Below are 57,671 nucleotides of genomic sequence, written 5' to 3' on the forward strand. Positions count from 1 at the left end.
GGCAGCCAAATTATTGCTGTCCACATCACAAAGCGCAGTAACATCAACCAAGGAATGGGAAGAAATAGCCTTTAGATCCTCGAAACCCATATTTCCAACTCCAATATGTGCGGTACGAAGCCTTCCATCTGCTTTCATATTTGCCAGAGCAGCTGGCGATAATGCCAATCCGAATAATCCAAGTCCGGTTTTCTTAAGGAAATCCCTTCGGTCGATAAAGGTGAATTTTTTACTCATATCCAGTTATGTTATTTTTTAAAATCTATAATTCCTTGATTCTGATATTCCTGAAATGAACCACATCTCCATGTCCCAAAAATCCGATGTGTCCACTGCTTCGCTGCAAGCCAGGATGGTCTTTCTTATCCATGGTCCCATCTTTACTTGCCTCAAGGTAGTCGCCCTCCAAAATAGTCACCCCATTGAGGATTACTTTAATTTTTGGATGCTCTACGATCACTTCTTGTTGATTCCACTCGCCAAAGGGTTTCAAATATCCCCGCTTGGCGGGCATCACGCCGTACACCGAACCATGGTATTGGTATTCCTGTAGCTCTGCGTATTTCTCTGCTTCGTTGTCCAGAATTTGAAGTTCCTTTCCAACATAGGCCGCATCGCCCTCCAAAGGCGCGTGGATGCCCAAACCATTATTGGCGCCGGGGGTAAGCTGAAACTCAAATCTTAGAATGAAGTTTCCGTATTCTTTTTCTGTAAAAAGATTGCCCCCACCAGTTCCCTTAGGGTCAATTATGATCATTCCATCCTGTGCCTGATAAGAGGTTTTATTTCCTACCCACCCATCTAAATTATTACCGTTGAAAAGTGGGACAAAACCTTTCTCCCCACTTGGCTTTTGGCTACTGCATGAAATCAATAATGCAACAAGGATCAAAACCAAAATAGAAGTAATCGAATTTAATTCTCGCATCATTTTATTTTTTGGCGATTCTTAGATATCTACAAAACTAATCGACAAATCGACTTTTCAAGGAATTTTCTAAACAAATGCCTTTTTTAAAAAAATAATTACTTTAAGAGACGTTTATTCATTTTTTCGGAAAAGCTCTTTCCTACAAAAGATGAAAAAAAGGCCTTAAAATTTTTCTTCACAGGCCTTAAAATAGCAAGGATTACAAATAATTCTGGAAATTATTCATCCTTCAATACTTTTGCTGGGTTAGTCTGGGCTGCCATATAGGAATGGAGCCCCACAATTAGCAGGCACAGCAACATCACTCCCAGTCCAGATAACACATAAATAAAATAAGGCATATCCACCCGATATTGGAAACCATTGAGCCAATCCCTCAAGAAGAAATAGGCGGGAAATACTGCAAGCAAAAATGAAATTCCAACCAAAACTAGGTAATCCTTTGAAATCAGAGCCAAAATTTGAGTCATGGTGGCCCCTAAAACTTTTCGGATGCTGATTTCTTTGGTTCGTTGAGCAATGGTATAGGAAGACAACCCAAAGAGTCCCATCGCAGAGATTAAAATGGCCAGGATACATGCTGCACCTAGCACATTTCTTATCCTCAAATCTTCTTCGTAAAACTGGTTGATCTCCTCATCCAAAAACTTGAATTCCGAAGTTTCAAAAGGATAAACATTTTTGAAAATGGCTTCAAGTTCTTGTTTGGAATAAGCTAGATTTTGTCCTGGTTCAAGTTTGACTGTGATCGATTGAAAATACTTCGGATTGGTGGTCATGATCATTGGCCTTATTTCTTCTCTCAGAGTTCTGGAGTGAAAATTATCAAACACGCCTATAATCTTCTTCTGTCCACCTCCAAATCTTATTTCAAGGTTTAATGCAGCTTCAGGCTCTGAAATACCCGCTTCTTTCAGAAAGTTTCTATTGACCAAAATCTCATCAGGATTGGTCAAAAGGCTATTCCCTGCTAATAATGGAATACCATTTACACCGACGAATGCCGAATCCACATTCATCACCTGGACATATACCTGCTTCTCCGTGGTGTCTACGGGAATATAAGAATCCGATGTCCACAGGCTTGTAGAGGAAACCAAACTTCCGCTCAGACTGGATCCTTTGACTACGGCATTCTGATTGATTCTTTCCTGAAGCTGAACCATTTTTTCGGTCGGGGACATAAAAGGCAGACTTGCATACATAATTGCGCTTTTGTCAAAGCCCAATGGCTGGCTAGAGACAAAATTAATCTGATAATTGAGTACCAAAACCAAAATGATAAATGCAATGGAAGATGAAAACTGAATGACAGTCAGGTTTTTTCTGAGAAATATTCCAAGAGAAAATCGGGTATGGGCAGCCTTCTCCCCTTTCAAAGCTCGCTGAGGATCATACCCTGAAAGAATCATTGAAGGGTAAATACCGGAGACAAAGGAAAGAATTGCCGGAAACAGGAAGTAAAACATCAAATTTTGCATGGCAGAATAATCTACCAAAAAGCCATCTGGCAAGTAGGACGCAAAAACTGACCGAAGCACCTCAACCAATACCATTCCTGTTCCAGTGGCTAAAATCACCAACAAGTAAGTTTCAGTTAAAAATTGGAAAATCAATTCTCCGCGTCTTCCACCCAGTGTTTTCCTGATCCCAACTTCCTTGGCCCGACCAATAGCCTGAGCGGTTTCCAGATTGACAAAATTAAGGGTAGCCAAAGCCAAAATAATCAATCCGATATAGATCAGTCCGTTTAGAAAAACCTTTGAAACGGCCGTATCAGTATAGTTCTGCCCAAAGTGCATTTCTGACAAAGGCTCGGCGGTAAAACTGGTATTGCTGACCTCATTTTTAGAATAGTTTTTTTCAGCCAATTTATTCAAAGACTCACCTAAACCATCTTGATCCAATGGACTTATCACTTTCACAAATAGCTGCGAACTGGAATTCACATTGCCCCAGCTGTGAAGGCCATACCATTGTTTTTGTTCTTCTGTCTCAATGGTAGAATAGGATATAAAGTCTCTGAAAATGAAATCCGTATTTTCGGTGTAATCCACCACCACTCCGGTGACTTGAGTCAGGATCGTATCTTTATCAATCCACATCAATTCCTTTCCCAAGGCATCAAGGGGTTGAACTCCCGGAAAATACTTTTCCAGGTTGCTTTGTGTAATTACTACAGTATTGGGTTGGAGAAGCGCACTGAGAGGATTTCCTGCGAGCCATTTTCTGGGGAAAATCTGAAAAAAACCAGGATCAGCAAAAGTTACTTTATCGGTTCTTCCCATCACTCTATTTCCTTCCGGAACTACAACTAAAGTCTGATATAGCGTATTTAGCCTTCCCTTGGCTTCTATTCCCGAAATTTCAGAATCGATCACCTCGCCCAAAGGACCTGGAGTGCCTGAGTTTGGGTAATTTTCTCCATTTGAATAGGAAGTTGTTGTATTGATCCGAAAAATCCGGTCTCGATCCGGATGAAATCGGTCAAAACTGTGGGCATGCCAGACCACATTGAAGATCAAAAACGATATCGAAATCCCAAGCGAAAGACCTAAGATGTGAATGGCAGTTCGGAGTCTATTTCGAGTCAAATTCCTCCAGGCGATGGTGAAGTAGTTTTTGAGCATGATCTGGATTGAAAGATTTTAAAATTGGAAGTACTTGTCCGCCGTGGCGGATTGGAAAATTTAAGTTGGAAGGTGTTAAAGTTGTAAGGTTTCCTTTGGTCAAGGGCCAAACTATATTCAAGGCCTCGTAAATCGTATTTCGTAACTCGTTGTTCCTTCAAATCAATCCATAAACTCAAGGCTGATGCTTCCACCTGAGCTTTGCATTGAAATCAAAGGGCCTCCACCGTTCATTTTCCCAACGATCAAATCCTTTTTCATCTCACCGTCGAAATTTTTTAAGTGCGTGTTCACCCGTCCACCACGTAGGTCCAAATTCAATCCAAGTCCTGCAGGAACCTCAGCCGATATACTTCCACCTGAGCTTTTAAAAGACAAATCTTCTTCTATTGCTAGCAGTTTGGCCCTGATCGAACCTCCACTGGTACTGGCTGTTATTTTTCCGGTAATGTCCTCAAGGGTGACACTTCCGCCGGAGGTATTGACACTCACACTACCCCTCAGGTCAGCTATCTTTACTGCCCCTCCACTGGATTGCACATCTACTTGGCCTTCAAAATCAGTCAATGAAAAAGAACCCCCGGAGCTTTTGGAAGTCACTGTGCCGGATGAATTCACCACCCGGATGGATCCACCGCTGGTTGAGATTTGCTGTGAGCCTTTTAGATTATCAATGGAGATGGAACCTCCACTGGATTGAAATTGGGAGGAGATTTCTATCGGTGCCTGAACTTTAAAAGAAAGGCTGAGGTTGTTTCCGTTTTTCCAGCCATCATTGCTTTTGCTTTTCACTTTCAGGGAAATGGTATTCCCACTTTTGGAAATATCCAAAATGTAGTTTTCCAAAAGTTTCTCCACTTCTGCGTCTGTGGATCCGATTTCCTTACCGTTTCTTTTGACAATCATGTCCACAATGACCTGGTTGCCGCTGACGCCAGTGACAGACACACTTGATCCGGAAGTTTCCACTTCGAGATTTCCTTTTCCGCTGAGCGTAAACTCCTTGGTAAGATAGGGATCAGCCTGAATGAGAGCAGATACTTGTTGGACAAATGCAAAAAACAGAGCGAGAGATAATCCGAGTACTACAAGTTTTGAGTTTTTCATGATGGAATTGAAAATGGACAATTCCAGTAATCCTACTTCTGTGCCAGTGAAAAAGTAGCTCCACTTGTTCAAATCAAAGGTTTTATGCCCAAAAGCATAAAGTACTCGGACAATTTTGTTCGATAACGGGCAAAAGAAAAAGGAAGAGAATTAAAAAATGAAAAAGTTGAAGGGTTCAAAAGTTGGAAAGTTTAAATGTAGTAAAAGTTGAATGGCTAATGAAGCGTGTATTTTCAATTTCAAAATCGTAAATCCAAAATCAAAAATCGTAAATCCCTTTACTCACTCTTCAAGCTGTCAATCGGATTGACCACCGCCGCCCGATACGATTGGGATAGAATTATGGCAAAACTGATTAGCAAAATAGCCCCTACTCCTATTCCGATAGGAATCAACCCAATGCTAACTCTCGAAGCAAAGAAATTGAGCCACATGGTATTGATAAAAAAGGCTGCGGGAACTGACAGAAAAACAGCAAGGCCCAATAACTTGATAAACCCTTTCGAGAGCAAATAGATAATTTCGGGAATGCTTGAACCCAAAGTCTTCCGTATTCCAATTTCCTTGACTCGGGTTTGAGCGGTGTACATTGCCATCCCAAGTAAGCCTAGCAGGGAAACGAAGATTGCCAAAAACGATATTAGACCTATCACCTTCATGACATCTCCTAAGACCTGATGAATAAATAGCAGCTCTTGATCTAGGTATTTGTAGGAAAATTTTGAGTCAGGATTTACTTCCTTCCAGGCAGATTCAAGAGAGGCCAAAGTTTGCTGTTGGTTTTGGCCGGACACTTTCACTAAGGCAAATGCTAGTGCATCATTCCTGTTGCGCAGCACCAAACTTTCCATTTCCCGATCTGGAGAGAGAAACTGAAAATCCCTTACTACTCCCGCGATCTGTACATTCTTAAATTCTTCCCACTCATTCAAGGTCAATTGACGGCCGATGGCCTGGTCATTGCTGCCAAGGTTGAATGTTTTGACCGCAAACTCATTGATCAAAACCAGGTTTTCACTGCCCTCAACAGGCAAATTTTCACCTGAAACAATATTCAGCCCTAGCACATCCACTGTTTGGTTGTTGATATCAAAGAAATTAGATTGAACACTATCCGTGGGAAAGTCGGGATTGACAACCTCCAAACTGAGATTCCAGCCCCCACCGGGAATCAGGGAAGTTGCCCCTATCTCAGAAACTGCCGGATTAGAAGCTACAGCCTGCGCAAAGCGCTGGTAATTGTCAGGATTGTAAAGCTTCACATTTATGATATTTTCCTTGTCAAAGCCATAGTCAAAATTCAACATATGCCTGGACTGCGACTGGATCAAAACGACGGATATAATGAAGATCAGAGAAATCGAAAACTGAAAAACCAGTAGGACATTTCTGATCCCCAAACTTTTAAAAATCCTCACATTACTCAGCTTATTGAACAGGCTGACCGGATTAAGTTTTGCCACATAAGTCGCCGGAAGTATTCCAGCCACAAATCCCACCAGAACACTAAATCCTATGAAAATCACTATCCCTGGCAGACTTTGGCTGAAAGAAATCTTCAAGTACTGATTGAATGTCAAACCCAAAAATCCCTGCTCGAGAATCTGAAGCAGAAGAAAGGCAAAAAATAAGGAGCAAAGTGAAATCAGGACCGCTTCAGTGATGAATTGAACAAAAATCTGGGATTTATTGGCTCCTGACACTTTTCTTACTCCCACTTCCTTCAGACGTGTCAAAGACCTAGCTACAGCCATATTGGTATAGTTCAGACAGGCCGAGAACATCACGATCAGGCACAAAACACCCAAAATCCACAGGACAACTTTTGGGATAGAGACATGTGTGGTGTTGCTGATGAATTCTGTCGGAGAAAGATCCCGCAAGGCCATGGCCTTGAACGAATGCTTATTATCGTATTTCGGTCCATAGATTTCTTCAGAAATTTGATCCAGATTGGCCTGAAGATCTTCCTTGCTTTGCCCCTCTTTCATCAGGACGTAAGTATAGTTGGTCCAGACATTTTCCCAGTTGTTATCCTCGATTGTTCTGACAGCCCCTGCTGGCAAAGACTTCATGGTGTTCAGCGAAGCCAGAAATTTGAATGGAAGGTGCGTCTTTCCCGGATTGGGATTCAGTACACCTGTGATGGTGAAGTAACCAAAATCTGTGACTGAATTTCCTTCCTCGATATCCATGGCACGCATGTCTTTATCCTGAAACCTCACCGACTTGCCCAGAGCCGATTCACTTCCAAAAAGAATCTCAGACATTTCCGAGGTGATCACGAGGGAATAGGGCTCATTTAATGCCGTGTTTGGATCACCTTCTTTGAAACTAAAGTCAAGAATCTGAAACAGATTACCTTCAGCAAAATAGCCTCCTCCAGTCGCAAATTTATCCGCATAAATTACGTCACCTCCGATTTCACTGTTGATCGCGGCAGCTGCTTCGATGCCTGGAAATTCGGTTGTGAGTTTTTCGGCGAGGGGCAAAGCAGAACTCGCTGACTCCCCGGTGTTTTCCTGATAGCGCGTAGTGTGAACCCGATAGATCCTATCTTTTTTGGAATGGTATGTATCAAAACTGTATTGGTCCATCCCAATCATAATGATGAGCAGGCAAACCGACATACTGACTGCCAGTCCAAGTATATTGATCAGGCTAAAAGATTTGTTGCGGAATAGATTCCTCCAGGCTATGATGATGTAGTTCTTGAGCATAGCTGTTAGATATCACTCAAGGGTTGGAGGTTACAAAACTGAAAGAAAATTTTTAGGGTTAGTTTAAATGAAATTCAGGATCTCACTGCGACTGCCAACTTTACCGTCTTGTCTCTTGCTTCTTGTGTCTAAAATCTTAATACTAGATACTTCAAAACTACTCGTCCTTTAGCGTCTTCACCGGATTCATCTGTGTAGCCCGGAAGGATTGAGCAGAGACGATGGCCAGTGTAAATCCAATTCCAGCCAGTGCCAAAACGAGGAAACTGATCCAAGAAGGCCAATCTTTGACTGCAAACTGAGCAATCCAATCTTGCATCAAATACCAGCTTAATGGCAAGGCAACCAGCACTCCTATTAAGGTGATGTAGAGAAATTCCTTATTAAACATCCAAGAAATACTCAAGCTCGAAGCACCAAGCACTTTTCGGATCCCGATCTCCTTGGTTCTTCCGGCGATACTCAAAGCAGCCATTGCCAGCAAACCCATAGCGGCGATCAGGATTGCAATTCCTGCTGCCAGAAACACCATTTTTCCCAATCGCTCATCTGCACGATACTGTGACTCCACAGCCTCATCCATGAAGCTGAAACTGAAGGCTTCAAGAGGAAAAACTCTTTTCCACTCTTCTTCCAGCATGGCTCGGAAAGCTTCAAAATCTGTCCCTGTACCTTTTACAATCACTTTGGGATTGGTTGCCGAACTGATCATCAGCATATTGATTCCGCTGAAAATGATTTCTGGATTTTTGGCTAAAATGACTGGTTCGATGGCGTTGTATAATGAGTTATGGTGGAAATCTTTCACCACACCCACGATCTGGTGGGGATTGATCCGAACACTTGGCAGCAATTCGCCAAGTGGATCATCCCATTTCATGGCTTTGGCAAAAGTTTCATTGATCAAGACCGCACTGCTGTCCGAACCCGGAAGTGGATTGAGTTCGCGGCCTTCGGCAAGCTCCAGCCCCATTGTTTTGACATAATCCCCGCCTACGAAATTGAGTCTGAATTTAAACTGCTTTCCATCCTCGGTTGGAAAACCTCCATTCCAGAATGCATTATCGCCATAGGTGGAGATCGTAATGCCCGCCGATTTCACTTCAGACCGAGCAGTCAACGCCTGACGGTAGAGTTCCGCTTGTGCAAAACCAGCATTGATAGAGGTGGTAAAACTGGTACTGGGCACTTCGGGTACATCCACCAGCACGACCATTTCCTGATCAAATCCCAAATCAAAATTTCGGATCGCATTCATTTGATTGACCATAATCAAAGTAGATGCGATGAGCAAAAAAGAGATAAAGAATTGGAAGGCAACCAGGCCTTTCCGCAAAGCTTGCTTACCAAATCGAATGGAAAGCGTTCCTTTAAGTACTTGAATCGGGCGCAAACTTGACATGAAAAATGCAGGATATGCACCTGCCATTGCGGTGATTCCCAAAAGCAAGCCTACCAAAATCAGAACTTGAACCGGACCATAGACTAATTCAAGTTGCTTTTCAAAAAGGTCATTGAATGTCGGCAACAATGCCTCAGCGAGCAGTAAACCCAGGATCAAAGCTGAAATCGTAATCAAAAACGCCTCGGTCAAAAACTGAAAGACCAACTGACCAAACTCCGCTCCCATCGTTTTGCGCACGCCTACTTCCTTGGCTCTGGTAGTTGCGCGACCGATAGCCATGGTGGTAAAATTGATGCAGGCGATCAGGAGAATCAAAAATGCAATTCCGGTTAGAATCCAAAGTAACGAAGGTCTGGTAGTCTCCGCCATCCCGGAATTGGGATCATCAGAAAGGTGAATATCGGCCATCGGCTGCAGGCTGAAGAGATACCCACCCTCTTTGTAGTCAGTCCCCAAAGCTTTTTTCATCATTCCTTCGACACCTGCTTCGATGGCATATTTAGCTTCAGAGTTGGTGGTTTTGATATAGGTATCTCCATAGACATTGTACCAGGAAGTCTGACTTTCATTGCTGATCGAATAATCCATATTCAGATTATTCATCAGGATCTCAAATTCGATACTCGAATTTGCAGGAATGTCTGCCAGCAGTCCCGTAACTTGATATTCTTCGAAATTATTCCCCATTTTCAGGCGGATGGATTTTCCGAAAGGATTAGCATCCCCAAAGTACTTTTTGGCGACGGTTTCAGTCAGGGCCACACTGAACTTATCTTTTAAAACCTGGGATTTTTCACCTTCCAGCAGCTCGAAACTGAAAATCTCAAAAAAGTCCGGGCTTACCATCATATACTCCTGGTTCTGAGTGGTAGACTCGTCGAGGTAAGCTTGTGCCGAAGCGCTAATTAACTGTGTGGCATGAGTTACTTGGGCAAATTCACTCTTGAATGTAGACGCTGTAAGGACAGGAGTGGAATAGGAACGACCACCTTCCCCATCACTCTTTTCGAGGCGCTCCAATCTAAAAACCGTATCCCTGTCCTGATGAAAATCATCAAAGTTCAGCTCAAACTGCACAAAGAAGAAAATCAGGATACTGACTCCCAAACCCAATGTCAATCCGATCAAGTTGATCCCTGAATGGAGTTTGTTTTTGGTCAGGTTGCGAAGGGCGATTTTGAAGTAGTTTTTGAGAATTGGTTCAGATTGGAAGATTTTAAAATTTGAAGATTTGGGCAATTCGGGTTAGAAAGTGGTAAGGCGTTAAAGTTGTAAGGTTTCCTTTGGTCAAGGGCCAAACTCTATTCACGCCCTCGTAAATGGTATTTCATAAATCGTAAATTCTTTTGTTTCTAGTCTCTCGCCTCTTGTGTCTAAAATCTTGATACTAAATAATTAAAACCTTCATTACTCGCTTCTCAATAATTTGGCTGGATTGACCATGGCGGCTTTGATCGCTTGAGAGCTTACTGTCAGAAAGGCAATCAACAGAGCAATCAGTCCTGTCCCGATGAACACTTTCCAATCTAACTCAATCCGATAGTCAAATCCTGCCAACCATTCGCTCATCGCATACCAAGTAATGGGCACACCGATCAGCATGGCGATCAGCACGAGTTTGGTAAATTCTCCGGAAAGTAAAAGCACCAATCCCTTCACGGAAGCTCCTAGCACTTTTCTTACAGAAATCTCTTTGCTGCGCTGCTCTGCAATAAATGCTGCCAAACCAAACAGCCCCAAACAGGAAATCAAGATTGCCAGTACAGAGAACACGGTAGTTAGCGTCTTGACTTGCTGTTGATCTGCAAATTTTCGGGCGTGGACCTCATCGGCAAAAGTATATCCGAATGGCGAACCAGGATTGAATTTCTTAAAAATCGCCTCTAATTGAGCTATCGTCTCTGGTAAATCGGCTTCAGAAAGGCGGATATGGATAAAGTTCTGCTCGATCTGAGGCCCAAAAATCAGGATCCCGCCCGGCTTACCAAATGGAGAATCGATGATAAAATCCTTGACCACGCCGATAACATGATATTCCGCATCGCCGTCTTTGATGATCTCCCCGATAGGATTTTCAAATCCCATAAATCCCAAAGCAGTTTCATTAATCAAAACTGAAGAACTATCTGCAGGATTGGTATAAACATCGATATCACGACCTGCAATGAGTTCCAATCCGGCGGTTTTCACCACATGGGCATCTGCTCCCATCCGTTGGATTGTAGGCATGAATGCATCATCTTTTCCCTGCCATTTCATCATATTGGTGTCGCTGTATTGTTCGGTGAAAGGAGAAAAAGTACTGGAAATCGATACCACTCCTGGCAAGGCTTCTACTTCGCCGCGCAGCGCTGAAAAGTTTGTCTTCAGTGATCCCGTCATTTGGTGGTAAATCAAGTTTTCGGTATTCAAACCAAAGTCTCGGGTTTGGACAAATTGCATTTGATTTCGAATGATCCAGGTACTGGCAATCAAGACCGCCACGATGGTAAACTGGAAAACCACCAAAGCTTCTCTTGGTTTAAACCAAGTTTTTGTGAAACTCATGTGGGACTTTAAAACCATTGCAGGTCTGAACGAACTCAGTAGAAATGCAGGATAAGCTCCTGCAAGGATACCCGTCAGCAATACATATCCAAGAGAAAAAAACCAAAAATAGGGTTGATCATAAGGCAAACTCAGTTCCTTACCGATCAATTGATTGAATCCCGGAAAAGTCAGGGTGATCATCAACAAAGCCAAGACATATGCTGCCACAGAAATCAAAACAGATTCAGCGAGAAATTGACCAATCAGCATGCTCCGGTCAGCACCGGAAACTTTTCGGATGCCTACCTCTTTGGCTCGTTTTTCACTTTGAGCCGTGCTGAGGTTGACAAAATTGACGCAAGCGATCAGCAGGATGACAATCCCTACCAGACCAAACATCCGGATCAGATCTATTCTTCCACCCACCGATTTTCCATTTTCAAATTCGCTCTTTAGATGAAGATCAGACATCGGAAACAGAAAATCACTCGTGTTTTTGATATCTGCATTTCGAAGAGAGAAATCTTTGAATTTCTCATTGAATGTGGTCAAATCGGTTCCAGGTGCCAGCATCGCAAAAGTCCGGCAGTTATTGTTTCCCCAAAAATCTCCCGCCCAGCCCATTACTTCCATCTTTTTGAAAGGAAGAAAAGCAGTGAACCGGAAATCGGTGTTTTCCGGCAAGTCAGCTATCACAGCCTTGACTTCAAAGTCAAGTTCAGACTCCACTTTGACTGATTTTCCAAGGGATGATACGTCTCCAAAAAGCTTTTTTGCAACCGATTCGGTCAGGATTATATTATCAGGAGATTTCAGCGCTTCCACTGGATTCCCTTCCAAAACCCGGAAGCTGAACATCTCAAAAAAGCCAGGATCAACAAACGATACTTGTTCGTAGTAACTGTTCTCCCCCACCGCCAAGACCATCGGGTCCCACTCAGTGACATGAGTCACTGCTTCTACCTCAGGATATTGCTCTTTCAGCGCAGCTGCATAAGGCGTCGGGGTGTAGTCCCAACTTAGGACATTTCCCTGATTGACATTGGTGCGCCAGACGGCGTAGATGCGGTCGGATTTCTCATAGGTACTGTCAACTGAGAATTCGAACTGAATCCAGACCATAATCAACACAGTCGCGGCCATACCAATTGCCAGCCCACCGATATTGATCAATGCAAAGCCTTTCTTTCTAATTAGGTTTCTCCAGGCGATTTTAAGGTAGTTTTTCCACATGTTCTTATTGGTTGAAAGATTGGAAAGTGGTAAAGTTGTAAGGTTTCCTCCGGTCAAAGCAACTATTATTCAAGATTTAGTAAATCGTAAACATTTAGTCTCTCGTATTTTGTCACTTCATCTCTTGTTTTTCTTGCTTCTTTTCTCTTGCTTCTCGTTTTTAAAATCTTGATACTATTGTCTTAATACTTGATAATGTGACCTTAGTCCTTCATGATACTATTTATCGGATTTGCATTTGCAGCATTAGTGGTTTTGTAGATTACAGTAATCATTGCAACCAAAAGCGTAATCAACGCAGAACCAATCAATAAGAAACTGGTATTGTCAATCGTATCGGTAAATTTCTCAAGCCATTGGTTCATGCCGATGTATGCCAAAGGAGCTCCAATCACCACTGAGATCGCTACCAAAACAATGAATTCCTTGGAAAGCAATTGGGTCAATTCTGACAAGGAAGCTCCCAAAACCTTCCGAACTCCAATTTCTTTGGTCCTCTGGTCTAAGCTAAATGAAACCAATCCCCAAATACCTAACAAACTGATTAAAATCGCCAGACCTGTGAAGGTATAGGCCACTTTCTTGAGACGGATTTCCTCTGCATATACTTTGCTCATCTCCTCATCTAGAAATGTGAATTCAAACGGTACTTCTGGATTGATACTGAGCCATGATTTTTCCATTTCCGCTATCAATTCAGAAGGATTCTCTCCATTGAAGCTGACCACTAAATTTGCAGGCATAGTGCCATAGAAAGTCGCAACGGGGTAAACCTCACTCTTGAGCGAAAGGTAATTATAGTCTTTGATCACTCCCACAATTTCCCATGCAGGACTCGATTCGCTATTTAAATTCCATTGCTCAAAAAAGCTTCCTACCGCTTCTTCCTGAGCAATTCCAAAATTTTTCAAAAAAGATTCATTGACTACCATTTTGTTGCTGTCGGTTTCAGCTACTGTTCTTCCTTCGAGAAGTTGAATGTCCATGGTTTCAAAGAAATTCTCCCGAGCATAATTCAGCTGCACTACTTTCCCATCGCTGACAGAGGTTCCCTTTTTGTAAATTTTGTTATCATACCAAATGTTTTGAGAAGGATAGAATTCGCAACCTGTCACCGAGTTTACCTGTGACAATCCTTCAAACTGCGATTTTAGAGAATTGTAATTTGCAGAGGAAGTAGCGGTCTTTAAGGGGATCACCAATTTCTGATTTTTGGTGAAGCCTGGATCCTTTTCGTTCAGGTGGGATAGTTGTTGTGAAACCACAGCTACTGCATATACCAGAAGAAACACCATTGAAAACTGAAAAACCACCAGGCCATTGCGAAGGGAAAAAGAGGATCTTGCAGCCTTGCTTTTGACTTTGAACACCTTATTCACATTGATCATCCCAAGGTAAAAAGCAGGATAAGCCCCCGAAATAATTCCTGTGGAAAACCCTAAGGCTAAAATCGGAAGGAGCATCTGAGGGGATAAAACATCCTCACTTACCAAGGAGCTGTCAAACAACTGATTCAAATACGGAAGTGAAATGATCAGGATTGGAAGTGAGATGATTACAGCAAAAAGTGAGAAAAAGATCGATTCAATTACAAATTGATACATCAGCGATTGGCTGGATGCTCCATTTACTTTCCTCACTCCGATTTCTTTGGCACGTCTTAAAGCCTGAGCCGTTGTAAGATTGATATAATTAATGCAAGCCATTAATTGTACAAAAAATCCAATTGCAATTAGGATGTAGAGGTAGTTGATGTCCGAAATTTTTCCTAGGGGATAACTGAAATGTGCCGATCTCAAGTTTAAATCTTTGATGGGAAAAAGGCCTAAAGTCTTATCCATATTTCCAGCTTTCAATTGCTCTGCTCCATGTTTTTGAAGAAAATCAGGAAGTTTCAATGCTAGCTGATCTGGATTTGTATTTAGGCTCAGTTGAACATACGTGTGCACAAAATTATTTCCAGCCCAACCATCATTGGTCAATACAAAATTTCCCAACCCTGTACTTGCCATACTAAGCAAAAAGTTTGGAGTCAAGTGTGTTGGTCCTGCATGTTCATCAAATACTGCGGTGACTTTCGCCTGAATTTCTCCTTCCTCATTGGTAAGCAGCACCTCTTTGCCCACGATGGCATTTCCTTTTCCAAACAGCTTTTCTGCCAAGAACGATGAAAGCACCAAACTTCTCGGCTCCATCAGGGCTGTTTTCCGATCTCCTTCCAACAGCGAAAAATTGAATACCTCGAAAAACGTTGAATCCACTAAGTAACTATTGGATTCAAAAAATGATTTGTCCGAGCCTTCCGGTTTCATCAGGAACTCCCCTCCCATGCTTACAACCCTAGTTTGCTGAATAACTTCCTCAAAATCCTCCACCAATCCCGGCCCAATTGCTGGACTGCCAGAAATCAATTCCATATCCGGAAATTCTCCGCGGTTGTTGATGAAAGTGGTGACCTTGTAGATATTCTCGTAATTGTCAAAATGCTTTTCAAAGCCAAATTGGGACTGGACATACAGAAGAATTGCCAAACTGCAGACCGTTCCCGCGGTTAAGCCTACCAGATTGATAATCCCGAAAGTTTTTAGATTAAGGAAGTTTCTCCAGGCGATTTTGAGGTAGTTGAGGAACATAGCTTGACGGGAAATGGACAGTTAGTTCGTAATTCTGATTCCACTTTTATGCCACCAAAAATAGACTCGCATCGTTCAATTCAGGCTTTTTTAATTTTTTAGCAACCTATCAGCGAACTTTTTTGTCCGTTGACGGGCAAAGTCTTTCAAAATCATAACTAGTCTTTAAAACAAAATTGGACCTTGAAACAATATGCTCGAGCCAGACTTCAATCAGAAATCAGGACTTTGTGATAAATTTTATATCAAATAGTATGACTGAATGATAGATTTTTTGTCAGAAAGTAACACGCTAAAGGATTGAAAATCATTTATCTTTAATTGAACCCAATCACATTGACCATGTTGTATCCCGCAATTCTTTACTTAGCCATGGCTTTTCAACCTAGGAACGAACCTATTTTCGAGGAACAAATTTTGGACTCCGAAGTCGCGATTGGCTATGGATTAGCCATCGGAGATGTGGATGGGGACGGGAAGGATGATATCATTTTAGCCGATAAAAAAGCTTTTGTCTGGTATCGAAATGGCGATTGGAAGAAGTTAGTGCTAGCGGAGAATCTCACCCAATCCGATAATGTCTGCATTGCGGCACGGGACATGGATGGAGACGGCAAAGTAGAAATTGCCGTCGGGGCGCAGTGGAATCCCGGCGAAACTTCGGACACCGAAAAGTCCGGAGCGGTCTTTTACCTCAATCGCCCCGAAGATCCCACCCAAAATTGGACTCCCAAGCAACTTCACCACGAACCCACCACACATCGCATGCGCTGGGTAAAAAATGGAACTAAAGCTCATCTGATCGTAGTCCCCCTGCATGGCAGAGGCAATGCCAATGGGGAAGGCGCGGGAGTAAAAGTGATAGCTTACGAGTTGCCTGAAAACCCATCAGATGAGTGGAAAATAGTTGTAATCGATGACAGCATGCATCTGACCCATAATTTGGACGTGATCGGTTTTGAAAGTGATAATTTGATTCTTTTAGGAGGAAAAGAGGGTGTCAAGCTTTTATCTCAATCCAGATCGAATTGGAATTCGGAGGAAATAGGACTTCCAAGCAGCCCAAGCGTGGGAGAACTCCGATTGGGAAGTGGTGCCAACCAAGTCCCTTTTTTGGCAACGATCGAACCCATGCATGGCACGACGCTGGTAGCTTACGAGGGATTTGACGATAATCTCAATTCTGAAAACGTAAAAAGAACCGTTTTGCATACTCAGCTAAAAGATGGTCATGCCCTTGCTCTTGGGGATTTTTTAGGTTTGGGATCGGATCAGATCGCCGTGGGTTGGCGCTTGCCCAATGAAGCAGGGGAATTTGGAGTGAAGCTTTTTGTGCCAAAAAATGGTTCATTCAGTGAATTCGAGGAGTTTTGGATTGACAAAAACGGTATGGCCTGCGAGGATTTGCAGGCAGCTGATCTCGATGGAGACGGTAAACCGGAACTCATCGCATCCGGCAGATCCACGAAGAATCTGAAGATTTATTGGAATAAGAATTAAAGCCCAAAATTAAGCGGGTACTGGGAGTGTAAAAAGACCAAATTTTAGTCAGGAAAGCGAGTGGAGACAGCCTTTTGCAAGAATGTATATTCAGAAATCAGTGAGTGGAGACACTCACTGCGGCAAAGACATTCACTGCGGCGGAAAGAATCTGAAGATTTATTGGAATAAGAATTAAAACCCAAAATTAAGCGGGTACTGGGAGTGTAAAAAGACCAATGCCGTGAGTGGAGACACTCACGGCGGCGGAAGTTGGGCCACTCACTGAGGCGGAATGAAATGTCCGCCCACATGAGTATCCCCACTCATATGATTGAGATAAATTTCTCGCCTACGTGAGTGTCCTCACTCACGTGATGAAGGTTAATATTGAACTATAAGTTTTTAGCGCTATGGAATTAGAAAAGATCTACTTTTTTACAGCCACAATTCATAATTGGCTCCCACTTTTAAGAAAGAATTCATACAAGGAAATCATCATCTCAAGTTTGAAATTCCTAAAACTGAAAGGACTGATAAACATTTACGGATTTGTAATTATGCCAAATCACATCCACCTGATTTGGGAAATGCTGGAAATGAACGGAAAAGAATCGCCCCACACGAGCTTCCTAAAGTTCACCGCACATCAATTTCTTCAAAAACTCAGAAAAGAGGATTTAAAAACGCTTGAAATGTATCAAGTCAGTTTGACAAATAAGAACCATTGCTTTTGGCAAAGAGATGCATTACCGATTGAGGTTTATTCTGAGAAAGTCATTTTTCAGAAATTGGATTACCTTCATGCAAACCCTTGTAGGGGAAAATGGATGTTGGCAAACAGTCCTGTTGAATACAAATACTCATCACACTCGTTTTATGAAACTGGCAAAGATTCCTTTGGATTTTTAACTCATATTGGAGATAGACTTTAAGGTATTCTGTTAAATTCTTTCGCCCACGTGAGTGTCCTCACTCACGTGGTTGTTTTATTCAATCCTAATTTTTGGAAGACATATTGCATGTGATTTAATTTTAGTCGGGAAAGTGAGTGGAGCCCTCCCTTTTGGCAGACAGGCATTGGCAAGAAAGAATATCCGAAAAGCAGTGAGTGATGACACTCACTGCGGCGAAGACATTCACTGCGGCGGAAGTTGGGCCACTCACTGAGGCGGAATGAAATGTTCGCCCGCGTGAGTGTACTCACTCAAATGATTGAGATCAATTTCTCGCCCGCGTGAGTGTCCTCACTCACGTGATGAAGGTTAATATTGTGCGAAATTATTTTTAGTTTGGCAGTTTACCGATTAGTACACCGGGAATATGCCTTTATTTGATGTTTTTTGAATTATCACAAAAACAAAAAACTCTGTAAATCAGCTATTTACAGAGTTTTGGTTTGGTTTAGAATCCTATAGTGTCGGGGTGACAGGATTTGAACCTGCGACCACACGCCCCCCAGACGTGTACGCTACCGGACTGCGCCACACCCCGATTTTGGGTTCGAATTTACAATTTTCAAAGATTCTAGAAAGCTTTAAAAATTATTTCCTGAACACTCAAAATAAAGTGTCTGGATTTCAATAAGTTCGGATACTCTGATTGAGCTTGTTAGGACTGATTTTTCTTAGACTGGCTAAACAGGGCCTCAAAATTAGTTTGACAGCAATGTTCACAACAAACCGATCCGGGATTCATAAGTAAAGCCTTTCTCAACGCCTCTCGCCCATTATTAAATGGCCCGAGATAATCTCGGTCAATCGCATCGGGAATCTGCGGACACTCTTTTTCGTGAATTTCAAAATGGCCAAGGTCATTTGCCTTGGAGGATAGATAAAAGAATTTCATAAAGCTAATTTTCAATTTCGTCAAAAATACGATGCTAAAAACTCTTGTAACATACCCTATATAGGGTATTTTTTCCATGTTTTTGAAAAAAAATCACTGAATATTACTACTTATCTCCGGGCCTGATCTCGAATTGACGCATTGGCATAGCATCGATAATTCTAAAAATCGCAGCGGGTGTAGGCGTTCCGATACCTGAATTTTTAATACCTCCGTCCAGCCCTATTAAAACCCACTTTTCTTTAACAGTTGGATCAAGCTCCAATTTTCTCAAAAAGGCCACAGATTGAATGGGTTCCTTGAAATTTGAATTTCTTAGCTTGTATTCCCTGAATTGAAAATACAACAGCTTCCTTGTGGTTAAATCCTTGGCCAAATCTTCTGAAAGCCAAGCAGAAAAATCTCCTTCTCCGGTGTAGATTAAAATCCGATGTTTCCAAAGCAAATCCTCAGGAACACAATCCTTTTGAAATAAAGACATAAAAACAAAAGCAATCAACCAATTCATAGCTTCTAAACATTATAAATTAATTTGATTATCCGCAATCCTGCCAGTAAGAAAGATTAGGCTATATAAAGTTGCGGATAATCGTCCACAGACGACTGTCAACAGTCCACAGCTCGTCTCATCGGACTTCTATCCTTATTTCCTATGGCTACTGGTAAGAAAGCGGATATACAGATAAATTAAAAACAGTTTTAAGTTTTCTTATGGTAAGAGTATAAGTTTTACCCACATCGATTAATTTATCTTCAGTTTCGAAGGTATAATTTATTCAATTAAATTTTCAATCAACTCATTTATTAACAAATCCTTACAAAATAAAATCAATTCTTATACGAAATTAGAAGAATAATAAATAATAAATTATTGCAATCGTGAATTCAAGGCTTAAGAATTTTTATCTGACTTAAATATAATTCCTGATACATTTTACAAACCCAGCCTTGCCGTTCACAGAAAGGCCCACTGCATCAAAATCAAGTGACCTCATATCCTACTAAAAACTTATCTGGCTACGGTTTTTTTTGAAAGTATGATTTTCGAGGAGAAATAAAACCCCAATTCAAGTTGTTTCTTTCAGATAATTTACATTTTTTTACACTTGGTTCGGTTTTTGAGTTTAAAAACCTGAAATCCTTAAAATCAATTCATTGCCTGAAAAGTTATTACAGCTTAAAACCTTGAGATAGTTATTAAACAATAGATATCTATAAATGTATTTTATATATATAAAAAAGAATTTTTTGTTGAATAATGAATTCTATGATTACCACCATTAATGCTTAATCTTTCGCCCGAGTCCGCGTACAACCTGAAAATCAAGCACCTCCTGCTCGTCGGGCTTTTGGTGTTATGGTGTGGTGTGAGTGTGGGGCAGACGACTTACACATGGATTGGGCCAAACAATGGCTCATGGGCCACTCCGGCAAACTGGTCACCCACACGGACCACACCGGCCACAAACGATATCTTGAGATTTAATACCGGAACAACCCTAACGGTACTTAACGTTCTTACGCAAACTCTAGGTAAATTACTGATAACTAACAATACAAATATTTCCTTGAAGCCCGACACAGGAGGTAACAGAACACTTACCATCAGTACTGTGGCACCAGATGCCTTATTTGTAAGTGCAGGGTCTAAACTTACCATATTAGGTATAGATGCTTTAACTGACAGAACCCTTACTATTAGTTCTGGAAATGCATCTGCCTCTAATATTTTTCAGATTGATGGGATTTTGGAAGTTGGAATTGATAACGGTCAAGCTGGTGCTGCAGGTGCTTTGACAAGAAGGAGTCCAGCAACACTTAATTTTGGCCCATCCTCAGAATACATTCATGCAAGAAATGCCGGAACTATCCCCACAGCATCATGGAATGCAACTTCTAAGCTAAGGATTACTGGAACCACCATTACCAGCCCAGGAGGAACAAGTCAAAATTTCGGAAATGTGATTCTTAATAGTCCTGGCCTTACCATAAATTCCGCCTTTTCGCCCACTCGAATTCAAGGTGACTTTTCTATATCAAACAGCGGAACTGGTTCCTTTGTCCAAGGGTCGTCTTTTACTGTGGACGGAAATTTTAGTCTGACAGGGGGAATTTACACCAGTTCCAATACTGCAAACAGAACACTTACACTTTCAAAAGACTTCAACCAATCAGGCGGAATCCTCAATTTATCAACCGTGGCAGGCATCATTGGTACGATCAATTTGGCAGGTAATTTCAATCAGACAGGGGGAACCCTTACTGAAACCAATACAGGTTCTGGAACGATCAACTTTAACGGGCTAGGTGGCGCCAATATTCAAACATTTACTTCGGGAGGAACTGTTTCAGAAACTATCAACTGGATTATTCCATCTAATTCAATAGTTCAAACTGCGACAGCGAGTTCTGTTTTTGGAGGAGCAGGCAACTTTACCATAAACGCAGGTGCAACCCTTGGAATACGTGCAACAGACGGTGTAGCAACCTCAACGGCAACAGGTCATGTCCGGTCTACCGGTACCCGAACTTTCAATGCAGGAGCAAATTACATCTTCAACGGATCTAGTAATCAATCTTCCAACGCAAATTTTCCAGCATTAGCCAATACCATTCGGGTCGAAAATACCGGAGCCACGGGATCCAACACAGTAACCTTTCAACGAAATACCACCTTGGGGGGTGACTTGATTGTCAATCAGGGTAATCTGGATTTATCCACATTTACCCTCAACAGAAGCGCTGCCGGAGGTACACTTTCTCTTGCTGCAAACACCACCCTGCTTGTTGGGGGAACCAGTAACTTCCCTGCAAACTATACCTCCAACTCACTTGATTGCAACAGTACGGTCAATTATTACTTAGAAGGCAATCAAATCGTCGGTGCGGTCAATTATGGAAACCTGATTCTCAGCGGTTCGGGCATTAAAACCCTCCAAACAGGAACTACCCAAATCTGTACTGATTTGACCCTTTCGGGTGCGGCACAAATAACAGGAGTGATAGGATTGACGATAGGGAGAAATGTTTCGATAAATACAGGAACCACGTTCAATGCCGCATCCTTTTCCCACAATGTGGGTGGCAATTGGACTCGGGCAGGAACTTTCATTCCAGGAACCTCCACCATCAACTTTAACGGAGCGAATCCCGGATCCGTACAATCGAGCACTTTCAATAATTTGACTTTTTCGGGTACTGGAGCCAAATCTGCCTCGGGAAGTCTGACGATCAACGGGAACGTATTGATCTCCAATAATTTCAACGCGAGCACCTTTTTACATACCGTGGCAGGAAATTGGACTAACAATGGCACCTTTACTCCCAATACCGGTACCATTACATTCAATGGTTTAACAGCTCAGACGATCTCAGGAAGCTCAGCTTCCCCCTTCCAAGCACTAACGATCAACAACTCTGCCGGAGTCACGGTAAACAGCCCTATTTCAGTCGCTACCACGCTTACGCTCTCTTCGGGGAATTTCAGCACGGCTGGAAATCTGACCATGGTAGATGAATCCTCCATCCTGTTAACAACTCCTTCGGCCTCGATGACAGGTGCAATCCAAGGCACAGGAGATTACGATGTGACTTATCAGGGAGGAAGCAGGTCATCAGGATCTGAACTTTCAGGTGCGGAGCTTCGGAATGTAACACTCACTTCCACCTCAGGCAGTACACTCACAGCCGCCTCGAATTTTACGATGAAAGGGCAGTTGAATATTCCTACAGGAGTAACGCTACAAATGGGAACTTTCTCCATTGGCCCGAGACTGATTACTACTCTTGGAGGAGGGCTACTGCTGACACAAAGCACTTCCCTAGCCCCTCTTCCCTCCGATGTGACTTGGAGCTTTCCGGTCAGATTTAACCGGATCACCGGAGGACAGACTGTTCCCTTTGGGATTTATGAAATTTTGGATATCCAATCCACCAGTGGAACAACCACCTTGGCTGATGAGGGGTCAGGGGATTTTGTAATTCGTAATCAGTTGAACGTGAGCACTCCTGCTACGGTCGATGCAAGTTCTTCACGGGTAATCTTCAATGCGAATGCAACCCAAAGCATCCCAGGCTTAGCTTTTAGAAAACTGACGCTCAGCGGAAGCGGAAATAAATCCTTTTCTACCGGCACAACTTTAGATAAAGAATTGGTAATCAACTCCAGTGCAGTTGCATTATTGGGTAACATCAACCAATCTGTAGAAACACTGATTTTAAACGGAGTCTCTCAAGCAGTCGGAACTTATGGAAGTACAGCCTCAGCTGCCACCAATAAATTAGCAGCATTCTTTGGTACCACAGGTACTGGAATTCTATTCGTAACCAATGTCTGCCAAGATGGTAAATGGGATGGATCAGCGAGTACTGACTGGTTTGACCCGGCCAACTGGTGTAGTGGAAGCGTACCTATTGCGACCACTGATGTTACTATTCCTGCCACAGTCAACCTTCCGGTAATTAATACCACCGGAGCAGTTGCCAGAGCTATTACTATTGAATCCGGCGCAAGCCTTACCATGACTGGTACATCGGAACTGTCGGTAAGAGGAAACTGGGTAAACAACGGAACATTTACAGCAGGCTCGGGGACTGTTCTTTTCGAAGGAACAACCGCTCAAACTACCTCAGGATCGAGTTCGAACACCTTCAGAAATCTCGTTATCGCAAATACCTCTACAGGGGTCACGCTAGGGTCTGCCACCAGTGTCGGGGGAATATTGACCTTGACTCAGTGGGTATTAGCTGCCGGAACCAACCTAAGTATGAGTTCAGGTTCTGAGATTAATAGAAGCGCAGGTTCGCTTTCTGGAACATTGCAAGGCTCCAATGCATTTGATGTCAGTTACACCGGAAATTCCAAAACTTCAGGACCTGAACTCACCAATACCGGACTAAGGAATCTCACGGTTAACCTAACTTCAGGACAAACCTTGACCATCGGAACCGCTCCAGCACTGCCTGATGGGAATCTAAGCCTAACAGGAGGCAGAATAAATACCGGAACCAATTCCATCGACCGATCTACAGCTGGAGGAACCCTAACTATTGGTCCGGGAACAACTTTCATCACTACCAGAGGGGGTGCGGATGCCTTCCCAATTACTTATTCCTCCAGAATTATTGATGCAAGCAGCACAGTAGAATATTTGGGAGCCAATCAAACGGTGGCTGCCAATACCTATGGAAATATCATCCTTGGAGGGGCAAGCGGTCTGAAGACTTTTGCAGGAACCACCACCATCGCAGGTAATTTATCCATTTTAGCCACTACCTCCGCCAGTCTGGGTTCTGCGAATTCCACCACTAACACCCTCACTTTAGGAGGAATTGGCCAGCCGAACGGATCGTACGGAAGTACGGCTTCCACAGCTTTGTTTAAAAATTCAACTTACTTCGGGACGACTGCAACAGGAATCCTGAATGTCACAACTAGCACCCTTGTTTGTGTCTCCGGTTATTGGATCGGGGGTACTTCCACTGACTGGTTTACTGCATCAAACTGGTGTAACGGAGTCCTGCCAACAGCCACAACCGATGTGCTGATTCCAGCAGTCGCTCCTTTCAAACCGGTAATCAACGCTCCAGGTGGAGTGTCGAGAAACATCACCATTGAATCAGGGGCTTCTTTGAGCATCACAGGAACCCAAACCTTAACGGTAAGCGGAAACTGGTCTAACAGTGGAACCTTTTCCCCTGGAACGGGAACAGTTGCATTTAGCGGAACGACTGCTCAGACATTCTCAGTTACAGGAACAAATCCTTTCCAAAATCTTACTCTGAACAATTCCGCAGGTCTGACTTTGAATTCTGCTGTTTCAGTAGCGGGCACTTTGACTTTAAGCTCAGGAACATTGGCATCTGGTACAAATCTAACCATGAATGCAAATTCAGAGATTGTCAGAACCAACGGCACCCTGGCTGGATCTATTCAGGGCAGTAACTCCTACAACCTCACCTATCAGGGCACAAGCAAAACCACAGGAGGAGAAGTTTCCGGTGCCGGGTTGAATAATGTTTCTGTGACACTCAGTGCAAGTCAAACTCTTACCGCAGGTGGTTCCTTCACTGTCAGAGGAGTTTTAACTATTCCAACCAATGTCACCCTGAACATGGCAGGGTTCAATCTGGCAGGAAATACCCTGACCACATCCGGTACAGGAACCCTCAGTACCCAAAGCACTTCTACCATTCCCCTTCCTTTGAATCGATCTTGGAGCTTCTTGGTATTTTACAATAATCTCGCAGGAGGTCAAAGAGTGGTGAGCGGAGTTTACCAAAATCTCAGCGTTGAGCTGAATTCAGGAACTACCACCCTGAGTCCAGACTCGGATGGAGCGATCGAAATTGCCTCGGGGAATTTTACCAGAACTGGAACAGGCGGAACTCTTTCTCCTAGCACATCCTTGGTGATTTTCAGTGGACCTAGTGCTCAGAGTATTCCTGCCATCAATTTCAACAATCTGGAATTAAAAGGCGGGGGGGATAAAACATTTACAGGAGCAGGAAATATCGGAGGTAACTTATCAATCAGCGGAACTGCCATTGCCAGACTGGGAGCGAACAATCGCACGGCAAATACATTGACCCTTGCAGGGATTGGACAACCTGCCGGCACTTTCGGAAGTACGGCTTCGACAGCCGCCTTTAAACGCCCTGCATTTTTTGGAACTACCGATATAGGCTTACTCACTGTCTCCGTAAGTACAGCAGTCTGTGATCCTGAACTCACAACTTGGACAGGAGGCACCTCCACAAACTGGTTTACTGCTTCCAATTGGTGTAATAATGCAATTCCAACTTCAATCTCGGATGTTTTAATTCGATCTACTGCTCCAAATCAGCCCACAATTGGAGCGAACGGTGCAAATACGCAAAACTTAACCATTGAATCCGGTGCGACCTTGACGATTAGTGGGGCATTTACACTCACTGTTGGAGGAGATTGGCAAAATAACGGGACTTTTGTACCGGGCACTACCAGTACAGTTACTTTTGCCGGCATTGAAGACGGTACAATTTCAGGAGGAAATTTTGCCAATATTTCCTTTACCGGAGCAGGATCAAAGTCCGCTTCAGCTAATCTCAGCATCTCGGGAAATGTGCTGATCTCCGATAATTTCGATGCAGGCGATGGAACTCATACAGTAGGCGGAAACTGGACTACAAATGGAAATTTCTCCTCAGGTTCTGGAAGCATCACGTTCAATGGAACTGCAACACAGGCTATCGCAGGATCATTTTCAAGCGATTTTAATAATTTAATCCTGAATAATTCAACAGGATTAACCTTGAACTCGAATGTGTCGATAGGAGGAACCTTGACACTGAGTGCGGGGACTTTGGCTGCTGGAACCCGCCTGACAATGAATTCCAACTCCGAAATCATTCGGACCAATGGTGTACTGACCGGAACTATTCAGGGATCAAGTGCCTACAATCTAACCTACCAAGGCACAAGCAAAACCACAGGCGGGGAAGTCTCAGGATCGGGTCTTAACAGCGTGCTTGTCTCACTCGACCCCAGCCAAGTCCTCAGTGCCGGAAGTAATTTCACGGTGGGAGGAAATCTGAATATCCCAACTAATGTTACGCTGAATATGGCTGGCTTCCAGCTCTTAGGAAACACACTGACCACATCCGGAAGTGGAACGCTCCGAACTCAAAACGCCTCTGCCACCCCTCTACCACTAAATCGTTCCTGGAGTTTCTTAGTCCTTTATGATAATCTGACAGGGGGCCAAAAAGTGGTGAGCGGAGTATATCAAAACCTTAATGTCCAATTGAATTCCGGAACCACCACCCTGGGGCCATCTACAGAAGGCCCAATTGAAATCGCCTCCGGTGATTTTACTGTAACCGGGTCCGGAGGAACCCTTTCGGCGGGTACATCCCTAGTCATATTCAGTAGTCCAAGCTCCCAGAATATTCCTGCGATCACGTTCACTAATCTGGAATTGAAAGGCGTAGGAAATAAATTCTTCACCGGAAGTCAAAATATCAGCGGTAATCTTTCCATCAGCGGAACTGCTGTTGCCAGATTGGGTAGTTCCAATCGAACAGCCAATACGCTCACCCTCGGAGGAGTGGGTCAGCCAATAGGATCCTACGGAAGTACTGCTTCGGCTGCCGCCTTCAAAAATGCAGCCTTCTTCGGTACGGCTGACACAGGTATCCTAAATATCACTACCAGTTCGCTGATCTGCACCAACGGAACATGGATTGGAGGAATCTCCACGGATTGGTTTACTGCCTCCAACTGGTGCGGGGGAATTCCAACAGCTACCACTGATATACTGGTCATATCCACCGCGCCTTTCCAGCCAATCATCAATGCCAATGGTGCAGTGGCACGAAACATTACGATCCAAACCGGGGCAAGTCTTGAAATCACAGGTGCCTTCACGCTCTCCATCCACGGAGACTGGGCAAATTCAGGCACATTTACTCCAGGTACTAGCAGCACCGTGAACTTCACTGGAACTCCTGCCGCCACAATCGGCGCAGGGACATTTGCCAAAATTTCCTTTACCGGTACCGGCACCAAAACCATCAATGCTATCCTCTTGGTTACGGAAAATATCACCCCGGTTTCCACCGCCGTGGTCCTGAGCGGAAGCAATACCCTGACCCTCAATACCGGTAAAACTATGGAAATACTAAGTCCCGGTTCTTTAACTACCAGTTCTGGAAGGTTGATTTTGAAACCCGGAGCTATCTATGTCAATCGAAGTGCTGCCAACCCTACCCTGGAGGCACAGCAAACCATTACGGGAAACAAAGGATGGAGAATGATCGGTACGCCGATTACCACCACTTACTCTACGCTTACCTCTGGTATGGAAACCCAAGGATTTCCCGGCTCGACTAATCCAACTTTGCAACCTAACCTGCTGTGGTGGGATGAGACGGACAAAGGAACCACCCTCCAGGGATGGAGACAACCTAGTAGCCTGAGCGCATCAGCCCCAGCCGGTAGAGGACATTATTTCTACATCTTCAATGGGGCTAGTAAGCCTGCTCCTGCAACAGGAAACTATACCGATGCCCTTCCCAAGACCATCAGCGTCACCGGAACAGAATTCAATCTGGCCTCAGGAAGCTTTAATTTCGGAGTGACTTTTACCCCAAGACCTGGTCAATTAGCGGTATCCGGTGATTCTTTGATCGAGGTCAACCAAGCAGATCAAGGCTTTAATATGGTGGCCAATCCAACTGCAAGTATCCTTGATTTTCAATCAGGGACAGGGTGGAACAAGAGCAATCTGGATAACACCATCTATGTATGGGATCCTGCATCGGGAGATTTTCTTTATTGGAATGGCTCCTCGGGGACCTTAGGCAGTGGGCGAATCGCTCCTTTCCAGGCATTTTGGGTGAAAGCCAATGCCGCAAGCCCTGTGTTACAGCTAAGCGGAAATGGGGCCAAATCCTTGACTTCCACCTCCTTCTTTGGCCGTAAACTGGACACTTCCCCTCCTACGCTGGAACTAACTATCGCAGGCGAAGGGATGCGGACTCAGTCTTTCATCACCTTCGGGGCAGATGGTAAAGTCGGTGCCGATGTCAAAGACGCCTACCAATTGGAGTCTCTTGCCGAAGATTGGCTATTGCTATACTCCTTCGGTTCGCCTAGAACCAGAAGTCCGCTGGTAATCAATCATCAGCCCGAACCAAACCAAGAAGACCGGGTAATTCCACTCCATTTGGCTGCTTCCAAAAAGGGGGAACCGATCAAGGGCAACTACCTTTTGGATTGGAAAATCCCTAACCAATGGCCTGCCTCCTCGGAAATCGTCCTGATGGATCATATCAATCAGAAAGCGATCGATATGCGAAAAGAATCGATGTATTCCTTCACCTTTGAAGCGCCCAAAGCTACTGTATCCAATGCCAGAAAAACCTGGGACGGGCTGCAAGTCCCTCAGGCGGTGGTATTCCAGACTCCTTACGAGGTCGGTGAAGAAGAAGAAATCAACTTATCCAACAATGCAAGACTGAGCTCAACAGCCAACTCCAAACCTAAGCGACCCTTCACCATTTACATCGGGGCATTCCCGAATGACCGAATCGAATACTTGCCAGAGTTCCCGAAACTCTTTGCACCAATACCTAATCCGTTTAGCGAGCAAACCAAAATCCGCTTCTACTTGCCTGTAGCCGAACAGGCAGAAGTCAGCATCTACGATATGCTGGGCAACCCAGTCGGCAACTTCCCTTCCCAAGATTATGGAGCAGGAATTCAGGATCTAGACTGGATACCCAATGCGATCGACTTGCCAAACGGTCTGTATATCATTCGATTGAGCACTTCCACCGGACAATTCACCCAAAAACTGATCAAAAACTGATGAAGCGGACTCTATTTCTACTTTTCTTTTTCATCTCCGGTTTTGCAGGTACTGTGACATTGGCACAAGTCGATGATACCCGAAAAGCAACGCTTTCAGTTAGGGCTACAGCTACGGTGACGGATAACCTGCAGATGCTGACCATCCGAAACCTGGACCTGATAAGCCCTCCCATCCTAGACAATAAAATTGTGGTCCCCCCTATCACTAGTGGTTTTGCGGGGATGTTTAAAATCATCGGAAATCCAAATGCAAGAGTTCGGATCACATTTCTTCAAAATGAAATTCTGAAAGAGCAAAGCGAGGGATTCGGAGAAGTCTTCGCTGAATATTATGTAAGTAAGGCATTTGAAGATACGCAGTTTCAAAGTACTCCATTACAGGTGGGTGAAGGCAATGTCATTCTCAGTGATGTGGGTGTGCTTTTCCTTTGGCTAGGTGCCAATCTGGATCTTTCCCAAGCGGTACCTGGACTATACCTGTCAGAATTTATCATCGAATTGGAATACATCTGATGGCGATCGGAAGAATATATCGAAGAAAGTTTGGGGTCTTGATCATTGCCCTTGGCGGATTGTTTTCCTCCGGGATGGGCTATGCCCAACGAATCAACTTCAGCACTTGGACCGGGAGTGATGACATCACCATAACACCGGTAATGGCCAGTCCAACCTTGAATTTCAATCAAAAGCAGTCCAATATATCTGCCAACAGCCCTGCAGTCACAATTAATCTTTCTGACATGCAGACGGTAGCTTATCGGATTGAAGCCCCTGAAGGATTTGACCTGACCGTAGAGGTGGATGCGCCTACTTTCCTTAGTCTGGGTGGCACGGGCACTGATCCGGCGACGCAAATTCCATTTCGGGTGGGAATTGCCTACAGTAATTTGCTAGCAGGCGATGAAATGACTGCAAAGGCAGGAGCTGTACAGCTCCCTTTGGGATTTTACAATGTGACTTTCCCCGTCAATCGAAGAATGGCAGGTACACCCGGGCCACCGCCAACTCCGATTTCTGGGGACTATGTGAGACCCAAAGCAACAGCTTGGTTTTTTATACACGGAGAACTTGGCCCAATCGGCCCGGTCAATGCCGGGCAGTACTTGGGAGATATTACTATCAACGTCTATTTCACCAGCAATGAGTAAGACATTCCGACATATCGCGGTGATGGTTTTCCTTACGGTAATGGGGACTCTAGCCCATGCCCAAGTGGTGGCTATCCAGCTGGAAATCCCCGCAGGAATCAATTTCAGCGCACAGGTATTGGATCCGATGGAAGGAGGAACTTGGGAAAACAGCAATGCGAAGGTTTGGGTGGGGATTGAGGCGCATGAAAACCTGACTTTTCTGCTTGATCTGGTATTCCCGGAGAGGGAAATCTTGCCTCCTCCCGAAGCCTACTTCCTAAATGATGGAAGTGCAGATTTCGAAACAGCGAGTAAGCTGGGTGTCGGATCACAAGAACTTCAGATGAAAAATCTTCCGAGGCTAATTCGAAACATGGAACCCAGACCCTCTCAACTTCAGGCTTGGCTTGGACTGCCGACCCTCAATGGAATTAAAATAAAAATAGAATACCCTTAACTAAAACATGCAAACCCATAAAATCATGCCTATGGAAAAAGTCTTCAAGTAAATCACGCCAAGGATATCCCGGATATCTGAAGCAAATTAAAAAGTACAAAATCCAATCATTATCAATTTCTTATTTATCTAAACAAACAAAAAACAAAATGAAAACAATCTTAAAATCCGTATTGACCCTTGGCCTCGTAGTAGGTTTGGGTTTCGCTGCAAATGCACAGAAAACTGCAACTGCACCAGCTTCAGCTACAGTATTGGCTGATTTAACAATCACATTGGATGCAACTCAGAATGAAATTGACTTTGGTAATCTTTCTGCCAACACTCCTGGGGTCATTGTCCATGATGCTAATGGTCCGGCTGGTAATGCTAACACAGGAAGTAACACCCAGGTGGCGCGATTCGACTTGGCCGGTGCTAATTCAGCTGTCACCGTATCTTATGATCCTACAGTAACCTTATCCAATACAGACCCAACTCCAGCCACTATGACAATGACTCCGGAAGTTGTTGGTGCGGCTTTGGCTACTGATCAGGCAACAGCAACTGCTGTAGCACGTGGTTCACAGGTCACGCTGGCAGGCACTACTCCAGTTTACTTTCTATGGGTAGGTGGCACTATTCCCGCACTTGCTAGCCAAGCTACAGGAACATATTCAGGAACATTCAACATTGAAGTTGAATACAATTAATTCCATCAAAGCCGACAGGGATTTCCTGTCGGCTTTCTTTACTTTAGCCTTATGAAAAATCATCTACCAGCTATTTTCGCATTTTTCCTTTGCCTTATTTCTTATTCGGCTTTGGCACAGGTTTCCCTTGCACCCACCACGGTCTTTATAGATCAAAACGGGATTGGGACCCTCTTTGTCACCAATCCGGGCGATACCCCTCAGGAAATCAATGTGAGTTTCCTCTTTGGGTATCCTGGAAATGACGAATTGGGCAACCTGACTATGGTCTATGGGGACAGCCTTAGTGAAAAGCAATTTGGAATGGGAGATCGCCTTCGGGCTTTTCCGAGGACCTTTATTCTGGCCCCTCAGCAGCAGCAGACGGTACGGCTTCAGGTCAGACCGGATCGTACTTTGGCACCGGGCACCTACTTCACCCGAATCAAAGTGACTTCCAATGCCCAAACTACAGATGTGGAGGAAACCAACACCGAAGGAGTTTCAACTCAGGTAAACTTCAAGTTTGATCAAATTATCGCAGCTTTCCAGAAAGTGGGAGCGGTAAGTACAAGCTTGGAATTTGGAGAAGTAGAAACTGAAATCGCAAATAACATCGTAAGGATCATTCCTGAATTTAAGGTAACGGGGAATTCGCCCTATCTTGGAAGTGTAACTGCAAGCCTGAAGAATAAAACCGGACAGGTCTTGGCTGAACAGCAGCAAACTGTTGCTTTATATTTCTCCGGAAAACGTTCAGTTGAACTGAAACTTCCCGAAAACCTTCCATCAGGTGAATACGATGTAGTTTTGACCTACGAAACTCGAAGATCAGACATCCCTTCTACTGATTTGGTTCAGTCCCCTGCGGTGCGTACGACAGTGAATTTGAAAATTCAGTAATGACCCGACTCACTATTGATTGATAGCAATCACCCTTTCAATTGCTGACCTTCCCTAAACTCTTTCTTGGCTTGCTGCTTTTTTTTGCGGCTTGCTTCCAACCTGTTTTTGCCCAGCAAGAACCGGATGGGGAGGTGATGCTCAATTTCAATTACCCGGCAGTAGGCAATGTTTACCTGAACGGGGTATTTTTTGGAGATGTGGCTTTTCTTCCCTTGGGAGAAGTTTTGAGTATGCTCCATATTTCTACCGAACGAACGGAAAGTGGAAAAGGCCTAAAAGGTGCCTATCCCACAAAAAACGACAATTGGTCCGTAGACCCTGTCACCAATAAACTCATCATCAAAGGGAAATCCGAGGCCCTCGAAGCGGATAAATACTACCTGGGTGAACTCGACCTTTTTCTTCACCCGGATTACTTCAAAAAGATTTTTGGCATCACCTTCACCGTGAATATCTACGCTTTGAGCTTGAGTATGAAGTCTGACTTCACCCTTCCAATCGAAGAGCGGCAAAAGCGGGAAAACATCCGAAGGCAACTTCAACAGCGGAATAACCTAGACACCCTGTCGGCTCCGCTAATTTATAATCGGGAGAGAAAAGCCCTCAGCCTTGGAGTATTGGATTACAATGTCAACTACACCACTTCCGATGTTGGAAATAACCTCGGGCTATTTCTCAATGCCGGCATGGAACTGCTTGGAGGTGATCTGCAGGGGAGTTTTAACGGGAACCTGAATAATGGCAACCTGCTCAATAGTTTCTCAGGTCTACGCTGGAGGTATGTGCTTCCGGGAGGTATGACCCCCGAACGAAATGTCGGCATGGCCAGTATCAGCGCAGGGCAAATCAGTACCACAAGTTTTTCGAATGCCGCCAACTTGGTCGGTGTTTCAGTCACCAATAATCCGGTGATTCCCCGTTTGGAATTGGATGTATTTATCATCGATGGAACGACTGTTCCCGATTCAGAAGTCGAGCTTTTGATTGGGGGGCAACTGGTGGATTTTACCAGGGCAGATGAGGTAGGATACTACCGATTCAATGCCCCCGTAACCTACGGAACAGTTCGACTGAGTACAAGAATTTACACTCCACAGGGAGAAGTCATCATTCAGGACCGACAGATTCAGGTTCCATTTAGCTTTTTGCCAAAAGGTTTTGTAGGCTATAATATCCAAGCTGGCCTGCCACAGTTTACTTTTGACAGCTTGGGAACCGGCATGACCTCTCATGCAGACATTTCCTACGGAATCACGAATGCGCTGACCGTCCGTGCTGGTGCCGACCAAGGAGCGATTTTTGGGGAAAGGGCCATTTATCCGGTTTTTGGGCTTTCGGCACGGCTATTTCAGCAATATCTGCTCAATGTGGATGCACTTCCTGATCGCTACTATCGCGCAAATGCGAGCGTATTCTATTCGGATAACACCACCATCAATGCACAATTCACTGAATACAATCAAAATTCCGCTCTTAATTTCCGGGGACAAACACGGGACGGAAACCTCAACGTTTTTTATCCTTTCAAAATCCTCGGCAAATTCTCAGGCTTCCGGGTAACCGGCGAGCGAATCTGGTTCAATACAGGCTTAGGAGTAAACAATTACCAATTTGATTTCAACACCCAAATCAACCGGGTAGTGGTCCGCTTCAATTACCGCGGTGGCGCTCGTGGATTGATCAATGACCCGGAAAATACCAGTCAGAATCAATTCGGACTCTTCACCAGTTCACTGACTTATACCCTACCCCGAAGCCCCGGAATCCCGGTTTATGTCCGAGGGCTTTTTCTACGTGGGCAATTCAGATATTCCACCCTTCTCAAGCAAGGAGAATCTGTGAGTTTCCTGCTTTCCCAGACCCTCTTCAAAAATGGGCGCTTTACCTTGGGATATGATCGAGAGCTCCTCCGCGATCTGTCTAGATTCCAGGTTGGATTCCTTTATGATTTTAATTCATTGAGATCCTCCACGCAATACACGAAAGGAACTAATGGACATGCATTCCAACAGGGGTTCAGCGGTTCATTAGCTTATGACCCTGCCGGTGGCATGATCATTCCAAGTAACAGAGATCAGGTCACCCGCTCAGGTGCAGCTGTGAGACTTTTTGTTGACAGCAATGAAAACGGCCTGTTTGATGAGGGCGAAGAAATAGTTCCTGCCAAGGCAATCCGACTGGATCGATCCGCAAATATCCTCATCGGAACAGACGGAATTCTGAGAATCACACAGCTTCAGAGTTATTGGAAATATCGCCTCGATATTGATATTACCGCGCTTCCAAACCCGAATCTGGCTCCAAAGCTGAAAAGTTTTTCCTTTGTCGCCGAACCAAATCGTTTCAGACAAATTGATATCCCACTGTATCAGACGGGCATTATTGATGGCTTTGTGTTGGTGGAAAAAAATGGACAGACTCAAGGACAGGGAGGATTAAGACTGGAATTAATCCGTGAAGGCGAGTCCGAACCTGTGGAGATCATTCGGACATTTACCGATGGAAGCTTTTATTCCTATGGCCTTTTACCAGGAAAATACAAGTTGCGCATTGACTCAAAACAGCTGGAATTCATGCAGGTGAATTCCATTCCAGGTCAATTGGAATTTGAGATTAAAGCACTGGCAGACGGAGACTATCTTGAGGGATTGACTTTAGTACTTAGCCCAGCGGGAAAACAATAGGTATTCAAGTTACCGGTCCCGATAAAAAAAATGATTGGGCGATGTGAAAGTTGCAGCGGTGATCCATCGGCTATAACCCCTCAGAATCCGAAATCCGGGCAGGATGCTACTTTTTACACCCTTAAGAACTTCTCCACCAAGTCCCTCCATTCCTCTTCTAAACTTAAAATTGGTCGCTTCTCCATCGCTTTCGAATACCAATAATCAGCATTCCACAAGTCTCCTTCTTTGCGATGAAGATAGGCATGAACTCTAGCCGCGCTTTTTCCAGAAAGGTGATCTACCTGATCATGGGCTGATTTCCAATCGCCCTTACCATCAAACCATAGTGCTAAAAGCTCAGGGCCAAACAACTCTTTCTCCGGATCCATTTTCAAGAAGGTAAATGCCAGTTCGTTTTTCATAGTTCAACTCTTTTTCAGAAATCAAATTAAAAATTTAACTAGAAGGATTTCAATGAAAAAGTAAGTTTTTCGGCAAAGAACTGAATTTCAAACAACTACGCAACCTCTGTTTGATTTCAAAAATCCGCCAAATCTCCAATCTCCCAATCCAGTTGGCTGGTATTGGATTAATTCTATATTTGCCCAATTAATTTTCAAAAACCCAAATCGAATCAAAAGATAATATGGAAGAAGCGTTGATTTATATGATCCCCGCACTTGGGGTAGTTGGCCTGATTGTCATGGCCATCAAATCTGCTTGGGTAGTCAAACAAGACACCGGAGACAAAAACATGGTCGAGCTTGCCGGCTACATAGCTGACGGAGCAATGGCGTTTTTGAGAGCGGAGTGGAAAGTGCTTTCGTATTTCGCAGTTATTGCTGCTATAGTATTAGGCTGGTCAGGGATGCTGGTGGAGACCTCACATCCTACGATCACCATTTCCTTCATCATTGGCGCATTCCTTTCTGCTTTTGCAGGCTATATCGGAATGAAAATCGCAACCAAAGCCAATGTGAGAACTACACAAGCCGCACGAACCAGTTTGAAGCATGCGCTTAAAGTGTCCTTTACAGGCGGCTCAGTGATGGGACTTGGAGTTGCCGGATTGGCAGTTTTGGGAATGGGATCCTTGTTTATCGTCCTCTATCAAGTATTTGTGGTCAGTACAGGTGCCGGAGTCAACGGTCTGGAAATGGAAAAAGTCCTGGAAGTGTTGGCCGGATTCTCACTTGGTGCTGAGTCAATCGCCCTTTTTGCCCGTGTGGGCGGAGGTATCTATACTAAGGCTGCCGATGTCGGAGCTGACTTGGTAGGAAAAGTGGAAGCAGGAATCCCTGAAGATGATGTAAGAAACCCTGCCACAATCGCAGATAACGTGGGTGACAACGTAGGTGACGTTGCCGGAATGGGTGCAGATTTGTTCGGTTCGTATGTAGCTACAATTCTTGCTACAATGGTTCTTGGCCGTGAGATTGTTTCTTTGGATGCTTTTGGAGGAATAGCTCCAATTCTCCTACCTATGGTTTTGGCTGGTTTAGGTATCGTTTTTTCCATCATGGGAATGGCTTTCGTCACCATCAAAGATGAAAAAGGCGACGTGCAAAAAGCCCTGAACATGGGTAACTGGTCTTCTATCGTATTTACTGGTATAGCCTCTTTCTTCGTGGTGAATTACATGCTTCCTGAAACACTTTCCATCCGGGGCTATGAATTCACCAACATGGACGTATTCTATGCAATCATTTTGGGATTGGTAGTCGGTACATTGATGTCTATCATCACCGAGTATTATACTGCCATGGGCAAGCGCCCAGTTTTATCAATCATCAAGCAGTCAGGAACCGGTCACGCAACCAATATCATCGGTGGCTTGGCAGTGGGTATGGAATCTACCGTTCTTCCAATTCTTGTTTTGGCAGGTGGTATCTATGGGGCTTATGAATTTGCAGGATTATATGGTGTGGCAATCGCCGCAGCAGGTATGATGGCTACTACTGCCATGCAATTGGCAATTGATGCCTTTGGCCCAATTGCCGATAATGCCGGTGGTATTGCCGAAATGAGCCAGCTTCCAGAGGAAGTCCGTGGACGTACGGATATCTTGGATGCAGTGGGAAATACCACAGCAGCTACAGGAAAAGGCTTTGCCATTGCTTCTGCTGCTTTGACTTCTTTGGCATTGTTTGCTGCTTTCGTCGGAATTGCAAAAATCGATGCAATTGACATCTACAAAGCCCCTGTACTCGCCGGACTCTTTGTCGGAGGCATGATTCCGTTTATTTTCTCCTCCCTTTGTATTGCGGCGGTAGGCCGTGCTGCGATGGACATGGTGAATGAGGTGAGAAGACAATTCCGGGAGATTCCGGGAATCATGGAATACAAGGCAAAGCCAGAATACGAAAAATGCGTGGAGATTTCCACCAAAGCATCAATTCGTGAAATGATCGCCCCGGGAGCAATCGCATTGCTTTCCCCAATCATCATTGGCTTTGCATTTGGCCCGGAAGTATTGGGTGGCACACTTGCAGGTGTGACAGTTTCGGGTGTGTTGATGGGAATTTTCCAATCCAACGCCGGTGGTGCTTGGGATAATGCCAAGAAGTCATTTGAAAAAGGCGTGGAAATCAACGGTGAGATGTATTACAAAAAGTCAGAACCACACAAGGCTTCGGTGACTGGTGACACCGTAGGTGATCCATTCAAAGATACTTCAGGTCCATCTATGAACATCCTGATCAAATTGATGTCAATCGTCGCCCTTGTTATTGCTCCCCACATTTCCGAAGGAACCCATAGCCCGGTGGTTGAGAATGCCGTGAAAAAAGAAGTGAAAAAAGAAATCAAAATCGTGGATGGCAAAAAAGTCGAAACTGAGACTATCACAATTACGAGATAATTTAACCAATCAACCAAAATGCTAAACCGTCTCTGAGCTTCAGGGGCGGTTTTTTTTATTTTTCGAAATAAAAGACCTGTCAGGTTTTGAAAACCTGACAGGTCTGAACGCTTGCAGATTCCAATTAAGACCAAGGATTCTAAATTTAAGAAATGGGTCAATCTGTGAAAATCCGTGCATTTATCTGTGATTATCTGTGGGAACAATTAACTTCCGTTCATGAAGAAAATACTCTTTGGTCTACTAATCGCCCTTTCCTCCTGCACGGTTCAAAAAATCAATTCTTCGCTGAAAAAATCAGAAGTGTTTGACAAAGGTCACTTCGGCTTCATGCTCGTTGATCCGGAGAAGGAAAAACCGCTGGTAGAGATTAATTCTGCAAAGTATTTCATCCCAGCATCCAATACCAAACTTTTTACATTTTACACTGCCTATTCCATTTTGGGAGACGGATTGGTCAATGGCTTGAATTATCTGGAGCGGGGTGATTCCCTGATTTTCTGGGGAACTGGAGATCCGAGTTTTCTGCATCCGGATTTGAAAAATGACAAGGTCTTGGAGTTTTTAAAAAACTCGAAAAAAGACCTTTATCTGCTGGATAACTTTAATCAAGTTTCAGCTTTTGGTTCGGGGTGGTCATGGGATTGGTACAATGCCTACTATGCTACTGAGCGGTCGGCATTTCCTATTTATGGAAACGTGGTTCGCTTTGAGAAAGAGAAAGAAGCGCAACGAATTGCTGTAATACCAGAGCGTTTCAGGACCTTTCTTTCAGGTCAGGAAACTAAAAACTGGCAAGGATATCAGTTTAGAAGAGATCGTTTTTCAAACCTTTTCAGCTATCAAATTAGCTATGAGTCCACTGAGGCAATTCAAACGGACATTCCCTTTATCACTTCTGGAGAGTTAGTCAGGATGATGTTGTCTGAGGAATTAGGAAAACCGGTTACTCTAATCCAAAATCCCTCCTACTTTGGGCTTGAACCCCAAAAACTCCAAACAGCTCCTGCTGACAGCATCTATTCCCAAATGATGAAAATCAGCGACAATTTTCTCGCCGAGCAATTAATGCTACTGGTCTCTGATCAATTGAACAACACCCTAAGCATAGCAGATGCCATCGAATACGCAAAGGAAAATCTGTTACAGGATTTGCCGGATGAAGTGATTTGGTATGACGGCTCGGGGCTTTCTGCGAGAAACATGTTTACCCCCAGATCTATCATTTCGCTTTTGGGTAAAATCCGTGAAGAAGTGCCCTTGGAGAAGATCAAAGCTTATTTCCCGGCAGGCGGAGAATCAGGAACAATCCGGAATTGGTACAAAGCCGACGAAGGTCAAGCTCCATATATCTATGCCAAAACCGGTAGCCTCAGCATGGCCACTTCGCTAAGCGGATATCTGATCACCAAAAGCGGCAAGATTCTTCATTTCTCCTGCATGATGAATAATTATCAAATTCCTTCCAATGACCTGAAAAATGAACTTCAGAAGATGCTTTATTTTATCCATGATAAATATTAGCAGATGAAAATCGAGAATAATAACACTTCATATTTAGGCCTAAAATCGCAAATCTCGGAACTACTCCTCTTAGGCCGAGAGCAAGCAGGTAGAGCCATCAATGCAATCCTAGTTCAAACTTACTGGCAAATCGGAAGGCATATTGTTGAATTTGAACAGAATGGCAAAGACAAAGCTGAGTATGGGTCTGAGTTGCTAGATCGTCTTTCGAGAGATCTTTCAATGGAGTTTGGGAAGGGTTTCAGTAGGTCAAATTTATTTCAGATCAGACAATTTTATCTGAAATTTCCAAAAATCCAGACACTGTCTGGACAATTGAATTGGAGCCACTATGTAGAAATAATTAAGTCGGATCATGACCTAGAGATAGGTTTCTACATCAAACAATGTGAAAAGGAAAATTGGAGCGTAAGGGAGTTGAAACGTCAAATGAAGAGCATGCTTTTTCACCGAATCGCAGTCAGCAAGGATAAGCAAACCATTCTTTCTCTTTCAGAAAAAGGTGCTGAAATCCAACTTCCATCAGATATCATCAAAGATCCTTTTGTTTTTGAGTTTCTTGGAATACCAAATTCCATGTCCTATTCTGAAGGCGAACTTGAGTCTAAACTCATTCAAAACCTTCAGAATTTTCTCCTCGAACTCGGTAAAGGTTTTGCATTTATTGGTCGACAATATAGAATCAGTCTAGCAGGCAGGCACTTTTTTGTTGACCTGGTTTTTTACCATCGCATTCTCAAGTGCTTTGTTTTGATCGATTTGAAGCGAGGGGAAATCGATCATCAGGATGTGGGGCAAATGAACCTTTACCTGAATTACTTCCGAAAAGAAGAAAATACTGAAGGTGACAATCCTCCCATTGGAATCGTACTTGGGGCTTATAAAGACCAAATCTTGGTTGAGTACGCGACTGAAAACATTAGTAATCAACTTTTTGTAAGTAAATACCAACTCTTTCTACCAGATAAAAAACAGTTGGCAGCTGAATTAGAAAAACTACTAGACCTTGAATAATCTCTATGATACGATTCCCTCTGTTTCTGGTCGCTTTCCTCCTTTTCTCCCAATCCCTCTTCGCCCAAACCTTCACCATGGAGCAGGTAGGGAAATTCAGTTTCCCCTCAGAACTCGTCTCCTCACCGACAGAGGAGGCAATTGCATGGGCAATGAATGAACAGGGAAATCGGAACGTCTATTGGGCAAAAGGACCTGATTTTTCCCCAGAAAAACTTACCCAATTCCATGAGGACGACGGTCAGGAAATCAGCAGTTTGCAATTTTCTCCTGACGGAAAATGGCTGGTATTTGTGCGAGGTGGAGATCACGGAGGAGGAAATTACTCTTCCACGGTCAATGCCCAAAACCTCCCCCAACTTCCAAAAGTCGAAATCTGGAAAATCAATCTGGAATCCAAAAAAGCCGAAATTCTGACCGAAGGAGATGATATTTCTTTGGGCTTTCCCCATCAATTGGTCTATCTGAAAGGTGGTCAAGTATGGAAAGCTGATTTGGATGGTGAAGAAAAATCTGTACAACTATTTCAGATCAAGGGTAATGTTAACTCAGCTGTATTTTCCCCTGACGGAAAGCAATTGGCATTTACCGTCAACCGAGGCGGACATCAACTATTGGGAATTTACAGAGATGAACAAACGCCAATTCAGTTTTTGGCAGCTTCCTTCCACCGGGATTCCAATCCAAAATGGTCTCCTGACGGAAAGCAGGTCGCATTTATCCGTACCCGAGGAGGTCAGGGCGCAGCTTTTCCATTGCTTGAACCCCGGCACATTCCTTGGGAAATCTGGGTTGCAAACGTGGAAACCGGTGAAGAAAAGAAACTTTGGAAAGCTCCTGAAACGCTTCGAGGCTCCTTTTCACCCGGATTTTTCGACTTTTCCGGCAACTCGGAATTAGTCTTTCAATCCTATGAAGACGGCTGGCAACATCTCTATTCTTTGGATATCCTTTCGGGAAAAACGCAAATCCTGACTCCTGGCGACTTCATGGTGGAGCAGGTGAAAATAAGTTCGGATCGGAAAAAAGTGGTTTTCTCAGCCAATTCAGGGCCTCACAACCAAGATCTGGATCGACGGCATATTGGTTCGGTCGATTTGGTTTCCAAAAAATTGAATTGGGAAACATCAGGAAACGGCATTGAAGCTTATCCAGTTAATATCGGAAAAGAAGGCAAAATGGCCTTTTTTTCAGCTACTCCACAACGTTCCCACTTGGTTGCCATTAAAACAGGCAGTACTTACAAACTCCTTCAAGAATCCACAATTCCCTCAGACTTTCCACAGGCCAAATTAGTCACTCCAAAGCAGGTGAAATTCACCGCTCCCGACGGCACGACAGTCTATGGCCAACTTTTCGAAAAGAACGGTGGCGCTGCCAAAAAGCCCGGAGTCGTATTTGTCCACGGAGGTCCGCAGCGGCAGATGCTGTTGGGTTGGAGCTACATGGATTACTACTCCAATGCCTATGCCCTGAATCAGTATTTGGCAGAACTGGGTTTTGTGGTGCTCTCGATCAATTACCGATTGGGTATCGGCTACGGCTATGAATTTCACCGACCCGCCTATGGCTACTATCAGGGAGCTGTCGAATATCAGGACATCAAAGCAGGAGGAGAATTTCTGGCTGCTTTGCCTCAGGTGAATCCGGAGAAAATCGGAATCTACGGAGGCAGCTATGGAGGATATTTAACCGCCTTGGCCCTGGCGCGGGACTCCAAACTTTTCAAAGTCGGCGTGGACATTCATGGCGTTCATGATCTGGATAGCCGTTATGAATTACCTGACGGCTATGAGGTCGCTCCTGATTATGAAAAAGCCAAGGAGATCGCATGGAAGTCATCGCCGATGGCTGATTTGGACACTTGGGCCAGCCCTGTGTTATTCATTCATTCCGACGATGACCGCAATGTCAACGTGAGCCAAACCACCGATCTGATCCGGAGATTTGAGGAAATGAACAAATCGTATGAATCGATTTTTATCCCCGGAGATACGCATCACTGGATGAAATGGAGCAACATGGTTCGCGTGCATCAGGCCACGGCGGATTTCCTGAAAAAGCATTTGATGGATTAATTTTGGTCAACGGTCATCAGACCACGGTCAACAGCTGTGGTCAGTGGACTGTCGACAGTTGACGAAAATATGCTACACCTCAAATCCCTTCACCACATCGCCATCATCTGCTCAGATTATGTGCGATCCAAGAGATTCTATACTGAAGTGTTGGGTTTCAGCATCATTCAGGAAGTTTACCGAGCTGAGCGGAAGTCCTACAAATTGAATCTAGAACTGAACGGGAATTACTTGATCGAGCTTTTCTCATTTCCCAATCCTCCAAAGCGGGTTTCAAGACCCGAAGCCTGCGGACTCAGACATTTGGCATTTGAAGTGGGAAGTATCGAAGAATCTATCACCTTTTTGGTCAAATCAGGAATTAACCCTGAACCCATTCGAGTAGACGAACATACCGTTAAGCGCTTCACTTTTTTCGCTGATCCGGATGATTTACCGATTGAACTTTACGAACTTTAATCATGGCAGAAAACAAAACCCAACCAACCGACGCTTCAGTGGATGATTTCCTCAACAGCACCGAACATCCTCAAAAGCGGGCAGATTCTTTTTCCCTGAAAAAAATCTTGGAAGATGTTACCGGTGAGAAAGCCGTGATGTGGGGAGAATCGATCGTGGGATTTGGAAAGTACCACTACCACTACGAAAGCGGAAGAAAAGGTGAGTTTCTCATCGCTGGTTTTGCTCCACGAAAGGCCGCTATTTCACTTTACCTGCTTGGCTGTATGGAGACGAAATTTGAGGAACTCATGGCTAATCTCGGCAAACACAAAACCGGAGCTTCCTGCATCTACTTCAACAAGCTTTCTGACCTGAATGAGGGAGTTCTGCGTGATCTGATCAAAAAGTCTTATGACTTCATGAAGGAAAAATATCCACTTCCGAAAGCTTAGACTTACCAAAAAAAAGACCTGCCAGGTTTTAAAAACTTGGCAGGTCTGAGTCAGGCAATCCCCTCAATCAGTTGTTGCGCTTCCTCGAGTGATCGCTTGTATTTTTTTATCGTTATTCTTCCAAAAACATAGATGGCAATTAGCCCCAATGGCACGTAAGCCAACCAAAATGTCGGTTCGAGAATCAAATCTTTTTTACCAAGCAATTCTGCCAAAGGAGGTAAAATACTGATTGCAAAAAGACCAGAAAGCAGCAAATTGAAGCGTTGAAACTTCCAGAAAAAGACTTTGTCCTTTTTGAATTTTTCAACTAAAATCGATGGACTTTCATCGGTAATTTTCCACCTACTCAATCTTGCCAATGTCCACAGACTGATAATCGGTAAAATGATCATCACTGTTGTATTGAAAATTGCCAAAACCTGATTGATGGGCAATTCGAGTTCTTCAATTTTGGAAATAAAGTAACCGGCGTACACAAAACATACTATACTACCGAAGATCTCGGGGAAATAAATGCTATTTAAGCGACTTTGGTATTGTTTTTTAGTCATTTTCATGAGTTCTTCTTTTCTGATTTTTTCCTGATTTTCTACTTTTCCGCTGAGGTCTTCCCAGAGGGTTTTCATTTCATCGAGTTCCATTTTTTGTTGATTTAGTAGGTTTGAACTCCTTTTCTAAGCTTATCCTTGATCCGCGAGAGTCGCGTGCCGACGTTACTACTGCTGATTCCGACGATTTCGGCGATTTCATCGTGGCTTTTTCCTTCGAGAAAAAGGAAAACAATCCCCCTGTCCAGCAGTCCCAACTTTCGGATTTCGGCATAGAGGACTTTGAGCCGCTCTTCTAATCCAGAATCCAAATCCTCTGCAAAATCCAATTCCAATCCTTCCATGGGTACTGCAGTCACCCTTTTTTTGGACCGGTTGAGATTCGTGATTGCCGTATTCATCCCAACTCGATAAAGCCAGGTACTGGGCTTGGAGGCTTTTTTGAACTGATCAAATGACTTCCAAGTTTGGTAGACAATCTCCTGATACAAATCCTTCTGCTCTTCCCTATCGCGCGTATAGATAGTAGTGATCTTGTAGATCAAGCCCTGATTTTGTTGGATGAGATAAATGAATTCGTCCTCGCGGTTCATGTATTAGCTTTTGATCAATTAGTCTTTGCTTCGCTTAAAAAATCACACGCAACACAAACTTTATTTTTTGTATCCGCACTGATGCATGTGAATTAGATTTGGGGTATTTATAATGCGGATACACGTCAACAGACGACTGTCGACAGTCCACAGCACATTTCAACTGGAACTCAATCCTGCCATTATTAGGGTAAGTGAAGCTAAAAGAATATAAATAAACTTTAATTAAAAAAACCAGGGATAATTTAGATGAAAGCCATTTTTCTCGGTGCAAATATCTCTATGGATTGGCCGGAAGCCTGGAGACAGATGCTTCGACTACGCTCAGCACAGGCGACCACGCCACGGCGTGAAGGCGAAGAGATCCATAATTTTAGAATTTGAGTTTAGTTTTATTGGTTAAATTAATCGACTGGAAAAGAAGCTGATAATCATTCATCAAATCTACATTTCTGCAAAAAGAGCTTTAAAACCTATTAAAAAATCTGTTTAAATCTGTGTCCTTTTCTGTGGGAATCTGTGGGAACCTTTAAAAAAAAATCGGAAATCAACTTTTTGGAATCCTTAACTTCAGGCCATGAACTGGTTTACTACTTTTGAAATCCCTCCTTTAGCTCATCCAATATCACACAAATCAAAAATCCTGTGCATGGGTTCTTGTTTTGCACAGACCATTGGTCAAAAGATGCTCGATGCCAAATTCGATGTTTTGGTCAATCCATTCGGTACCCTATTTCATCCGCTAAATCTATCTGATCTGCTGGATCATGCGCTTTTCAATGATCCCTTAGACGAAGAAGGAATCTTGGAAATGGAAGGGCTTTTTCTCCATTATTCCACCCATTCTAATGTGGTGGGTAAGACCGCGCTGGAACTGAAAGAAAAATACGATCATCAACTAAAGCTGACCAAAACCTACCTTGAAGAAGGAACCCACCTCATTCTAACTTTGGGAACAGCTTGGATTTACGAGCATGAATCCTTCGGAAGAGTGGCCAATTGTCACAAGCAGCCTCAGAAACTGTTCACAAAATCACTTTCCAAACTTGAAGACATGGAAATGGGTCTTTGGCATGTCCTGGATAATTTTTCCAGAGTCTATCCCAATCTGAAAATAATCCTGACGGTAAGTCCCGTTCGGCATATCAAAGACGGAATCCCCGAAAATCAACTGAGCAAAAGCATGCTTCGGGTTCTTTGTGCCAATTTGGAGCGTAGAATGGAGACAGTAAGCTATTTTCCGGCCTATGAAATTATGATGGATGAACTGCGGGATTATCGCTTCTATAAAACCGACCGGATTCACCCGACAGAAGAAGCCGAAAACTACATCTGGGAGAAGTGGAAAAGCACGATTTTCTCAGCGGAAACCCAATCCAAAGTTGCTGAAATTCAGAAAGTCCAACTCGAACTCGCCCATCGACCTTTCAATCCAGAAAGTGCTTCCCATCAAAAATTCCTTCAAAACTTATTGGGAAAACTGGAACGATTGAACGGCGAATTTGATTTTTCAAGGGAGCTAGAGTTAACTAAACAAACCCTCCAAGGGCTCTAAGTCCCTTGGAGGGTTCATTCATTTCGCAAATTCTCCAAGAGTTCTTTTCCCCTCGAAGGATTAATGAATTTCACTAACCCTCTAGGGGATATATAGTCCTTTGCTATTGATAAATTTAACCTAACCCTGCAAGGGATTCGAAACCCTTGGAGGATAATTTTCCAATTTTGCAATCTTCCAATTTTCCAATGGCCACTAACCGTCTCCAACATTCCCAATCCCCCTACCTCCTTCAGCACGCCCATAATCCTGTAGATTGGTTTCCTTGGGGACCGGAAGCACTCAAAAAAGCTGAGTTGGAAAACAAACCGATCATTGTATCGATTGGCTACTCTGCCTGCCATTGGTGCCATGTGATGGAGCGGGAAAGTTTCGAAGATCAAGTCACTGCCGACCTGATGAATGCCCACTTTGTTTGCATCAAGATCGACCGGGAAGAGCGACCTGATATCGACAACATCTATATGGATGCTGTGCAGGCGATGGGACTTCAGGGAGGTTGGCCGCTGAATGTATTCTTGATGCCCAATCAAAAACCGTTTTATGGCGGCACCTATTTCCAAAATCTGAAGTGGAAACAACTCCTTTCAAACATTGCGGACGCCTACACCAAGCATGCCGATCAGTTGGCAGAAAGTGCCGAGGGATTTGGACGAAGTCTGAATCGGAAAGAAACAGACAAATACGGGATTTCAGCTGGAAATGCAGATTTGGATGCGGATGATTTAGTAGAAATCGTCACCAAACTCAGCACCCAATTTGATCCCGAATGGGGCGGAATGAATCGAATCCCTAAGTTTCCGATGCCTGCTATTTGGGATTTTTTGCTGGATTATGCCTTGCTCAGCAAAAATGAAAACTTGCAGGAAAAGGTGTTTTTCACCCTTGGAAAAATAGGAATGGGCGGAATCTACGATCAACTTCGGGGAGGATTTGCGCGCTATTCTGTCGATGGAGAATGGTTTGCACCGCACTTTGAAAAGATGCTCTATGACAACGGACAGCTGTTAGAACTTTACGCAAAAGCCTATCAGGTCAGTAAGGATTCCTTTTTTCTGGAAAAAGTCCAAGAAACCGTCAATTGGCTGCAAGCGGAAATGCTTCAGGAAGAGGGTGGCTTCCATGCTGCTCAGGATGCCGACAGCGAGGGTGTCGAGGGGAAATTTTATACCTGGACTTATTCGGAATTGACGAAAATCGTACCGAATGAGATGCCTTGGCTGAGTAAACTCTACAACCTTAAACCCAATGGAAACTGGGAAGAGGAAGTAAATATTCTGTTCCAAACTCGGTCTTATGGCGAAGTTGCAGCAGAATTTGGAATGACTGAAGAAGCCCTTTTGGAAAAGCTGAAACAAGTCAAAGCTCAACTCCTCCAAGTCCGAAATCAACGGATTTATCCCGGTAAAGATGATAAAGTTTTGGCAGGTTGGAACGGGCTGATGTCTGCCGGATTAGTCCAGGCATTTTACGCAACCGGTGAAAAGCGAATGCTGGAATTGGCCATGAAAAACCTCAACTTCATTAGGGAAAAGATGATGATTGACGGAATTTTGCATCGCTCCTACAAGAATGGACAGCCTTATACACCGGCATTTTTGGAGGATTATGCAGCTGTGATTCGGGCAAGCTTGATGGGATTTGAGGCGAGTGGAAAGTCTGAATGGCTGGACTTTGCCCAGCAATTGACTGACTTCTGCATCACAGAATTTTACGATGAAAGTGATGGCTTTTTCTTTTTCAATAATCCTAAAGCTGAAAAACTCATTGCCAACAAAAAGGAACTTTTTGACAATGTAATTCCTGCCTCCAACTCGATCATGGCCAGAAACCTTCATCGGCTTTCACTTTTCACTTATCAAGAAAAATATTCGGAAATCTCCTCCAAAATGCTTGGTGGCATGAAAGAGTTGATCATCAAAGAACCTGGTTTTCTTTGCAATTGGGCACATTTCTATTTGGAAAGCTTGGTACCGACTGCCGAAATCGGAATCGTGGGAAAAGGTGCGGAACTGGAAGCCAGAGAAATTCAATCGGCCTATTTTCCGAATTTAATTGTTGGATGGTCAGAATCTCCGACACAAACTGCCCCAATACTGCAAGGTAAAACGCCCGATTCAAGTGGAAATGCTTTAATTTATGTTTGCTTCGATCACGCCTGCCGAAAACCGGTGAGTACCTTGGAAGAAGCAGCATCTCAATTACCATATTTAGCCTGATTTGGTGGAAAGCCTGTTTGGAGATCATGAATTTTTAGGGAAAGACAGCGGGAATAATTTCGCCGATATCATCCTGCCCGTCCCGATTCCGAGGATGTTCACCTATAAAATTCCGACAAATCTAAAATCCCAGATTCAGATCGGATCGAGGGTGATGGTACAGTTTGGAAAGAAGAAAGTCCTGACTGGCATCATCGGCAAGGTGCACAACAAGCCTCCTCAGGCCTACGAAGCCAAGCCGATTTTAGATGTCCTCGACATCGAACCCAGCGTCAATCCCCTCCAAATCCGCTTTTGGGTTTGGATGGCGGAGTATTATTGCTGCCATATCGGTGAAGTGATGCATGCTGCCGTTCCTTCAGGATTGCGGCTTTCGAGTGAAAGTAAGATACAGCTCAACCCAAATTTTGATCGGGAAGAGAGCAAATATCCTTTGGATTTCCGAGAAGAAAAGATCCTCGAAGCTTTGGAAAAAACCGAAGAAATCAGCTACGAAGACTGCGAAAAGATCCTTGGTGTAAAGACCATTCACCCGATTCTGAAAAGTCTTGTCGCCAAAGAAGCCATTTTGGTGTATGAGAAAGTTTTGGAAAAATACACGCCAAAAGTCGAGACAAGAATTCGGTTAACCGGCGACATTGCTTCAAATAAAACTGCTCTGGAGGCTGTTTTTGAGGGAGTTCAGGGCAAACCCAAGCAGGAATCCATTCTTCTGAAATACTTGCGCGACATTCCTGTTTTCCAAAAACCAACTTTGAATGAAAAAGGCGTCGATAAAGCCAGGCTTTTAGAAGAAGGTGATTCTGAAAGCTCTCTTAAAACTCTGATCAAAAACGGAATTTTTGAATCCTTTAAAGTTGTGGTAAATCGGCTTCCAGAGGAGGAACCCGAAAAAGAACCTGCACAACTTTCGACCACACAGCAGGCAGCTTTCGAAGAGATCAAAACACATTTTGAAAACAAGCAAACAGTTCTATTGCATGGCGTGACGGGAAGCGGCAAGACCGAGATCTACATCCAACTCATCCGTGAGGTGATGGACAGCGGTTCCCAGGTGCTTTTACTTTTACCTGAAATCGCGCTCACCACACAGATTGTCAGCAGGCTGAAAAAAGTATTTGGTTCACAAATGGGTGTTTATCATTCCAAGTATTCCGACAACGAACGAGTCGAGGTTTGGAATGGTGTACTGAGCGGAAGATTTTCATTTGTGGTTGGTGTGCGTTCTTCAATTTTCCTTCCTTTCGACAGTCTCGGGATGATTATCATCGATGAGGAGCATGAACCCAGCTACAAGCAATTTGATCCTGCCCCGAGGTTTCATGCCCGGGACGCGGCGACGATGCTGGCCTATTTTCATCAAGCGAAAACACTTTTAGGCTCGGCGACTCCGTCTTTCGAATCCTTTTTCAATGCAAATCAAGGCAAATTCGGATATGTGGAAATCACACATCGCTTTGGAGATGCCACGATGCCACAGTATCATTTGGCTGATTTAGCAGGAGACCGAAAGAAAAACCTGCTGAAATTGGATTCTACCCGAATGATGCGGGAAAAAATCCAAGCAGCTTTGGACAAGCAAGAGCAGGTTTTGATCTTCCAAAATCGACGCGGCTACTCCCCTTACATTCAGTGCGAAGACTGCGGCTGGACTGGGCAATGCGTGCAATGCGATGTGAGTTTGACCTATCATCAGTTTGCTGAGGAGATGCGCTGCCACTACTGCGGATACAAGGAAAAAGTACCTCAATCCTGTCCTGCATGTGGAAGTACGCAATTGACTACCATGGGGATGGGTACGGAGCGGATTGAGGAGTCGCTGAGTTTGCTTTTCCCCGAAGCACGAATGGGAAGAATGGATCTTGACACGACCCGGAATAAATATGGGTATCAGCGTTTGTTGGATGAGTTTGGAGCTGGGCAGATTGATATTTTGGTGGGTACTCAGATGATCACCAAGGGCTTGGATTTTGGAAAAGTAACTGTGGTAGGAATCTGGGATGGGGATCGGATTTTGAATTTTCCGGATTTCCGATCCGGCGAGCGGGCATATCAGCAGATCACTCAGGTTGCTGGGCGGGCAGGGCGAAGAGAAGTGCAGGGTCAGGTGATTATCCAAAGCAGGAATCCTGACAATGATTTATATGAGAAAGTAATCAAGGGCGATTATTTCGAGTTTTTCCGTCAGGAAATGGTTGACCGCAAGAAGTTTTATTATCCTCCTTATGTCAAATTGGTAAAAATCACTACGAGGCATTCGGACTTCAAAGTTTCCGAAAAAGCCGCCCATGCCCTTCATCGGGAGATGGCGAATATCGGAGTGAAAAAAATCGTCCTCGGCCCTGAAAAAGGAATTATTGCCCGAATCAAAAATCAATATCAGTTTGAGAGCCTGATCAAACTGGATCGAAGCGGAAATACCCAATCCGTATTTAAGGAAAGCCTAGCCAAAATCCTCGAAGAGCTTCATTCTCAACCTGAGTTCCGATCTGTGAGGTGGATTGTGGATGTGGATCCGAGTTAGGTTTCGTTGAATTGTTGAATCGGTTAATTGTTGAATTCTCGAGCCAACGCCCCGGTTTGTGTCCTCACAAACCGGAATTCTCCGCTTCTCGGAATTTTCAATTCCGAGGACGATTCGTAGAATTTAAAATCCGAAATGGAAGATTACGAACCCCATAACAGCGTCTCAGGTTTTCAATTCCTAAAAAACCTGCAGAACGAATCTAAGACGTTAATAAACAGAAAAACAGCCTTTTATATAGTTAAAAATCATTTATACGTATACTTGAGTATTCATGCGTATTTATGAAAAAGAAGCTTAGCATAACCATCGAAGAAAACCTGCTTGAAAAAATCAAACTTTATGCGGAGGAACGTGAAACAAGCGTATCAAATTTGGTTCAGGAGCATTTTGAAACTTTGATTAAGCCAAGACCGACTCTTCCAAATGGTATGACCTTGGTCGAATACATGAAATCACTACCAAAATTTGATTTCCCAAAAGACTTCGATTATAAAGAAGAATATTACAAAGCCAAAGCAAAAAAGTGGGGCTATGAAGATCTTCTTTGCTGTTAATGTATTCTTGGATATAGCTATTAGGAAAGAAAAGGACCTACAATTTTTTGATCCAATTTTGATAAGTATCCAAGAAGGAAAGATAAGAGGTTACTTGACTACCGGAGTTATCCAAACTTCAACTTATTTCCTTCTGAAATACTTAAAATACCCAAAAACAAAGGAAGTACTTTCCTACCTTTTGCCTTATTTCAATTTTCTTGAAGGGAAAAAGATTCACGTCAAAGATGCCCTTGACATGGAAATAGAAGATATTGAGGATGCTATTTTTTACCAGATTGCCTACGAACAAGAATTAGATGCTATCGTAACAAACGACAAAGATTTTTTAAAGCATTCCAAACCACACTTTCCAATACTTACACCATTCCAATTAATTGAGAAAATAAAATAAGTTCAAGTCAGAATTAATAACCGGACTAGCTCCTTGAAATTTAGGATTCAGAGGGCTTCCCATAGGATTTTTAATCTAAACCTTCGAGTACGCCGCGGCGCACTCAAAGGTTAAGCGCTTCCCAAAGAATCTCCACCGGATGCTTGGCTTTTCGACCTGTACCATCTGAAATCTGATGACGGCAAGAAGTGCCAGGTGCTGCGATAATGGTTTCGGCCTCAGCATTTCTCACAGCTGGAAACAGAACCAACTCCCCGATTTGCTGAGAAACGTCAAAATGTTCCGCTTCATAGCCAAAACTTCCAGCCATCCCACAGCAACCGCTTGGAATAGTCTCAACCGTGTAGTTACCTGGAAGCGAAAGTATCTTTTGCGTCCAATTCAGCGAGGACAAAGCCTTCTGATGGCAATGACCGTGAAGTTTAATCTTTTGAGGTTGAGTGGTGAAAGATTCTGCTTTGATATTCCCGGCAGCTACTTCCTGCCCCAAAAACTCATCGATCAGCTTGACGTGAAACTTGAGCTTTTTCGCAGCTTCTACCAAGTCCGCTCTGACAATCCGTGGATATTCATCTCGAAAACCAAGAATGGCCGAAGGTTCCAAACCGATCAATGGCGTATTGCCATCGATCAGTTTGTCAAAAATCCGCACATTGGCTTCTGCATGTTTCTTTGCTTTCTCCAACAAACCCTTAGATAGCGCTGATCGACCACTTTCTTCATGATCGACGACCCTCACCTCATAACCCAGCTTTTTCAACAATGAAATCGCCTTGATGCCAATCTTGGTGTCATTGTGGTTGGTGAATTCATCCACGAAGAAATAAACCGATTTGATGGGCTTGGCTGATCCCTCCAAACTCGCATAATTCTTTTTGTACCACTTTCTTAAGCTGATTGAGCTGATTTCAGGCAAATTTCGGCTTGGTGCCACATTCAGAAATGACTTCATCAGACCACCTGTGAAGGAATTTTTCAGGAAGAAATTGGCAATCCCCGGAACAATCGAACCCAATTCGTTCAATTCATTGATGTATGCAAAAGCTTTGGATCGAAGTGGAACTCCATTGGTCTTTTGGTATTGATACAGGAATTCGGCCTTCATGCTTGACATGTCCACGTTAGATGGACACTCGGCCGTGCAGCCTTTACAGGAAAGGCAAAGGTCCATGGCTTCCTTGATCTCGGGATGGTCAAAGGCATTTTCTTTGTTGTCCATCGTTAGAAATTCCCTCAGGGTATTCGCCCGACCACGAGTCGTATCCCGCTCATTTCGGGTAGCCATAAAGGAAGGACACATCGTCCCTCCTGATCCCGGTAATTTTCGGCAGTCACCGGAACCATTACATTTTTCCGCCAAGCGAAGAATTCCACCTGCTGCTGAAAAGTCAAAAACAGTCTTATGCTCGGGAGTTTTCATCTCGGGTTCATACCGCAAAAATTTATTCATCGGGGCGGTATCTACAATTTTGCCGGGATTGAAGATGTTTTTTGGATCCCATTTGTACTTGATCCTGCGGAAAAGTTCGTAATTCTTCTCTCCCACCATCAGCGGAATAAATGCGGCCCGAACGCGTCCATCTCCATGCTCCCCAGACAACGAACCCTGATATTTTTTCACCAGCTTGGCTGAAGCCAAAGAAATCTGGTAAAACTCCTCCACATCTTCGGCCTTCTTCAAATCCAAAATCGGTCGCATGTGAATTTCTCCTGCACCGGCGTGCGCATAATGCACCGGATTTTGGTTGAAGCCTTTGAGGATTTCATCCAACTCATCGATGTAATCGGCCAAGTCCTCGATATCGACAGCTGTGTCTTCGATACACGCCACAGCTTTAGGATCGCCCGGTATATTTCCCAAAAGACCCAAGCCAGCTGCTCGAAGAGACCATGCTGAAGCCACTCGCGCAGGCTCGATGATGGGATACGCGTAGCCGTAGCCTGCTTCTTTTAAGTCGGCGACCAAAGCCTCTCCTTTTGCCATAGCTTCTTCCAAAGTTTTGCCGCGGAACTCGATCATCAGAATCGCCATGGGATCGCCCTCGACGAAGTATCGGTTTTTGGAATATTCGATGCTTTCCTTGGTGCAGTCGAGAATGATTTTATCCATCAGTTCTACAGCAGTTGCAGGATGCTTCATCGCGACTTGGGCGGATTTCATGCTTTCGTGGATACTTACAAAATGCGCCGCTACGACAATTTCCACCGGATCAGGAAGTGGATCGAGGCTGATTTTTATTTCGGTGGTGAAAGCCAAAGTTCCTTCAGACCCAGTCAGTAACTTACAGAAATTGAATTTTTCCCTCCCTTCGAAAAGTTCAGCCTTCAGCAATTCATCCACCGCATAGCCGGTATTTCGGCGATGGATGGATTTCTTTGGAAATTGAGCATGAATCTCTTCCCGATTCTCCGGATCATTGAGTTCGTCAAAAGCCTGACGGTAAAGCATTCCCTCCAAATCTTTTTGCCCACACTTTCGGTCAAATTCATCCTGAGAGATTTCCCCAAAAACGACCTTGTTCCCATCGCTGAGTATCGTATTGAGTGAAATTACTTTGTCCCGAGTCACCCCATAGACAATCGAAGTCGTCCCGGAGGAATTGTTGCCCACCATCCCGCCGATCATTGCACGATTGGCAGTGGAAGTGATCGGGCTGAAAAATAGTCCATGCGGATTCAGGAAGCGGTTCAATTCATCCCGCACCACGCCCGGCTGCACCCTAACCCAGCGCTCTTCCTTGTTGAATTCGAGGATTTGGGTGAAATGCTTGGACACATCGACCACGATACCGTTGCCTACACATTGCCCGGCAAGGGAAGTTCCTGCGGTGCGAGGAATCAGGGAAGTGCCATGTTCAGTGGCAAAATGGATCAGTTTCTGAATGTCTTCTTCCGACTTGGGAAAAGCTACCGCCAAAGGCATTTCCCGATAGACGGAAGCATCGGTGGCGTAAAGAGTCTTTGTTAAAGAATCAAATTGAAGACTTCCATCCAGTTGGGTGGCAAGTTTTTCTAAATGAGGAACTAGATTAGGCTGATTTGAGGGCATGGACAAAAATAAGGGTATGCGACTGATATGAGAAATCAGATTGAAATTAAAATGTTCAATTTTCAATGATCAAACTCAATGTTCAAGGAAAGATTCATCAATTGAAAATTGAACATTGCTCATTGAATTTGAAAATTGATCTTTCCCCCCGTTCTTTGCCCAAAATCAAATCTCGATGTTTTTCTACTTCTCCCAGTTTCTGAGTTTTTTGGCCATGCCGCTGACTATAGTCTTGGCCTTGATTATTGGAGGAGCAGTTTTTATTCGAAGAAAATGGGGCAAAAGATGCCTTTGGATTGGAATCGGTCTTTTAATCTTTTTCACCAATCCTTTTCTTTCCAATCTAGCTCTGTTAGCCTGGGAACCAGATTTCAAGTCTTTTGATCAGATCGAAAACCATGAAATCGGCATCGTCCTCACCGGAGTCACCAACCTGAGCAAAACCGCCACAGACCGTACTTTTTTCAACAAAGGCGCAGACCGCATCACCCATGCGCTTCAACTCTACCGCATGGGCAAAATCAAGAAAATCCTGATCACCGGTGGGCAAGGACTCAATCCTGTCAATCCCCAAACCGAAGCGGAAGTCCTCAAGCGATTCCTGCTCATGACCGGAATCCCGGAATCGGATATTTTGATTGAGGATCAGGCAAAAAACACGGCCCAAAATGCGCAGTTTACCAAAGTGTTTTTAGAGAAAAATGGGATCACAACCGATCAGAAATTTATCCTGATCACCTCAGCTTTTCATATGTACCGTTCAAAGGGTTGTTTTGATAAAGTTGGTTTGAATACAACTACTTTTCCCACAGATTACTATTCCCACGATATCAAATACGACATTCCAGCTTTGTTCTATCCTGATGCCGAATCGATTACCTATTGGCATAAATTGGTGAAAGAATGGATCGGGATTGCCATGTACAAGGTGGCTGGGTATATGTAGAAGCCTTCCGACCTGTCAGGCTTTTAAAAATTGACAGGTCTCTCTCAATTGAGTAAAATTCACAACAGGATTTAGGAAATAAAAACTAAATCAAAAGCGTAGCCTGAATTGAATCCCGGAGTTTCTCCTCCACCTCAACCTGATTGGCAAATTCCCTCCAGAGCCGGATCGGGTTTTTGACAGATTCAATCTTTTCCAGTGGTTTTTTGATATTCATCTTTCGGGCCACTTCCAAAAAATCATCATCAGAAATCCCTTCTCTTTTTCCATTCACCATCAACGATTGAGCGCTTACCCACATACTTCCAGGTCGGTAAGCATGGCAAATATCATAGCCCGGTGATAAGCTCCATTTACCACTTTGATCCATCAGAAATGCAAAGTTTTTGGTATGATCGTCACAGTTTCTGGCCAAGACATTAAATACCATCCGCACAAAAAGCTGCTCCGCATCAGGATAAGGCAAGCGTAGCATTCGCATCGTCTCAAATACCTGCTCATAGCTATAGACTCCTACTTGATTGAAGTCAAAGTGCCTCAATCCGCATAGGCTCTGCATGTGGATTTTTCCGCCATCATCCCTACGGTCAAAGCGCTTGGTCATGAAGTGCGCCCGACCGTTTTCCTCCAAGAGTCTACATTCATTCATCTGAATCCCGGCCGCCTGAGCCATCAGGTAATAGGCCATTTCCACCCGACCATACCCAGCCGATGTCCCAAACTGTGTATCCGTCACTCCGTCAAACTTAATCAACCAGTGCGAAAAGCCTTTGGGAGCCTCTACCTGACCACTTTTCACCTCTCCGGTTTTGGGATTAAAAGCGATGACCGCTTTGGCACGGGCTCCACCTGCCGAGGTGCCTATTTTAAGAATATCCGTCAGTGCAGCTTCCTCTTCCTTCGAAAGATCCGTTCGAAAATCCTCCCTTGAATTCAGGATTTTATTGGCCATGCCTACCAGACTGTCAATTTCCAAATCTGTCGCCTTTGCCATCTCGGTTCGTAATGAAGGCTTGATTTCCAGCGCTCCTACTCCCCTTCTCCCTATAAAACAAAGCAATTCGACCGGATTAAGACTATCCGTGGGACGTCCATTCTGCACCAGCCAGGCATTGATGAGTTGATTGCCGTACTTGTCAGGAAGCATATCTGCCAAAAGTCCAGGAAGTCCTTTGAAAGTATCAAAAGAATCACTTCTCCCACGCCGGATTTCCGGAAAGGAATGAAGACGCTTACCCTGACTCAAAGGCATGGTAATCGGCGCAATATCCCAGCCCGAATTCAAAAAATCACCGTCAAACTCAAAACTGGCTAATTGTTGAGATTCATCCCAAAGCACTGCTCCAGCCAATTTGTCCCAAATCCAGACCTCAGCTGCAATTACCATTCGGAGGGAGGATTATCGGCAGCCATATCAGTATTGCGGACCCGCTGACGCTCGTATTTCTTTTGAAGCTTGATGTATTCGATCGGACTGATCTGCTGCCTCACTTCAAAAGCCTCTAAAAGCTGCAACTCATCCAAAACCCGAAGCACCTGAATCAGCGTGATGAGATTAACCTTCTCTCCCCGCTCAAGCAAACTTAAGGTAGACCTGCTGATGCTCGCCTCCTCAGCCAGAGTATCCTGGGTCTTATTGAGGGCCATCCGCTTCTTTTTGATGAAATCCCCAATCATCCTGAGGATCGCCATATCCGATAACTGTGCTATATCCATGACTTAAAAATCATTCATTATGATCAAATATACAATTTAATGAATGGAAAATCAATCAAAATTAGATTTTAGAGGCTAGATGCAAGAAACAAGAGCCAAGAATCGAGATACGCAAAGACACTAGTATCAAGCCATAAGTATTAAGATGTGAAAAAAACAAAGAAATCGATTCAATTCGCTACAGCCAAAGAGGTAAGAAGTCAGAAGAAAAATTACAGAAAAAAATTGATTAATAAATGATAAATCATTCATTAATCAATAAATTTAAATTTAATGACTGATTTATAGTACGATAAAGTATATGAAAATAAAGGATTTAATAAAAAATATTTGACTCTCAAAAATCTCAGCTCTTGTATCTCGGCTCTTGCCTCTGTCTTGTTTCTTATCTCTCGTCTCTTTCTTCTATAAAGCCTACTGCAACCTGCCACTGCCTACTTTTCAGCCTACCTCCGCCAGGTAAACTTTCTTACTTAAGCATTCAGCCTTCTAAAATCTG

39 protein-coding genes and 1 tRNA gene (2 of these 40 only partly in view) are annotated in these 57,671 nt (G+C 43.9%); 22 read left to right on the top strand and 18 right to left on the bottom strand.

Annotated features, from left to right (window positions below):
* The 8 genes from BLQ81_RS04510 to BLQ81_RS04545 all read right to left on the bottom strand — a co-directional run.
* Positions 1-237 carry the start of a Gfo/Idh/MocA family protein gene (locus BLQ81_RS04510; protein ID WP_092728756.1) on the bottom strand. The gene continues 1,113 nt to the left of window position 1, outside the view, so the window shows 237 of its 1,350 coding nt (coding positions 1-237); it begins with the start codon at positions 235-237; its stop codon lies off the left edge, out of view.
* A gap of 25 nt (positions 238-262) precedes the next feature.
* On the bottom strand, positions 263-928 hold the full coding sequence (locus tag BLQ81_RS04515; RefSeq protein ID WP_092728801.1) for a 3-keto-disaccharide hydrolase: 666 nt from the start codon (positions 926-928) through the stop codon (positions 263-265).
* Between the two features lie 221 nt (positions 929-1,149).
* Entirely contained in the window at positions 1,150-3,561 is a 2,412-nt protein-coding gene (locus BLQ81_RS04520) for an ABC transporter permease (RefSeq protein ID WP_092728757.1), read from the bottom strand.
* A gap of 162 nt (positions 3,562-3,723) precedes the next feature.
* On the bottom strand, positions 3,724-4,740 hold the full coding sequence (locus BLQ81_RS04525; protein ID WP_092728758.1) for a DUF4097 family beta strand repeat-containing protein: 1,017 nt from the start codon (positions 4,738-4,740) through the stop codon (positions 3,724-3,726).
* Between the two features lie 206 nt (positions 4,741-4,946).
* Positions 4,947-7,388, bottom strand: coding sequence for an ABC transporter permease (locus BLQ81_RS04530; protein WP_092728759.1), 2,442 nt, complete (start codon positions 7,386-7,388; stop codon positions 4,947-4,949).
* 157 nt (positions 7,389-7,545) lie between these two features.
* Complete coding sequence (locus BLQ81_RS04535; protein WP_092728760.1) at positions 7,546-10,032, bottom strand: FtsX-like permease family protein; 2,487 nt, start codon at positions 10,030-10,032, stop codon at positions 7,546-7,548.
* 168 nt (positions 10,033-10,200) lie between these two features.
* Positions 10,201-12,555 carry an ABC transporter permease gene (locus BLQ81_RS04540; RefSeq protein WP_092728761.1) on the bottom strand — a complete coding sequence of 785 codons (2,355 nt, stop codon included), beginning with the start codon at positions 12,553-12,555 and terminating at the stop codon, positions 10,201-10,203.
* A 203-nt stretch (positions 12,556-12,758) separates the two neighbouring features.
* Positions 12,759-15,188 carry an ABC transporter permease gene (locus BLQ81_RS04545; protein ID WP_092728762.1) on the bottom strand — a complete coding sequence of 810 codons (2,430 nt, stop codon included), beginning with the start codon at positions 15,186-15,188 and terminating at the stop codon, positions 12,759-12,761.
* Between the two features lie 342 nt (positions 15,189-15,530).
* Here BLQ81_RS04545 and BLQ81_RS04550 point away from each other — a divergent pair, with 342 nt between their 5' ends.
* The 3 genes from BLQ81_RS04550 to BLQ81_RS22905 all read left to right on the top strand — a co-directional run bounded on the left by BLQ81_RS04550 (position 15,531) and on the right by BLQ81_RS22905 (position 17,837).
* Positions 15,531-16,688 carry an FG-GAP-like repeat-containing protein gene (locus BLQ81_RS04550; protein ID WP_092728763.1) on the top strand — a complete coding sequence of 386 codons (1,158 nt, stop codon included), beginning with the start codon at positions 15,531-15,533 and terminating at the stop codon, positions 16,686-16,688.
* A 392-nt stretch (positions 16,689-17,080) separates the two neighbouring features.
* Positions 17,081-17,602, top strand: coding sequence for a transposase (locus BLQ81_RS04555; protein ID WP_092728764.1), 522 nt, complete (start codon positions 17,081-17,083; stop codon positions 17,600-17,602).
* Between the two features lie 112 nt (positions 17,603-17,714).
* Entirely contained in the window at positions 17,715-17,837 is a 123-nt protein-coding gene (locus BLQ81_RS22905; protein ID WP_262481037.1) for a hypothetical protein, read from the top strand.
* A 250-nt stretch (positions 17,838-18,087) separates the two neighbouring features.
* On the opposite strand, the gene BLQ81_RS04560 is transcribed toward BLQ81_RS22905, so the two are convergent.
* The 3 genes from BLQ81_RS04560 to BLQ81_RS04570 form a co-directional block, all read right to left on the bottom strand.
* Positions 18,088-18,161, bottom strand: a tRNA-Pro gene (locus BLQ81_RS04560).
* Positions 18,162-18,278: 117 nt separating this feature from the next.
* Positions 18,279-18,593 carry a hypothetical protein gene (locus tag BLQ81_RS04565; RefSeq protein ID WP_245693171.1) on the bottom strand — a complete coding sequence of 105 codons (315 nt, stop codon included), beginning with the start codon at positions 18,591-18,593 and terminating at the stop codon, positions 18,279-18,281.
* A gap of 28 nt (positions 18,594-18,621) precedes the next feature.
* A complete protein-coding gene (locus tag BLQ81_RS04570) occupies positions 18,622-19,023 on the bottom strand; it encodes a DUF4174 domain-containing protein (RefSeq protein WP_092728765.1) in 402 nt (133 codons plus the stop codon).
* Positions 19,024-19,798: 775 nt separating this feature from the next.
* On the opposite strand from BLQ81_RS04570, the gene BLQ81_RS04575 reads away from it, so the two are divergent.
* From BLQ81_RS04575 to BLQ81_RS04605, 7 genes are all read left to right on the top strand, one after another.
* Positions 19,799-28,867, top strand: a complete 9,069-nt coding sequence (locus BLQ81_RS04575; RefSeq protein ID WP_092728766.1) for a T9SS type A sorting domain-containing protein — start codon at positions 19,799-19,801, stop codon at positions 28,865-28,867.
* Positions 28,867-29,382: a hypothetical protein gene (locus BLQ81_RS04580; protein WP_245693172.1), complete on the top strand. Its 516-nt coding sequence runs from the start codon at positions 28,867-28,869 to the stop codon at positions 29,380-29,382. The genes BLQ81_RS04575 and BLQ81_RS04580 overlap by 1 nt, the downstream gene beginning before the upstream one ends.
* A complete protein-coding gene (locus BLQ81_RS04585; RefSeq protein WP_092728767.1) occupies positions 29,382-30,017 on the top strand; it encodes a hypothetical protein in 636 nt (211 codons plus the stop codon). Before BLQ81_RS04580 ends, BLQ81_RS04585 begins: the two co-directional genes overlap by 1 nt.
* Positions 30,010-30,456 (top strand): hypothetical protein, encoded by a 447-nt coding sequence (locus BLQ81_RS04590; RefSeq protein WP_092728768.1) that lies wholly within the window; start codon positions 30,010-30,012, stop codon positions 30,454-30,456. Before BLQ81_RS04585 ends, BLQ81_RS04590 begins: the two co-directional genes overlap by 8 nt.
* Before the next feature lie 149 nt (positions 30,457-30,605).
* Positions 30,606-31,148: a DUF4402 domain-containing protein gene (locus tag BLQ81_RS04595; protein ID WP_092728769.1), complete on the top strand. Its 543-nt coding sequence runs from the start codon at positions 30,606-30,608 to the stop codon at positions 31,146-31,148.
* Positions 31,149-31,199: 51 nt separating this feature from the next.
* Positions 31,200-32,030, top strand: a complete 831-nt coding sequence (locus BLQ81_RS04600) for a fimbrial biogenesis chaperone (protein ID WP_092728770.1) — start codon at positions 31,200-31,202, stop codon at positions 32,028-32,030.
* Positions 32,031-32,101: 71 nt separating this feature from the next.
* On the top strand, positions 32,102-34,717 hold the full coding sequence (locus tag BLQ81_RS04605; RefSeq protein ID WP_092728804.1) for a hypothetical protein: 2,616 nt from the start codon (positions 32,102-32,104) through the stop codon (positions 34,715-34,717).
* A gap of 113 nt (positions 34,718-34,830) precedes the next feature.
* Here BLQ81_RS04605 and BLQ81_RS04610 read toward each other — a convergent pair whose 3' ends face one another.
* Entirely contained in the window at positions 34,831-35,121 is a 291-nt protein-coding gene (locus BLQ81_RS04610) for a hypothetical protein (protein WP_245693173.1), read from the bottom strand.
* Between the two features lie 224 nt (positions 35,122-35,345).
* Between BLQ81_RS04610 and BLQ81_RS04615 the strand changes: the two genes are divergently transcribed.
* From BLQ81_RS04615 to BLQ81_RS04640, 6 genes are all read left to right on the top strand, one after another.
* Positions 35,346-37,559, top strand: coding sequence for a sodium-translocating pyrophosphatase (locus BLQ81_RS04615; RefSeq protein WP_092728771.1), 2,214 nt, complete (start codon positions 35,346-35,348; stop codon positions 37,557-37,559).
* 219 nt (positions 37,560-37,778) lie between these two features.
* Positions 37,779-39,083: a D-alanyl-D-alanine carboxypeptidase gene (locus BLQ81_RS04620; protein WP_092728772.1), complete on the top strand. Its 1,305-nt coding sequence runs from the start codon at positions 37,779-37,781 to the stop codon at positions 39,081-39,083.
* Between the two features lie 3 nt (positions 39,084-39,086).
* Positions 39,087-40,097, top strand: a complete 1,011-nt coding sequence (locus BLQ81_RS04625) for a PDDEXK nuclease domain-containing protein (protein WP_175454171.1) — start codon at positions 39,087-39,089, stop codon at positions 40,095-40,097.
* A gap of 5 nt (positions 40,098-40,102) precedes the next feature.
* Positions 40,103-42,175, top strand: coding sequence for a S9 family peptidase (locus BLQ81_RS04630; protein ID WP_092728773.1), 2,073 nt, complete (start codon positions 40,103-40,105; stop codon positions 42,173-42,175).
* Between the two features lie 69 nt (positions 42,176-42,244).
* Complete coding sequence (gene gloA2, locus BLQ81_RS04635) at positions 42,245-42,634, top strand: SMU1112c/YaeR family gloxylase I-like metalloprotein (RefSeq protein ID WP_092728807.1); 390 nt, start codon at positions 42,245-42,247, stop codon at positions 42,632-42,634.
* 2 nt (positions 42,635-42,636) lie between these two features.
* Positions 42,637-43,068, top strand: coding sequence for a DUF1801 domain-containing protein (locus BLQ81_RS04640; protein ID WP_092728774.1), 432 nt, complete (start codon positions 42,637-42,639; stop codon positions 43,066-43,068).
* 50 nt (positions 43,069-43,118) lie between these two features.
* Here the strand turns inward: BLQ81_RS04640 and BLQ81_RS04645 are convergent, their stop codons facing one another.
* Both BLQ81_RS04645 and BLQ81_RS04650 read right to left on the bottom strand, forming a co-directional pair.
* Positions 43,119-43,712 (bottom strand): hypothetical protein, encoded by a 594-nt coding sequence (locus BLQ81_RS04645; RefSeq protein WP_092728775.1) that lies wholly within the window; start codon positions 43,710-43,712, stop codon positions 43,119-43,121.
* A gap of 11 nt (positions 43,713-43,723) precedes the next feature.
* Positions 43,724-44,212, bottom strand: a complete 489-nt coding sequence (locus BLQ81_RS04650; protein WP_092728776.1) for an RNA polymerase sigma factor — start codon at positions 44,210-44,212, stop codon at positions 43,724-43,726.
* 577 nt (positions 44,213-44,789) lie between these two features.
* Between BLQ81_RS04650 and BLQ81_RS04655 the strand changes: the two genes are divergently transcribed.
* The 5 genes from BLQ81_RS04655 (at position 44,790) to BLQ81_RS04675 (ending at position 51,461) form a co-directional block, all read left to right on the top strand.
* Positions 44,790-45,767: a GSCFA domain-containing protein gene (locus BLQ81_RS04655; protein ID WP_092728777.1), complete on the top strand. Its 978-nt coding sequence runs from the start codon at positions 44,790-44,792 to the stop codon at positions 45,765-45,767.
* A gap of 188 nt (positions 45,768-45,955) precedes the next feature.
* Positions 45,956-47,986: a thioredoxin domain-containing protein gene (locus tag BLQ81_RS04660; protein WP_092728808.1), complete on the top strand. Its 2,031-nt coding sequence runs from the start codon at positions 45,956-45,958 to the stop codon at positions 47,984-47,986.
* Between the two features lie 4 nt (positions 47,987-47,990).
* Positions 47,991-50,510 carry a replication restart helicase PriA gene (priA, locus tag BLQ81_RS04665; RefSeq protein ID WP_092728809.1) on the top strand — a complete coding sequence of 840 codons (2,520 nt, stop codon included), beginning with the start codon at positions 47,991-47,993 and terminating at the stop codon, positions 50,508-50,510.
* A 284-nt stretch (positions 50,511-50,794) separates the two neighbouring features.
* Positions 50,795-51,067 carry a DUF6364 family protein gene (locus BLQ81_RS04670; RefSeq protein ID WP_092728778.1) on the top strand — a complete coding sequence of 91 codons (273 nt, stop codon included), beginning with the start codon at positions 50,795-50,797 and terminating at the stop codon, positions 51,065-51,067.
* On the top strand, positions 51,045-51,461 hold the full coding sequence (locus BLQ81_RS04675) for a type II toxin-antitoxin system VapC family toxin (RefSeq protein ID WP_092728779.1): 417 nt from the start codon (positions 51,045-51,047) through the stop codon (positions 51,459-51,461). The genes BLQ81_RS04670 and BLQ81_RS04675 overlap by 23 nt, the downstream gene beginning before the upstream one ends.
* A gap of 103 nt (positions 51,462-51,564) precedes the next feature.
* On the opposite strand, the gene BLQ81_RS04680 is transcribed toward BLQ81_RS04675, so the two are convergent.
* Positions 51,565-54,510, bottom strand: a complete 2,946-nt coding sequence (locus BLQ81_RS04680; protein ID WP_092728780.1) for an FAD-binding and (Fe-S)-binding domain-containing protein — start codon at positions 54,508-54,510, stop codon at positions 51,565-51,567.
* Positions 54,511-54,685: 175 nt separating this feature from the next.
* On the opposite strand from BLQ81_RS04680, the gene BLQ81_RS04685 reads away from it, so the two are divergent.
* A complete protein-coding gene (locus BLQ81_RS04685) occupies positions 54,686-55,456 on the top strand; it encodes a YdcF family protein (protein ID WP_092728781.1) in 771 nt (256 codons plus the stop codon).
* A gap of 85 nt (positions 55,457-55,541) precedes the next feature.
* On the opposite strand, the gene BLQ81_RS04690 is transcribed toward BLQ81_RS04685, so the two are convergent.
* The 3 genes from BLQ81_RS04690 to BLQ81_RS04700 form a co-directional block, all read right to left on the bottom strand.
* Positions 55,542-56,843 (bottom strand): type II toxin-antitoxin system HipA family toxin, encoded by a 1,302-nt coding sequence (locus BLQ81_RS04690; RefSeq protein ID WP_092728782.1) that lies wholly within the window; start codon positions 56,841-56,843, stop codon positions 55,542-55,544.
* Positions 56,837-57,172 carry a helix-turn-helix domain-containing protein gene (locus BLQ81_RS04695; protein ID WP_092728783.1) on the bottom strand — a complete coding sequence of 112 codons (336 nt, stop codon included), beginning with the start codon at positions 57,170-57,172 and terminating at the stop codon, positions 56,837-56,839. Before BLQ81_RS04695 ends, BLQ81_RS04690 begins: the two co-directional genes overlap by 7 nt.
* Before the next feature lie 489 nt (positions 57,173-57,661).
* A protein-coding gene (locus tag BLQ81_RS04700; RefSeq protein WP_092728784.1) for an AAA domain-containing protein crosses the window boundary here: on the bottom strand, positions 57,662-57,671 show its 3' portion. Its footprint extends 3,878 nt past the window's final position; 10 of the gene's 3,888 nt are visible here — the last part of the coding sequence; the start codon falls outside the window, past its right edge; the stop codon is at positions 57,662-57,664.

Source organism: Algoriphagus alkaliphilus (assembly GCF_900103735.1).
GTDB lineage: Bacteria > Bacteroidota > Bacteroidia > Cytophagales > Cyclobacteriaceae > Algoriphagus > Algoriphagus alkaliphilus.

Coding starts and splice junctions, on each gene's coding strand:
- BLQ81_RS04515 (WP_092728801.1), bottom strand. CDS start 928: ATGCGAGAATTAAATTCGATTACTTCTATTTTGGTTTTGATCCTTGTT.
- BLQ81_RS04520 (WP_092728757.1), bottom strand. CDS start 3,561: ATGCTCAAAAACTACTTCACCATCGCCTGGAGGAATTTGACTCGAAAT.
- BLQ81_RS04530 (WP_092728759.1), bottom strand. CDS start 7,388: ATGCTCAAGAACTACATCATCATAGCCTGGAGGAATCTATTCCGCAAC.
- BLQ81_RS04540 (WP_092728761.1), bottom strand. CDS start 12,555: ATGTGGAAAAACTACCTTAAAATCGCCTGGAGAAACCTAATTAGAAAG.
- BLQ81_RS04545 (WP_092728762.1), bottom strand. CDS start 15,188: ATGTTCCTCAACTACCTCAAAATCGCCTGGAGAAACTTCCTTAATCTA.
- BLQ81_RS04550 (WP_092728763.1), top strand. CDS start 15,531: ATGTTGTATCCCGCAATTCTTTACTTAGCCATGGCTTTTCAACCTAGG.
- BLQ81_RS04555 (WP_092728764.1), top strand. CDS start 17,081: ATGGAATTAGAAAAGATCTACTTTTTTACAGCCACAATTCATAATTGG.
- BLQ81_RS04565 (WP_245693171.1), bottom strand. CDS start 18,593: ATGGAAAAAATACCCTATATAGGGTATGTTACAAGAGTTTTTAGCATC.
- BLQ81_RS04570 (WP_092728765.1), bottom strand. CDS start 19,023: ATGAATTGGTTGATTGCTTTTGTTTTTATGTCTTTATTTCAAAAGGAT.
- BLQ81_RS04575 (WP_092728766.1), top strand. CDS start 19,799: ATGCTTAATCTTTCGCCCGAGTCCGCGTACAACCTGAAAATCAAGCAC.
- BLQ81_RS04580 (WP_245693172.1), top strand. CDS start 28,867: ATGAAGCGGACTCTATTTCTACTTTTCTTTTTCATCTCCGGTTTTGCA.
- BLQ81_RS04585 (WP_092728767.1), top strand. CDS start 29,382: ATGGCGATCGGAAGAATATATCGAAGAAAGTTTGGGGTCTTGATCATT.
- BLQ81_RS04590 (WP_092728768.1), top strand. CDS start 30,010: ATGAGTAAGACATTCCGACATATCGCGGTGATGGTTTTCCTTACGGTA.
- BLQ81_RS04595 (WP_092728769.1), top strand. CDS start 30,606: ATGAAAACAATCTTAAAATCCGTATTGACCCTTGGCCTCGTAGTAGGT.
- BLQ81_RS04600 (WP_092728770.1), top strand. CDS start 31,200: ATGAAAAATCATCTACCAGCTATTTTCGCATTTTTCCTTTGCCTTATT.
- BLQ81_RS04610 (WP_245693173.1), bottom strand. CDS start 35,121: ATGAAAAACGAACTGGCATTTACCTTCTTGAAAATGGATCCGGAGAAA.
- BLQ81_RS04615 (WP_092728771.1), top strand. CDS start 35,346: ATGGAAGAAGCGTTGATTTATATGATCCCCGCACTTGGGGTAGTTGGC.
- BLQ81_RS04620 (WP_092728772.1), top strand. CDS start 37,779: ATGAAGAAAATACTCTTTGGTCTACTAATCGCCCTTTCCTCCTGCACG.
- BLQ81_RS04625 (WP_175454171.1), top strand. CDS start 39,087: ATGAAAATCGAGAATAATAACACTTCATATTTAGGCCTAAAATCGCAA.
- BLQ81_RS04630 (WP_092728773.1), top strand. CDS start 40,103: ATGATACGATTCCCTCTGTTTCTGGTCGCTTTCCTCCTTTTCTCCCAA.
- gloA2 (WP_092728807.1), top strand. CDS start 42,245: ATGCTACACCTCAAATCCCTTCACCACATCGCCATCATCTGCTCAGAT.
- BLQ81_RS04640 (WP_092728774.1), top strand. CDS start 42,637: ATGGCAGAAAACAAAACCCAACCAACCGACGCTTCAGTGGATGATTTC.
- BLQ81_RS04645 (WP_092728775.1), bottom strand. CDS start 43,712: ATGGAACTCGATGAAATGAAAACCCTCTGGGAAGACCTCAGCGGAAAA.
- BLQ81_RS04650 (WP_092728776.1), bottom strand. CDS start 44,212: ATGAACCGCGAGGACGAATTCATTTATCTCATCCAACAAAATCAGGGC.
- BLQ81_RS04655 (WP_092728777.1), top strand. CDS start 44,790: ATGAACTGGTTTACTACTTTTGAAATCCCTCCTTTAGCTCATCCAATA.
- BLQ81_RS04660 (WP_092728808.1), top strand. CDS start 45,956: ATGGCCACTAACCGTCTCCAACATTCCCAATCCCCCTACCTCCTTCAG.
- BLQ81_RS04670 (WP_092728778.1), top strand. CDS start 50,795: ATGAAAAAGAAGCTTAGCATAACCATCGAAGAAAACCTGCTTGAAAAA.
- BLQ81_RS04675 (WP_092728779.1), top strand. CDS start 51,045: ATGAAGATCTTCTTTGCTGTTAATGTATTCTTGGATATAGCTATTAGG.
- BLQ81_RS04680 (WP_092728780.1), bottom strand. CDS start 54,510: ATGCCCTCAAATCAGCCTAATCTAGTTCCTCATTTAGAAAAACTTGCC.
- BLQ81_RS04685 (WP_092728781.1), top strand. CDS start 54,686: ATGTTTTTCTACTTCTCCCAGTTTCTGAGTTTTTTGGCCATGCCGCTG.
- BLQ81_RS04690 (WP_092728782.1), bottom strand. CDS start 56,843: ATGGTAATTGCAGCTGAGGTCTGGATTTGGGACAAATTGGCTGGAGCA.
- BLQ81_RS04695 (WP_092728783.1), bottom strand. CDS start 57,172: ATGGATATAGCACAGTTATCGGATATGGCGATCCTCAGGATGATTGGG.